Origin of the sequence: Paraburkholderia sp. GAS41, from assembly GCF_050436545.1 — a bacterium.
Taxonomy (GTDB): Bacteria; Pseudomonadota; Gammaproteobacteria; order Burkholderiales; family Burkholderiaceae; genus Paraburkholderia.
Window position 1 is genome coordinate 56,603 of the sequence record NZ_JBNDMK010000010.1, and the last position, 57,379, is coordinate 113,981.

A 57,379-nucleotide genomic window follows, 5' to 3' on the forward strand; every position below is an offset into this window, starting at 1 on the left:
CAAGGGCAATCGCGGTATCACGCGCGCCTGGCACGCAATGAAGAATTCTCTGGCGGGCTTTCAGGTCGCCATTCGTGAAGAAAGCGCGTTTCGCCAGGAGTTGACGCTCGCGGCCATCCTCGTGCCTTGTGGCGTGATCGTCCCGGTCGATCCGGTGAGCCGGGTGCTGTTGCTCGGCTCGGTGCTGCTGGTGCTGATCGTCGAACTGCTGAATTCGAGCGTGGAAGCGGCGATCGACCGTATTTCGCTCGAACGCCACGAATTGTCGCGGCGTGCCAAGGATCTCGGCAGCGCGGCCGTGATGGTGGCACTGGGCATGTGCCTGATGACGTGGGGGCTGATCGTCGGCCCGCTCGTGCTGCATGGACTCAGAGGCTGGCTGTAGCCGTCTGGCAGGTTGTTTGCATACACACTGTTGTGAAAACCCTGACTCCGCCCTTGGCATGAGAACGGTCGGTTTATAATCGTTCGATTGTCTCTCAAAAATACTAACCGCCAGGGTGGATCACGCAGCAGCGGCACGCCGCCGCGCCGCGCGCCCGGCGTTACCAGGGCCGGACGACATGGAAGCCAAACCTCCCCGCCGCACGCGCGAACGGATTCTCGAACTGTCGTTGAAGCTTTTCAACGAAATCGGCGAGCCGAACGTCACGACCACGACGATCGCCGAGGAAATGGAAATCAGTCCGGGCAACCTGTACTACCACTTCCGCAACAAAGACGACATCATCAACAGCATCTTCAGCCAGTTCGAGCAGGAGATCGAAAAGCGTCTGCGTTTTCCGGATGATCATCGCGCGACGATCGACGAAATGTGGTCCTACCTGCAGTACATGGTCGATTTCACGTGGCGCTACCGCTTCCTGTATCGCGACCTGAACGATCTGCTGGCGCGCAACCGCACCCTCGAGACGCACTTCAAGCAGATCATCAGCCACAAGGTGCGCTTTGCCGGCCAGTTCTGCGAGCAACTCGTCGCGGACGGCGAAATGGTGGCGACACCCGACGAACTGCACGTGATCGCCACCAACGTGGGCGTGATCGGCACTTACTGGCTGTCATATCAGTTCGTGATGAATCCGCGCAAGTACAACGAACAGGAAGCGATCCGCGCCGAACTGCATCAGGTCAGCGTGCAGATCGTCTCGCTAATGGCGCCGTATCTGCGCGGCCGTTCGCGCGCGCTGTTCGACGATCTGATCTCCGGCAAGCTGCCCAAGCGCGAGTTCTACGACTATCTGCCTGCCAAGGAAGGCGCGGCACCGCGCAACGAACCGAAGGACGCCTGAACATGAAGTCGGTGTGCGTGTACTGCGGCTCCTCCTACGGCACCAAACCGGTCTACGCCGAAGCCGCGCGCGGCTTCGGGCGGGCGCTGGTCGAGGCCGGCATGGCGCTCGTCTACGGCGGCGGCAAGGTCGGCCTGATGGGCGCGATCGCCGACGAAGTGATGGCGGCCGGCGGGCGTGCCATCGGCGTGATTCCCGAGTTGCTCGTCAACAAGGAAGTCGGCCATAACGGCCTGACCGAATTGCATGTGGTGGCCGACATGCATGAGCGCAAGAAGATGATGGCGGACCTCTCGGACGCATTCGTTGCCATGCCCGGCGGTGTCGGTACCTTCGAGGAACTGTTCGAGGTGTATACGTGGGCGCAGCTCGGTTATCACCAGAAACCGGTGGCACTGCTCAATATCGACGGCTATTTCGATCCGCTGATCGCGATGCTCACGCATACGGTCGAGGAAGGCTTCATGCGCCAGACCTACTTCGACATCCTGCAAATCGATGCCGAGCCGGCCGCGCTGATTGCGAGACTCAAGGCGTACCAGCCGCCGCCGCAAGACAAATGGGCCGAGAACCGCAAGGCGGTTTGACACCCGGCAACACGAGGCAGCCATGACGAAAGTCGTATTGATCACCGGAGCGAGCCGCGGCATCGGCCGCGCGACGGCGCGCCTGCTGGGTGCGCGCGGCTGGTCGGTCGGCGTGAACTATGCGCACAACGAAGCCGCCGCGCAGCAGACCGCCGCCGAAGTCGGCCGCGCCGGCGGCCATGCCCGCGTGATTCCTTGCGACGTCTCGCAGGAAGCGGACGTGATCGCCATGTTCGATGCGCTCACGCATGCCTTCGGCCGCATCGACGCGCTGGTGAACAACGCCGGCATCGTCGCGCCCTCGCTGCCACTCGCTGACATGACCGTGGCACGCCTGCAGCGCATGTTCGATGTCAACGTGCTGGGCGCCTATCTGTGCGCCCGCGAGGCGGCTCGCCGGATGTCGAAAGACCGCGGCGGCGAAGGCGGTGCGATCGTCAATGTTTCGTCGGCGGCGTCGCGCCTCGGCTCGCCCAATGAGTATGTCGACTACGCCGGCTCGAAAGGCGCTGTCGATACGCTGACCATCGGTCTCGCCAAGGAACTCGGCCCGCAGGGCGTCCGGGTGAACGCGGTGCGGCCCGGCCTGATCGACACCGAGATCCACGCGAGCGGCGGCCATCCGGATCGCGCCGCCGTGCTCGGCTCGCAGACGCCGCTGGGCCGTCCGGGCAGCGCCGGGGAAGTCGCCGAAACGATCGTGTGGTTGCTGAGCGATGCCGCGTCGTATGTGACCGGCGCGCTGCTCGACGTGAGCGGCGGACGTTAGAAGCCGCCACGCGTAATCAGAACGACGAACCCGGCTTGCCCAGGAAAGCGAGCTCTTCTTCCGTGGAGGTCCGTCCAAGCAGCGCGTTGCGATGCGGAAACCGTCCAAAGCGTTCGATGATCGCCGCATGCCGCAGCGCCGAGCGGTAATAACTCGCGGCACCCGGCTCCGCTTCGAACAGTTTGAAAAGCCGCCGCGCTTCGCGCTGGCTCTCGAGCGATTCGTCATGCTCGAACGGCATATAGGCAAAGGCTCGATGAAACAGGTTCGGCAAGCGCAGATCGAATCCGTTGGCGACCATTTGCCTGGCAATCCTCAGCGCATGGCCGTCGGTGGCGAACGCAAGCGCTGTCCCGCGATGGATGTTGCGCGAGAACTGATCGAGGAGCACGACCAGCGCCAACGCGCCTAGCGGCGTCTCCATCCACGTATCCAGCGCGCCCTGCCCGGCGGCCTCGAGCAACGCCGCGAAGCGCTGGCGCAACGAGGTGTCGAACGCTGCGTCGCGCGCGAACCAGAGCTTTCTGTCCAGACCGAATGTCGCCGAACCCGGCGCGCCGAACCAGCAGTCGAGGATGGCTCGCGCACGCTCGTCGAGCGCGGCGTAATCGTCCGTCAGTGAAGCGTCGTCGTGAACCGGCACGCGTGTGGTCACCGTCGTGGTCCCCGTTTAACCCGGCTGGTTGCGCATCCAGTCGGCCGTTTCGAAGAACGAATGCAGCAGACGTTCGCGCAGTGGCTCGGACAACCCCACCTCTTCCATCGCCCAGGCCATGCAGCGCAGCCACTGGTCGCGCTCGTTCGACGCAATCGCAAACGGCAGGTGGCGCGCGCGCAGACGCGGATGGCCGAAGCGGCTGATGTAATGGTCCGGGCCGCCCAGCCAGCCGCACAGGAACCAGAAGAACTTGTCGCGCGAACCTTCGAGGGTTGGCGGATGCAGCGCGCGAATACCCGCGAACTCAGGTTCGAGGTCCATCAGGTCGTAAAAGCGGTCGATCAGCTCGCGAACGCGCGCCTCGCCGCCCACCAGCTCAAAGGCCGTCGGTTGGGCCAGCACGTCATCGTTTGGATCGGTCATACGGTCAACTGCAATCTGCAAAAGAAAAAATCGGAGGGGAATGACCGCTCAAGCGTCGCGCAACGATTGCAACGCCGGCCGCGACAGCACATGGCGCAGGCTGATCCAGCCGCCCACCCCCGCGCAGACGATGCCTGCCACGATGCCTGCGGGCAGCAACCACGGATTGAAGTTCAGGTAGAAGAAAAACACCCGTGTGGCGAGTTGCCAGCCGACTACCTCCGCGCCGAGCGCGGCCATCAGTCCTGCCAGCGCGCCCACGGCGACGAACTCCGCCACCTGCACCGCCCGCACCTGCCGGTGCGACGCGCCGAGCGCGCGCAGCAGCGCGGATTCTCGCATACGCTCGTCGCGCGTGCCGGCGAGCGCCGCATACAGCACCAGCACGCCCGCCGCCAGCGTAAAGGCAAACAGGAACTGCACCGCACCGATCACCTGCTCCAGCATGCGTTGCATCTGCGCGAGAATCGGGCCGACATCAATGACCGTCAGGTTCGGATACGCGGCAATCAGGCCGTCGATGGTCGCGCTTTTCTCGGCCGGCAAATGGAAACTCGTGATGAAGCTGGCCGGAAAGTCCTGCAATGCGGCGGGCGGCATCAGCACAAAAAAGTTGACCTTGAACGAACCCCAGTCGAGCTTGCGCACGCTCGTCACCGGTGCATCGATCTGCAAACCGGTCACGTCGAAACGCAGCGTGTCGCCCGTCTTCACGTGGATCGTTTTCGCCAGCCCTTCTTCGATCGAGATCTGCGGCTGCCGGGTGTCGCCGTACCAGCCGCCGGCGACGATCCGGTTGTCGTCGGGCAGGCTCGTCGTATAGGACAGGTTGAATTCGCGATCGACGAGGCGCCTCGCTTCGTCGCTCTTGTATTGGTCCGGATTGACCGGCTTGCCGTTGATCGAGATCAGGCGCCCGCGCACCATCGGCGCGAGCACGGCGTCGGGCACGCCGTGTGTCGTGAGGTACTGCGCGACGCCCGCGCGCTGCTCGGGCTGGATGTCGATGATGAACTGGTTCGGCGCGTCCGGCGGCGTCGATTTGCGCCAGCCGTCGATCAGGTCGTTACGCGTCATCGCGATCAGCAACAGACACATCAAACCGATCCCCAGCGCCGTGATCTGCAACGCACTGGCGCTGCTGCGCCGTTCGAGCGAGGCCAACGCGTAGCGCCAGCCAATGCCCACGTTGAAGCGCTCGCTGCGCACGATGCGCGCGGCGCCCCACAGCGCGAGCCGCGCGATCGCCGCGAACACCAGCAAGCCCACCGCGAAGCCGCCGGCAACGATGCCGCCCAGCTTCACCTCACCCGCCGCCACGATCAGCAACGCGGCGAACAGCACGATCCCCAATGCATAAGCGGCCCAGGCCGTGCGCGCTTCCTCGCCCCACTCGCGACGCAGCACGCGCACCGGGGGCACCCGGGTCAGCGGCAACAGCGGCGGCAACGCAAAGCCGAGCAACAGCACGAGACCTGCGGCAATCCCTTCCAGCGCGGGCCAGACCGTGGGATACGGCAGCACCACGTCGATCAGGCTGCCGAGCCAACTCAGCAACGCCAGATGCCCGGCATAGCCGAGCAGCACGCCGATCGCGCCGCCGCACAAACCCAGCCCGAGAAACTCCAGCAGGAACAGCGAGCGCAGCGTGCGCTGACTGACGCCGAGACAGCGCATCGCCGCGCAGCCGTCGAGATGGCGGCGCATGTAACGATGCGCCGCCATCGCAATCGCGACCGCCGCCAGCATGGCCGTCAGCAACGATACGAGCGTCAGAAAATGGCCCGCGCGATCGAGCGTCTCGCGGACCTGCGGCTGGCCGTCCTTCAGCGATTCGAGCGCGACGCCGCGCATCTTGCCGTCGTCGACGCGGGCGTGGGCAAACGCCGCGAATTGCTCGACCGGCGCGCGCTGGCCGGCCACCAGCAAGCGGTAGGTCACGCGGCTGCCGAACACGATCAGGCCGGTAGACGCGACTTCGTCGTCCCGCAGCATCAGACGGGGCGAGAAATTGACGAAGCCAAAGCCGCGGTCCAGTTCACGCGTGATGATGGCGCCAATCCTGAACGTCCGGCTGCCGACTCTCACCGTATCGCCGACATGCACTTTCAGCGCGTCGAGCAGCGCCTGGTCGACCCAGACCGTGCCGGGCGCGGGAATCCCCTGCGCGGGACGATCCGGCGCGCCTGGCGCCGTCGTGATGCGCAGCGCGCCACGCAGCGGATACGCCGCCGACACGGCCTTGAGCGCCGCGAGCCGTGACACCGGCTGGGCGCCCATCGAACTGATCATGCTCGGGAAAATGGCGGTGGTCGCCATCTGCAGGCCAAGCGCCTTGGCCTCGTTGCTGAATTGCGGATCGACCGGATGATCGGCCCGCACGATGAAGTCGGCGCCAATCATGCGCCGCGCATCGCGTTCAAGCCCTTGATGCAGACGGTCCGCGAGGAAGCCGACGCTTGACAGCGCGGCGACGGCCAGCACCAGCGCGAGCAGCAACATGGTCAGCTCGCCCGCTCGCCAGTCACGGGCCGCCATCCGCAGGGACTGGCGCAACAGATCGGCGCCGCTAAAACGCCGCCCCGCCGCAACGCGCGCGAGTGGCGGCGCCGGAACCCGCACCGGATCGCTCAATCGTGCCGACTCCTGGCAAAACGCGTCACCATATGCGTCGCCATGCCGCGAAAGCCGCCCTGCACGCCACGCCACAGACGCGGCAAGGCCCACGCCGCCAGCATCAGGAAACCGATCATCAGCAGCAGGAACAGCACCGGTACGAACAGCGCCAGCAACAGTCCGCCGAACACGAGCCCGTCCTCGGCGATCGACGTCACGACATTCGACACCGGTTCAGGCGAGAGATTGATCAGCGCGCGCGTGCCTGCTTTTGCCAGATGCGCGGTGCCGGCCAGCGTGCCGCCAGCCAGCGCGGCGACGGTCAGGAGGGCCGGATCGGCATGGCCGAGGGCACCGGCCGCCAGTACAGCGCCGGCCGGAATGCGGATAAAGGTATGGATGGCGTCCCACAGCGAATCGAACGCGGGAATCTTGTCGGCCAGGAATTCGGTCACCGTGAGCACCGCCGCGACGCCGATCACCCATGGCGAAGCCAGTGCGGACAAGGTGTCGGGAAGGTGGACGAGGCCAAGGCGCGCGAACACGCCGGCTAGCAGCACCGTGAGATAGAGGCGCAGGCCACTGCCCCAGGACAGGCCCGCTGCGAGCGAAAGGGGTTCAAGCATGGCCGCCTCCAGGCGCGCTGCGCGTGCCGGGCGCTTCGTCCCGCAGAGGACGCCCCCTGCAGCGAACCGCCAGACCCGCGCCAAGCCGGACGCGGGACACGTTCAAATTGAGATCGACTTCATTATAGCCACGTTAATTCGCAGACCGCAGAGTGGAGTGCAATTTGTGGCTCTAATGGCGTCGCGCCGTGGCGGGACGATGGGTCGTGCGGCGGGGGATGCGGCTGGCGGGGCTGGCGGCCCGGCGGGGCAATCGCCCGCGCCGTCAATGACCGGAGGAGAGCTTGAGTCCGATCAGGCCAACCACGATCAGCGCGGCGCTCGCCACACGCGCCACCGTCAGTGCCTCACCCATTATGACGATGCCAAAAATAAACGCGCCCACGGCGCCGATCCCGGTCCACACCGCGTATGCCGTGCCGAGCGGCAACTGGCGCATCGCCATGGCGAGCAGCACGAAGCTGCCGAGCGCCGTCACCACCGTGAAGATGGACGGACCGAGCCGGGTGAAGCCTTCGGAGGTCTTGAGACCGGCCGCCCACGCGACTTCGAGCAAACCGGCAATCAGCAGAAGAATCCATGACATGAGACGACTCCATTGTTCAGATGGGGCCGTCCCCGGTCGATGTAAATGCGTAAGGTCGTCCTTACGGACCGTAATTATATCAAGATCGAGTCCGGCAGGCTCACACCGCCCCGACCAGCCGGTAGCCGACCCCGGTTTCCGTCACGATATGCTCCGGCTGCGCGGGATCGCGTTCCAGCTTTTGCCGCAAATGCGCCATGTAGATGCGCAAATAGTGATGGCTCTCCACATGCGACGGCCCCCACACGTCGCGCAGCAACTGCCGGTGCGTCAGCACGCGGCCGGCGTGGCGCACGAGCGTGGCGAGCAGCCGGTATTCGATCGGCGTCAGGTGGATCGACGCACCGTCGCGCGTCACCTGACGCAACGCCAGATCCACCGTCACCGCGCCGAAATGCACCTGCGGCGATTCATTCGCGCCGCCCTGATTGCGCCGCCGCATATGGGCGCGAATCCGCGCCAGCAATTCGGACACGCCGAACGGCTTGGTCAGGTAGTCGTCGGCGCCCGCGTCGAGCGCCGCTACCTTTTCGGTTTCCTGGGTGCGCGCCGACAGGACGATCACCGGCAGGTCGCTCCAGCCGCGCAGCTCGCGGATCACGTCGAGCCCGTCGGTGTCGGGCAGGCCCAAATCGACGATCACGAGGTCGGGCTTGCGCGTCGCGGCTTCGACGAGTCCCTGCTTGCCGGTTTCGGCGTCGTGGACGACGATGCCCTCGCCTTCCAGCGAGGCACGCACGAAGCGGCGAATCTGTTTTTCGTCTTCGATCAGGACGACGGTGATGCTCGGGTCACTCATGGGTGGGCTTCAAACTCTGCTTAGGGGACAACTCAAGGGACGACTCAAGAGACAACGGCGGCGACGATTCAGGCGGCAATTCGGCAACCTCGTCGATCTCCGACTCGTCTTCGAGTGCTTCCGGCGCGGGCGGCGGGGTTTCGACGGGCAGCGTGAACCAGAACCGCGCGCCTTCGATATGCCCCTCGTGGTCGATGCGGTTGACCGCGCCTATGGTACCGCCGTGGGCGTCCACGATCGCACGGCAAATCGCGAGACCGAGACCAATGCCGGGCTTGGCCGACTCTTTCTCGCCGCGGGTGAATTTCTCGAAGACCCGCGCTTCCATGCCGACCGGCAGCCCAGGACCGGTATCGTCGACCGTCACGCGTACGAGCGGCTTACCGTCTTCCTCGATCTGCTCCGCGCCGATCACGAGCGGCGTGTCGGCTGGCGTGTACTTGGCGGCGTTTTCGAACAGGTTCGAAAACAGCCGCTCCATCAGCACCGCGTCGAGTTGCAGCAGCGGCAGGTCGGCCGGCAACTTCGCCTGCACCGGATGCCGTGCGAGCACGCGCTTGCAGGCCCGCAACGCCGCGCCGACCGTCTCTTCGAGCAACGACCATTGGCGATTCAGTCGCAAGCCGCCCGCCTGCAGCCGCGCCATGTCGAGCAGATTGGTGACGATGCCGGTCATGCGCAGCGCCTCTTCGTGAATCGCCTCCACGAGGTCGTCGCCGGGTTGCCTCACCGCTTGACCTTCGCGGGTCTGGGCGAGCATCGACGAGAAGCCAACGATCGTCGTGAGCGGCGTGCGCAGGTCATGCGAAATGGCCGACAGCAGCGAATTGCGCAAGCGCTCCGATTCCATGTTGACGAGCGCGTCGCGGGCAATATCAACGTAGTGCACACGTTCGAGCGCCAGCGCAATCTGCGCGGCAAACGCGTCGAGCATGCGCTGCTGCTCCGGCACGTCGAGTTCGCGCTCGTCGCGCATCACCACGGCCAGCACGCCGCGCGTGCGCATCGGCGCCTTCAGCGGCAGATACAGCGCGGCCGCGGCCGGCAGCGTGTCGGTGCCGTGGCCGGCCTGCTTCTGCTGGTCGTACACCCATTGGCCGACGTCGATATCGAGCGCCTCGCCTTCGAGCGTCACCGCGGCGTCCGGGTCTTCGATCTTCTGCTTCACCTGATCGGCGCTGTCCGGCAGCAGGATTGCCACGCGCGCGCGGAACACCTCGCTCACATGCCGGCTGCCGATGCCGACGATCTGTTCCATGGTCAACGCCGCGGCCAGTTCGCGCGCCATCGCATACATCGCGCCGGTGCGTTGTTCACGGCGTCGCGCGACGCTGGCCTCGCGGCGCAGGCTCGAAGTCAGATGGCTGATGACCAGCGACGTGAGCAGCATGCTGAAGAAGGTCAGCAGATATTGCGTGTCGGACACCGAAAGCGACATGCGCGGCGGCACGAAGAAATAATCGAACGCCGCCACGCTGACGAACGACTGCACCACGCCCGGTCCGCGCCCGAGCCTCACCGCTGTGAAAATCACGCCGAGCAGGTACAGCATCACGAGGTTGGTCAGGTCGATATGCGCGAACAACTGACTGGCAATCACGGTGATGCCGATGCAGATCGTCAGCGCCCATGCATACGCAACCGGCGGCGAACGGCGTTCGCGGGCCGCCTGCAGCGCCTCACGCCAGGCGTTCACGCCTTCTTCGACGGCCGTGCGCCGCTCGATGCCGTCGCGTTCCGAAGACGCGCGGATCAAGGTGAGGTCGAGGTCGCCCGCGCGCTCCGCAATGCGGTCGCCCAGCGGGCGGCGCAGCCAGCGCGAGAAGCCGGCGCGCGGCGAAGCGCCCGCCACCAGCTTGGAAACGTTGCGAACCCGCGCATAGCCAATCAGCGCCGCAACCGCATCCGTACCCGCGAGGGTGGCCGTTTCCGCGCCGAGTTCGGCGGCGAGTTTCAGCGCGTTCAGCGTGCGCTCGCGGCGTGCATCCGGCAGGCGTTGCAGTTTCGGCGTCTCGACATAGACCGCTAGCCAGTCGGCCTTCAACGCCGACGCGAGCCGCGCCGCCGCGCGCACCAGAATCGGTGCCTCGGGACCCGGGCCCACGCAGACCAGCAGGCGCTCGCGGGCTTGCCAGATACGCTGGATCGAACGGTCGGCGCGGTATTCGCGCATCTGCGCATCGACGCGGTCGGCCGTGCGGCGCAGCGCCAGCTCGCGCAGCGCGATCAGGTTGCCCTTGCGAAAGAAGTTGCGCACCGCGCGCTCGGCCTGCTGCGCCATGTAGACCTTGCCGTCGCGCATGCGGTCGAGCAGTTCCTCGGCCGGCAGGTCGACCAGCGTGACTTCGTCGGCGCGGTCGAACACGCGGTCGGGCACCGTCTCCCACACACGGATACCGGTGATCTGCCCGACCACGTCGTTGAGGCTTTCGAGGTGTTGGACGTTGACCGTCGTGTAGACGTCGATGCCCGCATCGAGCAATTCGTAGACGTCCTGCCAGCGCTTCAGATGACGCGCGCCCTGCACGTTCGAGTGCGCGAGTTCGTCGACGAGGATCAGTTGCGGCTTGCGCGCCAGCGCGGCGTCGAGATCGAACTCGCCCAGCTTGCGGCCGCGATATTCGATATGCGCGAGCGGCAAGACCTCGAGGCCTTCGAGCAATGCCGCGGTTTCGCTGCGGCCGTGCGTCTCGGCGATGCCGACCAGCACATCCACGCCGTCGGTCTGGCGGCGCCGGGCGGCCTGCAGCATCGCGTAGGTTTTGCCCACCCCGGCCGACGCGCCGAAGAATACTTTCAGCTTGCCACGCTGGCGTTTTTCTTCGTCGCGTTGCAGCTTGTCGAGCAGCTCGTCTGGATCGGGTCGGTTCATGCTTTTCTGTTTAGGCTTCTGTTCGATGCAGGCCACCGTGGCTCGGTGAGGACGCATCAGGTAGATGGTGGCACGGTAGCGGCTTCGCAGCAAATGGTCTGCACGGGTGCCGGCCGCCGCGGTAGCGGCCACGAAGGTGCCGCCTGACGAACCGCGCTCACAAAAACCGCGCTCACAAAACATCCCGCCACAAAAGGCAAAGACGGCGCCACGCCGGGCGCCGTCTTTGTCATGCCCACCCGTTAGCCTTGATGCGCGGCGTCGAGTGCGAGATTCAGTTGCAGCACGTTGACGCGTGCTTCGCCCAGCACGCCGAACTGGCGGCCGGTCGTGTAGCGGTCGACCAGCGCCTGCACGTCGCTCGGCGCCATCTTGCGCGCCTTCGCGACACGCGCGATCTGGTAAGCCGCGGCAGCCGGGGTGATTTCCGGATCGAGGCCGCTACCCGACGACGTCACGAGGTCGATCGGCACCGGCTTCGACATATCGGTACCCGCTGCTTTCAAGGCGTCGAGACGGCCCTTGATTTCATCGGTCAACGCCGGATTGGTCGGTCCGAGGTTCGAGCCGCCCGAGCTGGTCGGATCATACGGCTTCGGGCTGATGGCCGACAGACGGCCCCAGAAATACTGCGGGGCATCGAACTGCTGGCCGATCAGCGACGAGCCGACCACCTTGCCGTTCTGTTCCATGATGCTGCCGTTGACCTGATCGTGGAACGCAGTCTGGCCAATGGCGGTCATCACGGCCGGGTAAGCGAGTCCCGTGACAGCCGTCAGTACGACAAAGATCACGATAAGCGGACGAAAAAGTTTCATGATTGGCAATCCTTTTAGACGCAGCCGGCAGATACCGTCCACCGGCCGCAGCCTGTTAAACCCAGCCGAGCGCGGCCAGCACCATGTCGATCAGCTTGATGCCGATAAACGGCACGATGATCCCGCCGAGGCCATACACCAGCAGATTGCGGCGCAGCAGGATCGCGGCGCCCAGCGGCCGGTATTTCACGCCCTTCAGCGCCAGCGGAATCAGCAGCACGATAATCAGCGCGTTGAAAATCACCGCCGACATGATCGCCGAAGCAGGCGTGGCCAGATGCATCACGTTCAGCTTGTTGAGCGCCGGGTAGGTGCTCGCGAATGCAGCCGGAATGATGGCGAAGTACTTGGAGACGTCGTTGGCAATCGAGAAGGTCGTCAGCGAGCCGCGCGTCATCAGCATCTGCTTGCCGATTTCGACGATCTCGATCAGCTTGGTCGGGTTCGAATCGAGGTCGACCATGTTGCCGGCTTCCTTCGCCGCCTGCGTGCCGGTATTCATCGCCACGGCTACGTCGGCTTGCGCCAGCGCAGGAGCGTCGTTGGTACCGTCGCCGGTCATCGCCACCAGCTTGCCTTCGGCCTGGTGCGCGCGGATCGTCGCCAGCTTGGCTTCCGGCGTCGTTTCCGCGAGGAAATCGTCCACCCCGGCTTCCGCTGCAATCGCCGCAGCGGTGAGGCGGTTGTCGCCCGTCACCATGATGGTCTTGATACCCATCTTGCGCAGTTCGGCGAAACGCTCCTTGATGCCGCCCTTGACGATGTCCTTCAGCTCGATCACGCCGAGCACGCGTGCCCCGTGCTCGCCCTTCTCGGCCACCACCAGCGGCGTGCTGCCGCGACGTGCCACTTCGGTGACGGCGTTGTTCACTTCAGCCGGATAACGGCCGCCGTTCGCTTCGACGTAGTTCTTCACCGCATCGGCTGCGCCCTTGCGGATCTCGCGGCCCGGCAGGTCCACACCGCTCATCCGCGTCTGCGCGGTGAAGGCGAGGAACACGGCGTGCAGCGAAGCCATGTCGCGAGCGCGGATGTTGAAGCGCTGCTTGGCGAGCACCACGATACTGCGGCCTTCTGGCGTTTCGTCTGCCAGCGACGACAGTTGCGCGGCGTCGGCGAGCGCTTCTTCCGTGACACCCGGCGCCGCCACGAAGGTCGACGCCTGACGGTTACCGAGCGTGATCGTGCCGGTCTTGTCGAGCAGCAGCACGTCGACGTCACCGGCCGCTTCCACCGCACGGCCCGACGTGGCGATCACGTTGGCCTGCATCATGCGGCTCATACCGGCCACACCAATGGCCGACAGCAGGCCGCCGATCGTGGTCGGAATCAGACACACCAGCAGGGCCACGAGCGCGGTGATGCTCACCACATGACCCGCCTTGACCGCTTCGACGGAGAACATCGAGAACGGCAGCAGCGTCGCGGTGGCGAGCAGCATCACGATCGTCAGCGCGACCAGCAGGATCGTCAGGGCGATTTCGTTCGGCGTCTTTTGACGCTTCGCGCCTTCGACCATCGCGATCATGCGGTCGAGGAAGGCCTCGCCCGGATTCGCCGTGACGCGCACGACGATCCAGTCCGACAGCACGCGCGTGCCGCCGGTCACCGACGAGAAGTCGCCGCCCGATTCGCGGATCACCGGCGCGGATTCGCCGGTAATCGCCGACTCGTCCACCGACGCCACACCCTCGATCACTTCGCCGTCTGCCGGGATCACGTCGTTGGTTTCCACCAGCACGACGTCACCCTTGCGCAGATCGGAGGCCGTCGTGATGCGGATCGGCGACTTCGGATGCGGCTCGTTGAGCTTCTTGGCCATCACGTCTTTCTTCGCGCTGCGCAGCGACGCCGCCTGGGCCTTGGAACGGCCTTCAGCAAGCGCTTCCGCGAAGTTGGCGAACAGCACCGTGAACCACAGCCACAGCGAGACCGCGAGGATGAACCCCGCAGGCGCTTCGGCCTGGCCGCCCAGCGCGGCGATCCAGAGGATCGTCGTCAGGATGCTGCCGACGTACACGCAGAACATCACCGGGTTACGGAACTGCGTGCGTGGCGTGAGTTTCTTGAATGAGTCCACGATCGCCGGACGCACTAGCGCCGGATCGAACATGGACCGCGTTGCATTATGTTCAGTCATTGAATCCTCTTTTTCCCGAAGTGCCCGTATCAATGGCCGGCGATCATCATCAGATGTTCGACGCCCGGGCCGAGAGCGAGCGCAGGCACGTATGTCAGTGCGCCGACGAGCAGCACAGTGCCGAGCAGCAGCACTACAAACAGCGGACCATGCGTGGGCAGCGTGCCGCCGGTGACAGCCAGACGTTTCTTGGCTGCCAGCGAACCGGCAATGGCCAGCACCGGAACCAGCGAGCCGAAGCGGCCAAACCACATTGCAATGGCGGTCATCCAGTTGTAGAACGGCGTGCTCACCGTCAGGCCGGCAAACGCGCTACCGTTGTTGTTCGCAGCCGAGCTGAAGGCGTAGAGAATTTCCGAGAAGCCGTGTGGACCAGGATTGGCGATGCCCGCCTTGCCCGGATCGCACAGCACCGCGATCGACGTTCCCACCAGCACCAGCAGCGGTGTGAGCAGCACGACGATCGACACCATCTTCATCTCGAACGCCTCGATCTTCTTGCCGACATATTCAGGAGTACGACCGATCATCAGGCCTGCCACGAATACAGCGAGTATCGCGAAGACGAGCATCCCGTACATACCGGAGCCCACCCCGCCGAAGATCACTTCGCCCAACTGGATCAGCAACATCGGATACAGGCCGCCAAGCGGAGTCAACGAGTCGTGCGTGTTGTCGACTGCACCGCATGATGCCGCCGTCGTGGCAATCGTGAAGATGCCCGACTGCGCGATACCGAAGCGCGTTTCCTTGCCTTCCATGTTGCCGCCCGGCTGCAGATCGCCAGCGGACTGGTCGACGTTCAGCGTGCTCCAGGCCGGATTGCCGGCTTGTTCGGCGCTGACTTCCCCCACCACGCAAGCGGCGAACGCAATCGTCATCACAGCGAGGACGGCAATACCCTGCCTGCGGTCAGCAATCATCCGGCCGAACACCAGGGCCAACGCCGCCGGGATGATCAGGATCGCGAAGATCTCGAGGAAGTTGGTGAGCGGCGTCGGGTTTTCGTACGGGTGTGCCGAGTTCGCGTTAAAGAAGCCGCCACCATTGGTGCCGAGCATCTTGATCGCTTCCTGCGTCGCCACCGGGCCCATTGCAATGGTCTGCGTCGTCACCTTGGTGTCGACCGTCACTGCATTGCCCTTCGCATCCTTCACCGGGTTGCCTTGTGCATCGAGCTTCGGTGCGGCATAGGTGGTGGTTTGCAGCGTCGGTACATCCTGATACGCCTTGAAGTTCTGGATCACGCCCTGGCTCATCAGCAAGGCAGCGAAGATCGCCGACATCGGCAGCAGCACATACAACGTGACGCGCGTCAGGTCGACCCAGAAGTTACCGATGGTTTGCACCGTATGGCGCGCAAAACCGCGGATCAGCGCAATCACGACCACGATGCCGGTGGCAGCGGAGACGAAGTTCTGCACCGTCAGGCCCAGCATCTGCGTCAGATAGCCGACGGTCTGCTCAGGCGTGTAATCCTGCCAGTTCGTATTGGTGACGAAGCTGACAGCCGTATTGAAGGCGCTGTCGACCGACATCGGACCGAACTGCTGCGGATTGCCCGGCAACCAGCCTTGCACGCGCAACAGGAGATACAGGACCAGCACGCCGAGCACGTTGAACGCGACGGCAGCGACGGCATAGTGCTTCCAGCTCATTTCGGCCGACGAGTCGACCCCGGCGATGCGGTACAGCAGTCGTTCGAGCGGACCGCCAAAGCGGACCACGCGAGACGAGCCATCCATCACGCCGGTGATATAGCGTGCAACGGGCACGGCGGCCGCGAGCAGCACGACCAGAAAAATGACCGTTTGCAGGACATTGTTGGAGTTCATTCAATGTCCTCCGCGCGCAGCAGCGCATAGACGAGGTATACGAACAGCAGCGCGGTGGCAGCGCCCGATAACCACAGGATCCAGGTCATGAGCGTGCTCCCTGGCCACGCCGGAACTGCATCAACTTCTCGCAGCCGGCAATCAAAGCAAAGGTCAGCGCTGCAAATAGCACCATCCCCCCGACGTACAGCACATCCATTTTGTGTTCTCCAGTAGCGGACTTTGGATGGGTAGAACGTTATGCCGATCGGCGTAAAGGCCTGGTCAAAGCTGACGGGTATCGTGTAAAAAAAGCGTAAACGAAACAGGCCGCTTCGCTCGGTGCGAAACGGCCTGAGGTCTGTCGGGTCTGATGTTGCGGGGAATTGAAGGGCGTTGCGCGGACGCTGCCGCAGCGCGGAACTTTTATGGCGGCGCTAGCACGGAGGGTGGGGCTAGCGCGCCTTTGTGCTGCGTGCCGCGTGATGCGTTCAGGGCAGCAGAACCGTCGAACCGGTGGTGCGGCGACCTTCGAGTTCGGCGTGCGCCTTCGCGACTTCGGACAACGCATAGCGCTGGTTGATGCTGGTCTTGACCTTGCCCGACACCAGCACGTCGAACAGTTCTGCCGCCATCGCGTCGTAATCGCTGCGTTTGCCGATGTAGGTAAACAAGGTCGGACGAGTGAAGAACAGCGAGCCACGCCCGGCGAATTCCGAGGAATCGAGCGGCGGCAGCGGACCCGACGCATTGCCGAAGCTCACGAACAGGCCGAGCGGTGCCAGGCAGTCGAGCGAGGCCGTAAACGTGTCCTTGCCGATCGAGTCATAGACCACCGGCACGCCTGCGCCGTGGGTGATCTCGCGCACGCGTTTGGTGAAATTCTCGCGCGTATAGACGATCGGATGGTCGCAACCGTGCGCGCGGGCGATCTCCGCCTTCTCGTCCGAACCCACCGTGCCGATCACCGTCGCCCCCAGCATCTTCGCCCACTGACACATGAGCAGGCCGACACCGCCGGCCGCGGCCTGGACCAGGATCGTGTCGCCGGCTTTCACCGGATAGGTCCGGCGCAGCAGGTACTGCGCCGTCAGGCCCTGCAGCATCACCGAAGCGCCCTGTTCGTAGCTCAATGCATCCGGCAGCTTGACCACCTGCAGCGCCGGCAATACACGTTCCTGAGCGTAGGCGCCGGGCGGACGCGCCACATACGCGACGCGGTCGCCCACCTTGATATCCGTGACGCCTGCTCCGAGCGCCGTGACCTCGCCGGCCGCTTCCATGCCGAGGCCGCCCGGCAGCGGCAGCGGATAAAGGCCGGTGCGGAAATACACGTCGATGTAGTTAAGGCCGACCGCGTGCTGCCTGAGGCGGATCTCGCCGCTGCCCGGATCGCCCACCGCGACGTCGACCCACTTCATCACCTCGGGACCGCCTGCCTTCTCGAAACGAATTGCCTTGGCCATCGTGTCTCCTTTATTGACCGGCGTTAGCGCTTTAGCTGTCGACCCGCGCGAGCGCCTCAGCGCGCGACGCATCGTCCCATGTAAAGCGCTTGCTCCGGTCGCGTATCAGCGTACCTGCTGTGAGTGGTGGAATGTTCGACTGTCAGACGTTCTCCGCGAGCCGCATGGTCAGTACTTCGAGAATCATGCGCGCGGTCGAAATGTTGGTGGCGCACGGCACGTTGTGGACGTCGCACGCGCGCACCAAAGCGTTGATGTCCGGTTCGTGCGGCTGCGGCGTCATCGGGTCGCGCAGGAAGATCACCATGTCGACATGCCCTTCCGCGAGTTGCGCGCCGATCTGCAGGTCGCCGCCATGCGGACCCGACAGCATTCTCTCGACGTTCAGCCCATGCGCGTCCGCAATCCGCGAGCCGGTCGTACCGGTGGCGACGATGTCGCAACGCCGCAGCGTGTCGACATATTCGCCGGCGAGTTCGACGATGGCGTCTTTCTTGTGGTCGTGCGCGATCAGCGCGATGCGGGTGGTCATTGACGTCAGTCTCCAGATCCTTGAAGGGTTGTTGTAGTGATGCAGCGGTGCCGGTTCAGAACGTGCCCGGGTAGGCGCCGCCGTCGAGCAGCCAGTTCTGCCCGGTGATGTAGCCCGCATGCACGCTGCACAGGAACGCGCATGCCCGGCCGAATTCGTCGCGCGTGCCGAAGCGGCCTGCGGGAATGGTCGCCATGCGCTGCTTGCGCGCGTCGTCGACGGTGATGTGCTGCGCCTTGGCCTGGGCGTCGAAGGTGGTGGCGATGCGATCCGTGTCGAACAGCCCAGGCAGCAGGTTGTTGATCGTCACACCGTCGCGCGCCACCTTGCTGCGCGCCACCCCGGCCAGAAATCCGGTCAAGCCGGAACGCGCGCCGTTGGACAGGCCCAGCACGTCGATCGGCGCCTTCACCGCCGAACTCGTGATGTTGACGATCCGGCCGAAGCCGCGTGCGCTCATGTGGTCGATGGTGGCGCGGATCAGTTCGATCGGCGTCAGCATGTTGGCTTCGAGCGCGCGAATCCAGGCCTCGTGGGTGAACTTGCGGAAGTCGCCGGGCGGCGGCCCGCCCGCGTTATTGACGAGAATGTCCGGCTGCGGGCACGCGGCCAGCGCGGCGGCGCGGCCTTCCGGCGTGGTGATGTCGCAGGCGACCGTCCTGACCTCGACGCCGCTTTGCGCGCGGATTTCCGCGGCGGTGGCCTCGAGCGTCTCGGCCGTGCGGGCGACGATCACCAGATTCACACCTTCGGCGGCGAGCGCCTCCGCGCAACCGCGCCCCAGCCCCTTGCTCGCCGCGCAAACCAGCGCGGTGCGTCCTGCGATTCCCATGTCCATGTCTTGATCCTCTTCGTGTGACGACGAATGCCGCCGGTGCGGGCAGTTTCCCCGATTCTAGAAGAATCGGTGCCGGACTGCCGGTCGATCCGCCGCAATCTCCGGTATCTTCAGGCGCCAGTTTCGGTAAACTTGCAGCCATGGCGCGCCCGCCTGCCGGTTCTTCCGGTCATTTGGCCGCCGACCGATTCCTCTTGCCGCGCTCGCGCCCTCGCCATGACACAGGACAGCCGTTTCCCGAATCTCTTCATCCTCGATCACCCGCTGATCCAGCACAAGCTCTCGCACATGCGCGACCGCGACACCTCGACGCGCACGTTCCGGGAGCTGCTGCGCGAGATCACCCTGCTGATGGGCTATGAGATCACCCGCAACCTGCCGATGACCACGCGCCGCGTCACCACCCCGCTGGTCGAACTCGACGCGCCGGTGATTGCCGGCAAGAAACTGGCGATCGTGCCGGTGCTGCGGGCGGGCGTCGGCATGTCGGACGGCCTGCTGGACCTGGTTCCGTCGGCCCGCGTTGGCCATATCGGCGTGTACCGGGCGGACGACCACCGGCCGGTCGAGTATCTGGTCAGGCTACCGGATCTGGAAGACCGGATTTTCATCCTGTGCGATCCGATGGTGGCCACCGGCTATTCGGCCGTCCACGCGGTGGACGTGCTGAAGCGCCGCGGCGTGCCCGGCGAAAACATCATGTTCCTCGCGCTGGTGGCCGCGCCGGAGGGCGTGCAGGTGTTCCAGGACGCGCACCCGGACGTGAAACTGTATGTGGCCTCGCTCGATTCGCATCTGAACGAGCACGCGTATATCGTCCCGGGTCTGGGCGACGCTGGTGACCGGCTGTTTGGGACGAAGAACTGAGAGTGGGCGGCGGGCGGGGGGCCATGCCGTCCGCCCGCTGATCGCGTCTGCCGACCTCTCGCACTGCCCTCTGCCGGCGGGTCAGGCCGGCACGATCGAATATTTCAAGCCGTGGCGCGGTTGCGCCGTGTCGGCGCTTATACAGCAATTCGGCCGGATAAACGCCTACCGCCCTCGTCCCGTACCGGTTCCATCCCTTTACCCCTCTGTCGCCCACTGCCGCCACCCCGCGGCATGATAAAATTCGGATCCGCTCATCGAGCGGCCCAACTTGCACAATCGCCCGGCGTATCACGCCTTTGCGGGCAGTGGGACCGGTCTGGCATCGAGGCGGGCCTTCGCAAGCGCCCGACATCGCAACGACAATTGCACTATGCGTGCGCCCCGCTGGCGCGCGCGACGGAGAAAGGTATGGCGGGTCATTCGAAATGGGCCAACATCAAGCATAAAAAAGCAGCGGCCGATGCCAAGCGCGGCAAGGTGTGGACGCGGCTCATCAAGGAAATTCAGGTTGGCGCCCGCATGGGCGGCGCCGACATCGACACGAATCCGCGTCTGCGGCTCGCCGTCGAAAAGGCGTATGACGCCAACATGCCGAAGGACAACATCAACCGCGCGATCCAGCGTGGTGTCGGCGGTGTCGATGGCGCAACCTACGAAGAAATCCGCTACGAAGGCTACGGTATCGGCGGCGCGGCGGTGATCGTCGACACCATGACCGACAACCGTACCCGTACCGTCGCGGAAGTGCGTCACGCGTTTTCGAAGAATGGCGGCAACATGGGTACGGACGGCTCGGTGTCGTTCATGTTCGACCACGTCGGCCAGTTCCTGTTTGCGCCCGGCACGGCCGAAGACAAGCTGATGGAAGCGGCCCTCGAAGCCGGCGCCGACGACGTGGTGCCGAACGAGGACGGCAGTATCGAAGTGCTCTGCCCGCCGAACGATTTCCCGAAGGTGAAGGCCGCGCTGGAAGCCGCCGGCTTCAAGGCGGAACTGGCTGAGGTGACGATGAAACCTCAGACGGAAGTGGAGTTCACGGGCGACGACGCGGTGAAGATGCAAAAGCTGCTCGACGCACTCGAGAACCTGGACGACGTGCAGGAAGTCTATACAAACGCTGCAATCGCCGACGAGTAAGCCCCGCGCGGGCGCGCCTGAGGCGGCGCCGGCGGGCGGTTCGTGGCGCAGGGCACAGGCGCGCCGTGCAGCCTGTGGCGGTTGTTTTTTTACCAGCTTGGCGGTTCGCTCAAGGCGACCGTTGCGGATATCCACGGCTCGCGCCAATGCGCCGGCCGTTTATGGTTTTTAAGTCTTCGGGGAATCACATGAAGTTACTCGTCGTCGGGTCCGGCGGTCGCGAACACGCGCTCGCATGGAAGCTCGCGCAATCGCCGCGAGTCCAGCTCGTCTACGTGGCTCCGGGCAATGGCGGCACGGCCCAGGACGAGCGTCTGCGCAACGTCGACATCACTGAGCCGGCTGCGCTGGCCGATTTCGTCGAGAAAGAACAGATCGCCTTCACGCTGGTCGGGCCGGAAGGGCCGCTCGCGGCCGGCATCGTCAATCTGTTCCGCGCGCGGGGTCTGAAGATTTTCGGACCCACCAAGGAAGCGGCGCAGCTCGAAAGCTCGAAGGACTTCGCCAAGGCGTTCATGAAGCGTCATGCGATCCCGACCGCCGAATACGAAACCTTCTCCGAAGTCGCCGCCGCCCACGCGTACCTCGACGCCAAGGGTGCGCCGATCGTCATCAAGGCCGACGGCCTCGCCGCCGGCAAGGGCGTGGTCGTCGCGCAGACGCTGGAAGAAGCGCACGCCGCGGTCGACATGATGCTGTCGGACAACAAGCTCGGCGATGCCGGCGCACGCGTCGTGATCGAGGAATTCCTCGCCGGCGAAGAAGCGAGCTTCATCGTCATGGTGGACGGCAAGCACGTGCTGCCGCTCGCTTCGAGCCAGGATCACAAGCGGCTGCTCGACGGCGATCAGGGCCCGAATACGGGCGGCATGGGCGCCTATTCGCCCGCCCCGATCGTCACGCCGCAACTGCATGCCCGCGTGATGCGCGAAATCATTCTGCCCACCGTGTATGGCATGGAAAAGGAAGGCATCCGCTTCACCGGCTTCCTGTACGCGGGCCTGATGATCGACGCGCACGGCAACCCGAAGACGCTCGAATTCAACTGCCGCATGGGCGACCCCGAAACGCAGCCGATCATGGCGCGTCTGAAAGGCGACTATTCGAAGGTGGTGGAGCAGGCCATTGCCGGCACGCTCGATACGGTGGAGCTGGAATGGGACCGCCGCACCGCGCTCGGCGTGGTGCTGGCCGCGCACAACTACCCGGAAAGCCCGCGCAAAGGCGACCGGATCAGCGATATTCCGGCCGAAACCGCCGATGCGGTGACCTTCCACGCCGGCACCACCTTGAGCGACGGCAAGCTGACGACCTCGGGCGGCCGCGTGCTGTGCGTGGTAGGGTTGGCGGATTCCGTGCGCAGTGCGCAGTCGGTGGCCTACGAGACCATCAACCAGATCTCGTTCGACGGCATGCAGTATCGGCACGACATCGGCTATCGTGCGCTGAACCGCAAGCATTAACGGCAATCAGACGTCCCCCATCCGATGAACCCGCATTCATGACCGATTCGAACTACAACGTACAGGCTGTACGTGGCTGGCTGCAGGGCCTGCAGACGCACATCGCCGACACGCTCGGCGCGTTCGACGGTAGCGCGTTCGCCACCGACTCGTGGCAACGCGCGCCCGGCGAGAAGCTGCGCGGCGGCGGCACGACACGGATCCTGGAAGGCGGCCAGTTCTTCGAGCGCGCGGGAATCGGCTTTTCGGATGTCGCGGGCGACGCCCTGCCGGGCTCGGCCAGCGCCGCCCGTCCGCAGCTCGCCGGGCGCGGCTTCGAGGCGATGGGCGTATCGCTCGTGCTGCACCCGCACAATCCATACTGTCCGACGGTGCACATGAACGTGCGTCTCCTGATCGCCACCCGGGCGGGCGAAGCGCCGGTGTTCTGGTTCGGCGGCGGCATGGATCTGACGCCTTATTACGGCTTCGAGGACGACGCGCAGCATTTTCACCGCGTCTGCCGCGATGCACTGGCGCCTCACGGCGCCGACCTGTATCCGCGCTTCAAGCGCTGGTGCGACGAGTATTTTTTCCTCAAGCACCGCAACGAACCGCGCGGCATTGGCGGGATTTTCTTCGACGATTTCTCGGAGCCTGGCTTCGATGCGTCGTTCGAGATGCTCAAAAGCGTCGGCGACGGCTTCCTGAAAGCGTATCTGCCGATCATCGAAAAACGCCGCAATCTGCCGTACGGCGAGGCTGAGCGCGATTTCCAGGCATACCGGCGGGGTCGTTACGTCGAGTTCAACCTGGTCTTCGACCGTGGCACACTGTTTGGACTGCAGAGCGGCGGACGCACCGAGTCGATTCTGATGTCGATGCCGCCTGTGGTGAACTGGCGCTACAACTGGCAGCCAGAGCCCGGCACGCCGGAAGCGCGCCTTTACAGCGACTTCCTCGTGCCGCGCGAGTGGGTCTGACGGGTTTGGCCATCCGCCAGCCCCCGGACCTGCCCGCGCCGTCACGACAAAGGACTCTCACCTGAAGCCGAACGCTCACCCCGCTGCCCTGCCCCGCCGGATTGGCCTGCTAGGCGGCACCTTCGATCCGATCCACGACGGGCACCTCGCGCTTGCACGAAGGTTCGCCGAGGTGCTGCGACTGACCGAACTGGTGCTGTTGCCAGCAGGGCAGCCCTGGCAAAAACCGGACGTATCGGCGGCGGCCGACCGGCTCGCCATGACCCGCGCCGCCGCTGGTTCGCTGGTGCTGCCGGGCGTCAAGGTGAGCGTCGCCACCGACGAGATCGAACACGACGGTCCCACCTACACGGTCGAAACGCTGCAGCGGTGGCGCGAACGTGAGGGACCGCAGGCCTCGCTGTCGATGCTGATCGGCGCCGACCAGCTGGTTCAGCTCCATACGTGGCGCGACTGGCGCCGTCTGTTCGAGTTCGCGCACATCTGCGCGTCGACCCGGCCCGGTTTCGAGCTCGCCTCGATCCCGCCAGACGTCGCCACCGAAATCGCCGCGCGCGAAGCGAGCGCGGCGGTATTGCAAGCAACACCCTGTGGTCATCTGCTGATCGATACCACGCTGGCCTTCGACGTTTCGGCCACCGATATCCGTGCGAATCTGCGCGAGCGTCTTGCCCAGCATGCCGGCGGCCAGCAACAGAACGAGGCCGCGAGCCATGTCCCCACCGCGGTGTGGGACTATATTCTTCAACATCATCTGTACCACCGGTAACCCTATGGATATTCGCAAACTGCAACGCGCGATCGTCGACGCCCTCGAAGACGTGAAAGCGCAAGACATCAAGGTGTTCAACACCAGCCACCTGACCGGACTGTTCGACCGCGTGATCGTCGCTTCCGGCACCTCCAACCGTCAGACCAAAGCGCTCGCCTCCAGCGTGCGCGAGAAGGTCAAGGAAAATGGCGGCGAGATCATCAGCACCGAAGGCGAAGACGTCGGCGAATGGGTGCTGGTCGATTGCGGCGACGCGGTCGTGCACATCCTGCAACCGGCGCTGCGCCAGTACTACAACCTCGAAGAAATCTGGGGTGACAAGCCGGTGCGCATCAAGCTGACGAGCTCGAGCCCGTTCGGCGGCGCGCGCGCCAGCGAACCGCTCGACGAGGACGAAGAGGACGACGAACCGGCTGCCAAGCCGGCTCGCAAGACGCCGGCACGCCGTCGTTAAGCGCGCGCCGGTTTTGCCGCACGTCACGTCAGCGGCCCGCCGTCCGCGAAACCCTCCGCGCTTCTATCCCTGATGAAACTGCACATTCTCGCCGTTGGCCACAAAATGCCGGACTGGATCGCCATCGGCTTCGACGAATACGCGAAGCGCATGCCGCCCGAGCTGCGTATCGAGCTGCGCGAGATCAAGCCCGAGCAGCGTTCGTCGGGGCGTCCAGCGGAGAATGTGATGGCAGCGGAGCGGCTGAAGATCGAAGCCGCGTTGCCGAAGAACGCGCGCATCGTCGCGCTCGATGAACGCGGCAAAGACTGGACCACCATGCAGCTGGCCGGCGCCCTGCCCGGCTGGCAACAGGACGGACGCGACGTCGCGTTCCTGATTGGCGGTGCGGACGGGCTCGATCCCGACCTCAAGTCGCGCGCCGACATGCTGCTGCGCGTGTCCAGCCTGACGCTGCCGCACGCAATGGTGCGGGTGCTGCTCGCCGAACAGCTTTACCGTGCGTGGACCATCACGCAAAATCACCCCTATCACCGCGTGTGAGCGCGCGACGGCGCTTGACATCCACGGTCAGGCGTCGAGTTGTCTCCGACCGCCGTTGAGTGCAAGATCACCTGCGACTGCGTGGACGCCTTTGCGCACTCGTCGTTCCAGCGCCTTGCCTGCTGCGTGGAAAGCGCCTGTGATTTCGACGATCTCCGCGATCTCCGCAACCACGCGCGATTATCCCAATGTGCCCCTGCTGTGCGCTTGACGTGCAATTTTTCGCGCACGTCATTCGCGCGCCGCTTTCACGAAAAACGCTTCACTGAGACCCTTTATGGCCACGTCCGCTGCCGCACTGCATCCGTTCGTCTACCTTGCCTCCCAAAGCCCGCGCCGTCAGGAACTGCTGCAACAACTCGGCGTGCGCTACGAGTTGCTGCTGCCGCGCCCCGACGAAGACGCCGAGGCGCTCGAAGCCGAGTTGCCCGGCGAAGCGGCGCACGCTTATGTCGTGAGGGTATGCAACGCCAAAGCCATGGCGGCGCGTGCGCGGCTCGTCCTGAGCGGCCATGTCGACGCGCCGATCCTGGTTGCGGATACAACCGTCACGATCGACGACGCGATCCTCGGCAAACCACTCGACGCCGACGATGCCGTGACCATGCTCACGCGTCTCGCCGGACGCGAGCACGAGGTGCTGACCGCGCTCGCCGTCGTCGCTGCGGACGGCGCGCTGTTGCCCGCCGCCCTGTCTGTCTCGCGGGTGCGTTTTGCTGCAGTGCACGCCGATGCATTGCGGCGCTACGTCGCAAGCGGCGAGCCGTTCGGCAAGGCGGGCGCTTACGGTGTACAGGGACGTGCGGCGGAGTTTATCGAGCGTATTGAAGGGTCCTATTCAGGTATCATGGGTTTGCCTCTTTTTGAAACTGCTGCCCTCCTGCGTGCAGCGCGCATCGACTTCTAGAACAAGACCATGAATGAAGAAATCCTGATCAATGTCACGCCGCAGGAAACGCGCGTCGCGCTGGTCCAGCAAGGCGCCGTCCAGGAACTTCACGTCGAACGCACACTGTCGCGCGGAAGGGTCGGCAACGTCTATCTCGGCAAGGTGGTTCGTGTGTTGCCCGGGATGCAATCCGCCTTTATCGATATCGGCCTCGAACGCGCCGCGTTTCTGCACGTGGCCGACATCTGGCATCCGCGCATCGCGGGCGAGCCGCAGCATCAGGTCGCGCATCAGCCGATCGAGAAAATCGTCTTCGAAGGTCAGACGCTGATGGTCCAGGTCGTCAAGGATCCGATCGGCACCAAGGGCGCGCGGCTGTCCACCCAGGTGAGCATCGCCGGCCGCACGCTGGTTTATCTGCCGCAGGAACCGCACATCGGCATTTCGCAAAAGATCGAAAGCGAAGCCGAACGTGAAGCGATTCGCGCCCGCCTGACGGCCGTGCTGCCCGCTGACGAAAAAGGCGGCTACATCGTACGGACGATTGCCGAGGACGCCACCAGCGAGGAACTGGCCGGCGACGTGGCCTATCTGCGCAAGACCTGGACGACGATCCTTTCGCAAGGTCAGCGCATGCCGCCCACGAGCCTGTTGTATCAGGATCTGAATCTCGCCCAGCGGGTGTTGCGCGACTTCGTGAATGACGAGAGCTCGCGCATCCAGGTCGATTCACGCGAGACCTTCCAGATGCTGTCCGATTTCGCCGCGGAGTTCACGCCGGCGGTGTCGTCGAAGCTGCATCACTATACGGGCGAGCGGCCGCTGTTCGATCTGTACAACATCGAGGCGGAAATCCAGCGGGCGTTGTCGCGACGTGTCGATCTGAAGTCCGGCGGGTACCTCGTAATCGACCAGACCGAGGCCATGACGACGATCGACGTGAATACCGGCGGCTATGTCGGCGCACGCAATTTCGACGATACGATCTTCAAGACCAACCTGGAAGCCGCGCATACGATCGCGCGGCAATTGCGGCTCCGCAATCTGGGCGGCGTGATCATCATCGACTTCATCGACATGGAAAACACCGAGCATCGCGATCAGGTGCTCGGCGAGTTGAAGAAGGCGTTGTCACGCGATCGCACGCGGGTCACCGTCAATGGTTTCTCGCAGCTTGGGCTGGTGGAGATGACCCGCAAGCGCACCCGCGAATCGCTCGCACACGTGCTGTGCGAGCCTTGCCCGGTGTGCCAGGGTAAGGGCCAGGTGAAGACGCCGCGCACCGTGTGCTACGACGTGCTGCGTGAAATTCTGCGCGAGTCGCGCCAGTTCAACCCGCGCGAGTTCCGCGTGGTGGCATCGCAGCAGGTGATCGATCTGTTCCTCGAGGAAGAGTCACAGCATCTGGCGATGCTGATCGACTTTATCGGCAAGCCGGTGTCGTTGCAGGTGGAGTCGAATCTGAGTCAGGAACAGTACGATATCGTCTTGATGTAACGCCCTTCCTTGACCGTGGCCGTGTCACATAACGTGCCGGGCGCGGTCTAGCGAGCGCTTGCCGTCGTCGCACCCGCCGCGACCACGGAAATTCCGCGAAGCCCTGCCCTGCGTTGAACGAGAAACCACGTACGCGGCCGCCGCGAGTCACGCTCACTCAACATCGATCTGGGGCACGTTAAAGGCGCCCTTGAGCGATTTCAGTTCGGTACGGTGCATCTCGGCGAGACGGGACAGGACCTGCTCGCCCGCTTTCAACAGATGAACTTCGACTTGACGCCGATCCGTCTCGCTGATCTTGCGCCGGACCAGATCGAGCGCCTCGCAGCGCGATACCAGCGCGACCACGCCATGGTGTTGCGCCTGGAGCCGTTCGGCGAGTTCGCCGATAGTCGCCCAATCGCGCTCCGGATAGCCTTTGATATGCAGCAGCAGTAAATACTGCAACGGCGTAATGCCTTCGCCCTGCGCGGCCTGTTCGGAAAAGCGCTCGAAGCGCCGCATCTGATAACGAAACTCTGATAGCTGCTCAAAATCCGTCTTGTTCAAGCCGCGAGCAAGCGCTTTCATTGGAACTCCGTCAAAAAGGGTGCGGCGTTATTTTATCATGTCATGATATTTATACATCGGTGACAGCGCCCCAATGCAGGCGGTGGCTACGCAGCATGGTGCTGCTCGACATAGGCCTGACGATACAGACCTGCAATGAGATCCGCCTCGGTGATCATCCCGACGAGCCGCTCCTCCAGATCCAGCACGGGAATATGGTGATGCCCGTCGTTTGCGAAAAGCGGCAGCAGTTCCATGATCGGCGTTGCCACGTCGACTGTGCGTACATCCGGATTCATCAGGGCCCCGACGAGTGGCGCCGCGGAGGCATCGCGCCTGAACCAGCGCGGTATCAGCAACGGCAAGACGGGACCGGTCCCGAAGGACTGCTTGTCGACGAGATCGGCACGCGTGACGATACCGATAACCTGCTGGCCTGCATTAGTAACCGGCAGCGCCTTGAAACCGCGCTGCTTCAGGAGATTCCACGCCGCCACAGCACTGGTTGCCATCGACACGGCAACAGCCGGACTCGACATGATGTCCGCACAGGTCAGTCCGTTGAACTTGCGTGCATACGCCTGCAACTGGACATCACGCAGCAAAGACTCGAGATCGTCAACGTCGATGTCCAGCAATTCGTCGCGCCGGCTCAATACCGCTTCCAGATCCGCGCGCGTGAAACCCGCCTTCGAGGTCGCCGGGGATCCCGCCGCGTTGTTGGCGAAATGCTGCTGGGCAATGTGCGGATAGCGATGTCCCGTGACGGCGTGGTACACGATGGCGGCGCACAGCAGCGCCACGGACTGGATGGCGATCGGCGCGGCCACGAATCCGTAGCCCATCGCATGAACCGTGGGACCACCCAGGACCGCCGTCAACGCGACCGCGCCAGACGGCGGATGCACGCAGCGCAGTGCAAACATCAGGGCGATTGCCAGCGCCACGGCAAGCGCGGCGGCGCCGACCGGATCGGCAATCCACCCTGCACACGCGACACCCACCGTAGCGGAAACCAGATTGCCGCCGATGATGGACCACGGCTGCGCCAGCGGACTGGCGGGAATCGCGAACAGCAACACGGCCGACGCGCCCATTGGCGCGACGAGTAGCGGAATATTTGCCGTCGGTCCGAGCAGGACGTGCATTGTCCCGCCCGTAAATGCGATTCCAAGCAACGCGCCGAGACACGACCTCAGCCGCTCGGGCCAGCGGACGGTAATGGCACCGGGAATGAAACTGGAAAACCAGCGCACAACGGCGTAAGAAGACAAGATAGGACCGGGAATATAGGTGGACGTCGTTGCACGGGACAGGACGACACCTTAAGGTCAAACCCTCACCGGCAGAACGAACGTGTTCTTATGATTATATTTCATTGTGATATAAAGTGACGCATGCAATCAACCGTCTCGAGGCCGCGATCCCGGACGACAAAGGCACGCGGGCAGGCGAATGAGGCTCAGTCGGAAACCTCGAACAGCACCCCGCACGACACACGCTCCAGCAGGAGAGCATGGTTTTCTCCGGTCCACCAGCGCGCAAAAAAACCGCGTTGATGGTGGCCGATGACAATCAGGTCGACCTTCAGCGAATTGGCGAGGCGCGATATCTGGTCCACCGCGTTCCCCACCAGCGCATGGCCGGTTGCGTTGAGGCCCCACGCTTTCAGTCTCTCGATCCCTTCCTTCAGCGTTTCTCTTGAGGCCTCCTCATCAATCTCATACTTGACGGACGACAGGACGTCGAATCCGTTCGACAGGTACGTACTGTCGGAAACGGACAGCACGTGCGTCTCGGCCCCTAGCTGTTGCGCAAGCAAGGCGCCGCGGCGCAGGGCCAGCCGCCCTTCAGGCGTCGCGTCATAGCACAGCAGAACGCGGTCAAACGGGGCCATGTCCATCCTCCCTACCATCGATCGCTGCAGCCCCCCTTTCCGCGGCGGCCACTCAGACCAGCATCGGCATTGCTTCGATCAGCACCACGCCCACCAAGGCGCCGATTGCCGCGCCGATCAACCTTGGATGACAACGCTCGAGTTGCAGAACCGCCCCGAGACTGCCGATCAAGACCATCCCGAGAATGGCCATGATCGTCACCAGGAATCCCATTGAAAAGTCGTATTGGATAGGCATACCCCCTCCTCTTACCGCTCGTTGCGCGCGTCGCTGCCGCCACCCACCAGGCTCTCGCCAAGGCGGCTTCGATTTCATTATATATCATGTTGTGATACATACAACCACGATGCGAGCAACGTGGTACGTGGGAGCATTTCCGGCTAGCCAGGCAACATGTGGAAACGAAAAGGGCCGCGCGGCAGAACAGAGTCTGTTCTGCCGCGCGGCCCATAGCCTGCAAGAAAGACAGCTAGCGAAACTTATCCCGCGTGTTCACGGCGCCCCTTCTCGCTATCCAGATGCGCCATCTGTGCGGCCGCGTAGCGCTCACCTGCCGCAGCACCGTTTGGCACCGCTTCGGCAATTGCCGCGAGGTCCTCTTCGCTGAGCCGCACGTCCAATGCACCGAGCGCCTCCGCCAGACGGTCACGGCGACGCGCGCCGACCAGCGGCACAATATCGCTGCCTTGCGCAGCGACCCATGCAATCGCAATCTGCGCGACCGTTACGCCTTTGGCCTCGGCCACCTTGCGAAGCGCATCGACAAGCGCGAGATTGTGGTCGATGTTGTCGCCCTGAAAACGCGGGCTCATGGCGCGAAAATCGCCTTTTCCTGCTGATTCTTTGGTCCAGTGGCCGCTGATCAAGCCACGCGACAGCACCCCGTATGCCGTCACGCCGATCCCGAGTTCGCGGCACGCCGGCAGGATCTCCGCTTCGATGCCACGCGAGATCAGCGAGTATTCGATCTGCAGATCGCTCACTGGATGCACCGCTGCCGCGCGGCGGATCGTCGTCGCCCCCACCTCGGACAAACCTACGTGTCGCACATAGCCGGCCTTGATCAGGTCGGCAATCGTTCCGACCGTGTCTTCGATCGGCACATTGGGATCGAGCCGCGCCGGCCGGTAGATGTCAATATGATCGACGCCCAGCCGCTGCACCGAATACGCGAGAAAATTTTTGACTGCCGCAGGACGCGCGTCGTAAAGCGACCAGCCACCCGCGGGATCGCGCATCGCGCCGAATTTTACGCTGATGATGGCCGAGTCGCGTCGCGATGGCGGCGCGCTTTTCAGCGCTTCTCCGATCAGCATTTCGTTGTGACCCGAGCCATAGAAATCGCCCGTATCCAGCAACGTCATCCCCGCTTCGAGCGCGGCGTGGATCGTGGCGATGCAATCGGCACGATCGGCCGGACCGTACATGCCCGACATGCCCATGCAGCCCAAACCCAGCACCGAACTTTGCGGACCGGTCTTACCCAGTTGCAGCTGCTTCATCGTTGTCCTCAGTAGATGCGCCATCCAGGAGGCGCCTGACAGGAAGTATCGGCCGAATTTTGGCGTACGATAATCCCCGTCAATCCGAATGGCCTGTGCGGAAGCGCGAACAATGCAGGAACCCGATCTCTCCGACCTGAAAGCGTTTGTCGCCGTCACCCAGGCACGCGGGTTCCGGCATGCCGCGTCGACACGCGGCGTCTCAGCCTCGTCGCTCAGCGAAGCGGTCCGTCGGCTGGAGGCGCAACTGGGCGTCCGCCTGCTCAACCGTACGACGCGCAGCGTCACTCCCACCGAGGCCGGGCAGCGGCTTTACGAGCGCCTCGCGCCCGCCTTCGGCGAAATCGCCACCGCACTCGACGCCATCAACCTGTTCCGCGAAAGTCCCACTGGCACGCTGCGGCTGAACGTACCGTCGATTGCCGCCCGTGAGATCCTGCCCACCCTGCTCTCGCGCTTTCTCGCCGCTCATCCGGGCATCACGGTGGATGTCGGCAGCAACGATACGTTCATCGATATTCTTGCAGCAGGTTTCGACGCCGGCATCCGCTACGACGAGCGCCTCGAACGGGACATGATCGCCGTGCCGATCGGTCCGCGCGTGCAACGCTTCGTCGCCGCGGCCGCGCCCGCCTATCTTGCGACGCGCGGCACGCCGCAGCATCCGCGCGAGCTGGTGAATCATGCCTGCATCGGACACCGCTTCGACAGCGGCGTGCTGGCGACATGGGAATTCAAACGAGATGACGAAGTCGTGCGGATCGAAGCGAACGGGCCGTTGATCGCCTCGGTGATCGAACTGGAACGCGGCGCGGCCATGGCCGGACTCGGCATCATCTATACGTTCGACGAATTTCTGCGGCCCGCAATCGAAAGCGGCCAACTCGTGCCGGTGCTGGAACCGTGGTGGCAATCGTTTAGTGGTCCGTTCCTGTACTATCCCAGCCGGACGCATATGCCCGGCCCGCTGCGCGCGTTCGTGGACTTCATTCTGGCAAAGGACGGTTCGGAGTCCGTATATCCAGGCTGAAAATAAGAACGATACCGTAGAGGTGTCTGCCTGGTTTCACCGCTAAAGGTATCGCAAAGTTTGCCGATAGCCCAACTAGAGGACGTTAGCCAAGCTTACGATTGCCTGCAGGCAAAGGCACCACGCGCGGTCGCCGCTTGCTGGGAGACACCACCGCGCATCGCCCGCACGTCAGTGAAGCCGGTGGTCCGCCGCATTGCGCTGCGGCACGCCGCGGTAATGGTTCTCGAAGGTTTCGTGCATGCGCTTGAGCAGCGCAAGATAAGATCTGCCTGGTTCCGTGCCGACAAGTCGCGCGGCCACGGAATTGGCCTCATCCCATAGCCGCTCGAATTTTTCGCGTGCTACTGTAACGGGTAACCGCGAGGCCATCAGGTCAGTGAAGTCCTTGTCGATTGCCTCCGGCGTACGCGCCGGTTTTGCCGTGGTATCTGACATGTTGGGATCCCCGAACACGTTTCTGGATGTCTCCGACTGCCGCCGAACCACCGCACGCGCAGGAAACGTTCGAACTTGCAACAAGATCGGAAGGGCGGGAAAGCGCTTCGATTGAACGACAGCCGAAGCGCATCTGAGCTCCCAGACATTGTACTGTCACGTTAGTGCAAGACTGGATCGTCAGAATCCCGATCACAATGAAAATATAAGCAACGGGGCAAGAGCGTGACCAGTAAATATAAGGTGCTGTTTCTCTGTCGTGAGAACTCAGCACGCAGCATCATTGCGGAGGCGCTGCTGCGCGAGCTGGCAGACCAGCGCTTCGAAGTCTTCAGTGCCGGCTCTGAACCGGCCGCAAGGGTTCATGCGCTTGCCATCGCGCAACTGCGGCCCGGCATCTCCGACCTCGGACTGCTGGCGCCCAAAAGCTGGCTGGAATTTACGGGTGAATGGGCACCGCGCATGGACCTGATCGTCGCGCTGGATGAGCGCGTGGGCGAGTACCATGCGCCGGATTTCCCGGGCAAACCCCTGTTCGTCCAGTGGGATTTCGCTGATCCGCTCGCGGACGGCATGACACCGGACGAGCGCGCGCGCTCGTTCGAAAAGGTCTTCTGGCAGATCGTGCGACGGGTCACGCTGTTCATGGAATTGCCTCGCTACACGCTGCCCGTGGTGCCGGCTGTCACCCACTCCGAACCGGTTGCACACGAGCGCGATATCGTCTGTCCAGGCTGACCGTCCGCTCAGCTCGGTCACGCTCGTATCCGCAGCCGCCGCGCCGCCAGATCTTCGCGACATGCGGAGGCTGATCCAGTGGTTACTTACTCCGTGGCCCCGAGTGCGGCGCCGCCGGCGGGTCAAATGCACACTCCTGGCGCGCGCTGCACAAATGCAATCGTTTCAGCCACTTGCGGAGTTTGCCCGGGAATTGTCCACAGCCTTACAAACAGATTATGTGGACAACTCAGCAGCCGGAATTCGTGGATGGCACTGCTGATGCAGTAGCTCAGGCATCCCGTCTCCGCCAGTCCGAATCCGCCAGGATGGCCGCAATTCAGCAAGCTCTGCACTGCCCAACGGCGACGAACGGACTATGCTACGGCCATCATGAAGCCCAATACCGAACGCGATTATCACCGGCGGATCGCCAGCGTCATCGAGGCGATCCTCGTCGATCCAGGCGCGCCTCACACGGTGGATAGCCTCGCTTCGGTTGCGCATCTCTCGCCCTATCACTTCCACCGCATCTACCGCGCCATGACGGGCGAAAGCATTTTCGAAACCGTGCAGCGTGTGCGGCTCGCCCAGGCCGCCTACCGGCTGACGGTTGCCAGCGATTCGGTCACCACCGTCGCAGGCAAGGTGGGCTACGACAGTCCGCAAGCCTTCTCACGAGCGTTTCGCGGCTTGACGGGTGTCACTCCGAGTGCATTCCAGTCGCGGCAAAAGCGCCTCGTCACACCGGGAACCGAAGCGCGGCACGCCGTACACGGCCACGCAACAGCCAACGTAAAAGCCAACCCTGCCAGCGCCGAGGTGCCGTTCGTAGAACTGATCGAACTCGCGCCGCTCGACGTCTTGTGCCTTCGCCACGAAGGACCCACCGCCACCATCCGCCACACCTTCCGGACGCTATCGCGCAGGTTCGAAAGCAGCGCGACGTCCGCGCAGAGCCATGGCACGATCGGCATCATTTCAGGCGACCCTGAAGATGAGCGGGGCGACTTCCGTTACCTCGCCGGCATCATTCCAGCCGCGCCGATCGAAGCGACCGGCTCGCTCGAAGCAGTGCGGATCGCGGGCGGTCTGTACGCGACGCACCGCCTCGCCGGTCCTTTCGCGTTGATTGGACCCACGTTTGCCGCGCTATTCGGCGGCTGGTTGCCGCAAAGCGGCTACGAACCCGACGACCGGCCCGCGCTGGAGTTCTATCGGAACCGGGCCGCCGACGACCGGCAACACGAATGCGTCATCGACCTCATGATCCCCATCCGCAAGGAATGAATATGCTGCGTCATTGCTTCGCCGTCGTTGCGATCCTTGCGACGTGCTGCGCCGGTGCCACCCTTGCCGCGGACAGCGACAGCGTGGCGCCCTATCACGTCGGCGCCGCGATGCGCGTCATTCATCCGCCGGTCGCGCGCAACTGGCGCGGCGCGCGAACGGAAGCCCTCGTGACGAGCCTCTGGTATCCGGTCGACGGCACGGTTCCGGAAGCGCCGCATGACATCGGCGAGCCGGGTCACCCGTACTTTGTGGGGCATCCGCGCGCAACCGACGCGCCCTTATCCACGGCTCACGCAAGGTATCCGTTGCTGCTGTTGTCGCACGGGACCGGCGGCAGCGCCGCAAGCCTCGACTGGCTGGCGGCCGCGCTCTCCGCGCATGGCTATATCGTGGCGGGCGTGAATCATCCCGGCAATAACGCACTGGAACCGGTGACGCGCGACGGTTTCATCCTCTGGTGGGAACGTGCGACAGACGTCAGTGAAGTGCTCGACAGCCTGCTGGCCGATCCGACGCTTGGCTCCCATATCGACGCGAGCCGAATCGGCGCGGTGGGGTTCTCGCTCGGTGGCTACACGGTGCTCGAACTGGCGGGGGCGCGCACCGACCAGAAGCAGTTCCTCGACTTCTGCGCCTCGCCCGCCGCCGACGCGATCTGCAATCCGCCGGAAATGAAGCGCGTTCCAGGCGGCGTACAGATGTCGGATCCGTTGTCACCCGAGGCATTGGCGTCGATGGCGCGCTCAGGCGACTCCTATCGCGACCCGCGCATCAAAGCGGTGTTCGCCATCGCGCCCGCACTAGGTGAGGCGTTCAATCAAGCCTCGTTCGCCGATGTGCACGTTCTCGTGTCGCTCATGGCCGGCACGGAAGATGAGGTCGCGCCGGTGCAAACCAACATCCACCGCATCGCCGGTTTGCTGCCCAACGCAACGGTCAAGATGGTGCCGGGTGCAGGACATTACACTTTCCTCGACACCTGCTTGCCCGGCATGGCGGATCGCATGACGCTCAGGTGCAACGACGGTCCCGGCGTCGACCGCGACGCCGTTCATGCGCAGACGGTGGCACAGGCGCTCGCCTTCTTTGGAAACACGTTGCCGGCGCAAACGCCGTAGTCCGGATGTTTTCCAGGGGAAGACCGTACGCCGATTCTTCGCATACCGAATGATCGGCCTGCAGCGGCCTAGATCATTCAGCCGCCGTACGCATGGCCCGGTATTCACGCCGCACGATATCCATCAACTCCGCGACCGACGTGCTGGCGGCTTCCTTCTCGTAGGTGACGCGGCCACGCTGCATCAGCATGACGCGATCCGCTATGTCGAGCGTCTGCGCGTAGTTGTGCATGATCATGACGATCGACAAACCGCCCTTCTCCTTCAGACGCAGCACGAGGTCGATAATCAGGCCTGCTTCGCGTGCGCCCATGGCAGCGAGTGGTTCATCCAGCAGCAGGATCTTCGCGTCCGAGTTGACCGCGCGCGCCACCGCGATGGCCTGACGCTGCCCGCCCGAAAGCTGTTCGACCGGCAGATCGACCGAAGGTACCCGCACGCCGATCTCTTCGAGACACTCCGCCGCCCGCGTGCGCATTGCCCGGTTATTCAACAGGCGGAACGGACCCGGGTGGATGATCTCGCGATTCAGGAACATGTTGTGATAGATGCTCAGCGAATTCGCCAGCGCCAGATCCTGATAGACGCATTCGATACCCAAGGCGCGCGCGTGGTCGACCGAGCGCAACAGCGTTTCCTCGCCGTCGATGAACAGCTTGCCGCTGGTCTGCTGATGAAAGCCGGTGAGTATCTTGATCAGCGTCGATTTGCCCGCGCCGTTATCGCCCAGCACGCCGAGAATTTCGCCCCGCTTGAGCGTCAACGACACGCCGTCGAGCGCGGTGACCGCGCCGAAGCGCTTGACGATCTCTTCGCCGCGCAGCGCATACGCCACTTCGGACATCACGACACTCCCTTACTTACGCGCGAGACGCACGACGTGGATATTGAAGATCATCGCGCCGAGAATCGCCGCGCCCAGAATCATGTTGAAGGTGAACGCGTTGATACCGATCAGCGTGAAGCCGTCGTTCAAAATGCCCAGCACCGCGGCGCCGATCAGGCCGCCGATGATCGTGCCCGACCCGCCCGCGAGAGGCGTCCCGCCGATCACCGCTGCCGCCACGGCGAGGAACATGATCTGATTGCCACCGGCTTGCGGATCGATCGACGTAATGCGAAAACCTTCGAGAATCCCGGTGAAACCCGCGAGCACCGCCGCGATAATGAAGTTGCCGAGTTTCAGCCGCTTCACGTTGATACCGGCTTCGCTCGAACCTAACGGATTCGCCCCGGACGCGATCGTGTGCAACCCCCAGCGCGTGTTGCGCAAGAGCACGTGCATGACCAGCGCGATCCCGATGGTCCAGATGATCTCGCTATATCCCCACGCACCCATGAATGCGGCGAAATCATTGCCTTCCGGCGTGGACACCGGCGTGCCGCGCGAGATGGTCAAGGTGAGACCGTTGATGAAGAACAGCGTGCCGAGCGTGGTCACGAACGACGGAATCCGCAGATAGACCGTCACCGCGCCATTGATCAGCCCCACTACGCCCGCCGCCGCCACACCCACGATCAGCGCAATCCAGGTTGGCGCGCCCGCCTCGTGCGCAAAATGCATGATGAACGGCGCAAACGCGAACACCATACCGGCGGACAGATCGATCTCGCCGCCGATCATCAGCATGATTTCGCCGCACGCGATGATCGCCACCGGCGCGATGAACTGCGACAGATTTTCCAGACTCGCGCTGGTGAGGAGAAAGTCGTGGTTGGCGATTTCGAAGTAGGCGGCCAGAATCAGCGCGACCGCCAGAATACGGATCTCGCTGGAGCGTCCGACCGCACCAGGCCAGCGCCTCGCGCGACCACTGGATTTCGTCGCGTCTGTCACCGATGACATTACGACTTGATTCCACCATTCCGCGGCACGATTTGCGGCTTGGTGCTCTTGCCTTCGTAGCGCGTTTCGGTGTTCAGGTACGGTTCGACCGTGCCCTTGGTAACGAACTTCAAACCGGAGTTGACGTTGGCCGGTCCCACCAGCCCACCCGAAGCGAGGAACGTGAACGCTTCCACCACGGTATAAAAGCCTTGCACGTAGGGCTGCTGATCAATCGTAAAGTCGAGGAAGCCGTCATGAATCAGTTGCACCGTGCGCGGCAGCAAGTCGAAGCCGCCGCCATGCACACCCTTGGCCGGCAGGTTCGATTCCTTCATCACCTCGGCCACGCCTTGCGTGCTGCCCGCGTCGACCGCGAACATGCCCTTCACATCCTGGTGTCCAAGATAGAACGACTTGATCTTCGAGAGTTCTTCGTTGACAGTGGCGCCGGTTGCGATCGTCTGCACATCGATCTTCTTGCCGGACTTCTTGATCGCGTCGACCGCGCCGTCGAGCCGCGGCTGGATGTTGAGCTGACCAGGCGTGGCGATGAAGAGTGCCACCATCCCGCCGTCGACCAGACTGGCGATGCGCTCGCCCATCTGATAGCCCGACAGGTACAGGTCCTGGCCGATGTACGCGAGCCGCGGGTTGCTGCTGCCGCGCGGTGCATCCGCGTTGTACGCGAACACCGGAATGCCTGCGTCCAGCGCTTTCTGGATCGGGCCGTCAAATGCCTTGGGATCGACGATCGGCACGGCGATCGCATCGGCCTTGGCGGCAATCGCCGCATTCAGCGCATTGACCATCTCGCCGACGTCGGCGTTCGCGGAACCTGTCCACTGGTAGTCCATGCCCAGCAATCCACAGGCATCCTCAATACCGTACTGTGTCGGTACGAAGAACGGATTGGTGGTCACGTGATTGACGAAAACAATCTTCCACTTCTTGTGCGAAGGGAACGGCGCTGCATCGGCTGCGAATGCCGGCGTGGACACACCGCCCAGCATGGCCATCGCTGCCGCGAGACCTGCACCTTGCAGCAAACCGCGCCGCATGTTCTGTACTTCGCCGCGTCCTTCGTCCTGCCTGTCTTCCCGATCCTCGGCCATGTCTCATGCTCCCGTATGTTCAGTTGTTCGAACTCACTGCTCATGCCGGCATAGGCCGGGAAAGCGCCGTTGCCGGGCGTTACCGAGTCAGCCGGAAGCATTTCTTTAAACGTGCGCGCATCCACCTGACAATCCATCGAAAATGCTATATCAGGCACCTACGCCGAATAATCGCTGTATACCCTTAACTAGTCGGACTAATTATTGCAAAGCGGAAACCAAGCCGACAACATTGCTCAGTTCACCTTTCAGATTGAACGCGCCGGATTGCGATCCTGTGACATATCGTGGCATTTCGCGCGGGTTATTCCCTGTCTTGCAATGCAGCAAAACATCGCACGGCGCGGACCAGCGGAATCGACGTGCGGCATGATTCACATTCCGCGCGCACATCGGCACTCCACACTGCACGAATAGTATTACTATCGTCAAAATCTAAGGAGACAGCCCATGAAGGACGCTAAACGCCCATTACGTTCTACTCAATGGTTCGGCACGGCCGACAAGAATGGCTTCATGTATCGAAGCTGGATGAAGAATCAAGGTATTCCGGATCACGAATTTCAGGGCAAACCGATCATCGGGATCTGCAACACGTGGTCGGAGTTGACACCGTGTAACGCGCATTTCCGCAAGATCGCGGAGCACGTCAAACGTGGTGTGTTCGAAGCGGGTGGTTTTCCGGTGGAGTTCCCGGTCTTCTCGAACGGCGAGTCGAACCTGCGCCCCACCGCCATGTTCACACGCAATCTCGCCAGCATGGACGTCGAGGAGTCGATTCGCGGCAATCCGATCGACGCGGTCGTCCTGCTTGCAGGCTGCGATAAAACCACACCAGCGCTGCTGATGGGTGCAGCAAGTTGCGACGTGCCCGCCATCATGGTGAGCGGCGGTCCGATGCTCAACGGCAAGCATCATGGTCGCGACATCGGTTCGGGCACCGTGGTCTGGCAATTGAGCGAGCAGGTCAAGGCCGGCAAGATTTCGCTGCATGAATTCATGTCCGCTGAAGCCGGCATGTCACGCTCAGCGGGCACCTGCAATACGATGGGCACCGCTTCGACGATGGCCTGCATGGCCGAAGCGCTCGGCGTCACGCTGCCGCACAACGCCGCCATTCCCGCCGTCGATTCGCGCCGCTACGTGCTCGCGCATATGTCGGGCATGCGCATTGTCGAAATGGCACTCGATGATCTGCGCCTGTCGAAACTGCTCACGCGTGAGGCGTTCGAGAACGCCATCCGTGTGAACGCGGCGATCGGCGGCTCGACCAATGCGGCAATCCATCTGAAGGCCATTGCCGGGCGCATTGGCGTGGATCTGGAACTGGACGACTGGACCCGCGTCGGACGCGGCACACCTACGCTGGTCGATCTGCAACCGTCAGGCCGTTTCCTGATGGAAGAGTTCTATTACGCAGGCGGCCTGCCGGCCGTCATCCGGCGCCTCGGCGAGGCCGCCCTGCTGCCGCACCCTGCGGCGCTGACCGCCAACGGTGAGGCGCTGTGGGACAACTGCAAAGAAGCGCCGCTCTATAACGAGGAGGTCATCCGTCCGCTCGACAAACCGCTCGTCGCCGACGGCGGCCTGTGCATCGTGCGCGGCAACCTCGCGCCGAACGGCGCGGTCCTCAAGCCGTCCGCCGCGACCGCCGCCCTGCTCAAGCATCGTGGCCGCGCCGTGGTGTTCGAGAACTTCGACGACTACAAGGCGCGCATCGGCGACCCCGATCTCGACGTCACGGCCGACTCCGTCCTGGTGATGAAGAATTGCGGTCCGAAGGGCTATCCGGGTATGGCGGAGGTCGGCAACATGGGCTTGCCGCCGAAGCTGCTGGCGCAAGGCGTGACCGACATGGTGCGCCTGTCCGATGCCCGCATGAGCGGTACGGCCTACGGCACCGTGGTCTTGCACATCGCGCCCGAGGCACGCGCCGGCGGCCCGCTCGCGGTGGTGCGCGACGGCGACTGGATCGAAATGGATTGTCACGCCGGCCGGCTGCATCTGGAGATCAGCGAAGCCGAACTGGCGGCCCGGCTCGCCGAATGGCAACAGGCAAAGCAACCGGTGCCCGCCGATGCAAGCGGCTACCGGAACCTGTACGTCGAACACGTGCTGCAGGCAGACCAGGGATGCGACTTCGATTTTCTCGTGGGCTGCCGGGGCGCGGACGTGCCCCGCCATTCACACTGACCGGGCGTCTATGCCAAAGCGGCGGCGGCGGAAGCAGCGCCGCCGCCCGGTTGAGAGCCCAGGTGCAGGCTCAGGCCGGATGGCTGCGCACGACTTCCAGAATGCTCTCGGCGTCGGCGCTGGCGTTTTCGAGCTGAACGAGGCTCGCCTGGCGTGCGCCGAGCGCATCGCGGCTCTGGATTGCGGTGAGAATCGCCTTGTGACGCGGCAACGACAAGGCATGCGTGTCCGGATGGCGGCTCGTCAGCTTGATCGATTCCGAGAGCGCGAGGGACAGCATATTGCCGATATGCGCGAGCAGATCGTTATGCGTCGCGGCCATGATGGCGCGGTGAAACTCGAGGTCCGGTTCGAGCAGCGCGCTGGCGGTGGGCGCGTGCGCCATGCGCTCGTAAGCGGAGGCGATGCGGGCCATGTCTTCGCTGGTTGCGGCGGTTGCGGCGAGTGCGGCCGCGGCCGGCTCGATCACGCGGCGTACCGTGAGCAGCGAGCGGAAAAACTCGCCTTCCGGGACGCTGCTCAGCGTCCAGTACAGCACGTCGGGGTCGAGCATGTGCCAGTCTTCGCGCGGCTTCACGACGCTGCCCACGCGTGGCTTCGACACCACGAGCCCCTTGGCGACCAGTACGCGCGTCGCCTCGCGCAGCACCGGGCGGCTCACGCCATAGCGCTCGCACAGGTCGGTTTCGGCAGGCAGGCGCTGGCCCGGCTGAACCTTGCCGCTGACGATATCCATGCCGAGTTCCTGCACGATGCGCCCGTGCAGGCTCTTACGTTGTTGCAGATGACGATAATCCATATGAAGAGATCGCGGACTGTGCACGCTTCAGTCGTGACGCGACCGATTCAGCGCTTGAGAACTACACCTGCCCCAGTGCCGCGACGTATCCTGCAAGGCTCGTTGTAGCGATTGGGGGCTCGTTCAAGCATAACACGCGCTCGGTTTGCAAAATCAGGTGATCGCCGCGCCGCGCTCGCCAAGCAGCTGACGAAGAATGCCGCGATGGCAGCGGTTTTCGTCCTCGCAATAGCAGCCGACCGAAAAATTCGTCGTGTGTGACAGGGCCGCGAGCAGATCCAGCACCTTGCTCGCGTCGTGTTCGTGCATCTGCGCGCGGAAACTGCGCGCGAATGCGTTCCAGTCTGCCGGGCTAACAGCGTGTTTGGCTTGCGCGACCAACTCCGCGCTCGGTGAGAGGTTGGGCAACCACACGTCGTAGTAATCCCGCGTGGCGAACTCCGCCTTCGGCACGCCGCGCGGAGGGCGCCGCACCGTGCCGATGCGCAGGCCTTCTCCTTCCGCGCGCGGCGTGCCAAGCCGTACGATGCGAATGGCCATATTGGGTGTCTCCCCGGTTGGATCGGTCGCCAGCCAGAATAAAGCCCGGCTCGGAGCGCGAGAAGAAAACTGCCTGGCAACGAGCCCATCGCTCAAACGTGGTGCCCTACCTCGCCACTCGTTCCGATGGGATCCATCCGCGCATCGGGCGCGTGTTCCAGCGTCGTGTCGTGATGCAGCAACAGCACCGCGGCGACACCGACCAGTCCCGCTCCGGCCAGGCACAACAACCCGGCTCCGAAGCCACCGGTGCTGTCCTTGATCCAGCCCATTGCGTACGGACCGAAGAACCCCGCCAGATTGCCGAGCGAATTCACCGCGGCAATCCCGCACGCGGCCGCGGCGCCTGAAAGAAACGCCGCCGGCAAGGTCCAGATAATCGGCAGACAACCGAAGATGCCGAAGCCCGCAATCGACAGCGCCGCCATCTTCAACACGGGATTATCCAGGCCTGCCGCCGCGCCGATCCCGCCCGCGGCGACCAGCAGCGCAATCGCCACATGCCACTTGCGTTCGAGCTTGCGATCCGAGTGCCGTCCCCATACGACCATGCTGATCACGCCGACGACATACGGCAACGAGGTCACGAAACCGGTCTGCAGGTTGGTGAGGCCAAACGCCTTGACGATCTGCGGCAAGAAAAAGCTCAAACCGTAATTGGTTGCGTTTGCACCGAAATAGATCAGGGCGATGGCCAGCACGCGCGGATTGAACAACGCCTCGCGCACACTGAATTTACGCACGGCCTCGCGCTTGGCGCGCTCCTGGGCGAGCCGTCCCACGAGCCACTCGCGCTCGTCGGTTTTCAGCCAGGTGGCATGGGCAGGCTGGTCGGTCAGATAGTAGAGCACCACGATCGACAACAGCAGCGCCGGCGCCGCCTCGAGCAGATAGACCCATTGCCATCCCGCCATGCCGCCCATGCCGTTCAGGCCGAGCAAGGCGCCGGACACCGGCGCGCCGATCACGGTGGAAAGCGGAATGGCCGCCATGAAATAGCCGACCACGCGCGCGCGATACATGGCTGGAAACCACAGCGTCAGCAGGAAGATGATGCCCGGGAAAAAGCCTGCTTCGGCGATACCCAGCAGCACCCGCAACGTATAGAACACATGCGCGGGCGACATGCCCGTGTATCTCGCGAGGTCGGGAATGAACGCCATCGCGCCGGCCAGAATGCCCCACGTAAACATGATCCGGGCAATCCAGCGACGCGCGCCGAATTTTTCCAGCAGCAGGTTGGATGGCACTTCGAAGAAAAAGTAAGCAATGAAAAATATCCCGGCGCCGAAACCGAATGCGCTCGATGACAAGCCGAGATCCTTGTTCATTTGCAACGCGGCAAAGCCCACGTTGACGCGATCCAGATAAGCCACGAAATAACAGACCACCAGGAACGGGACGAGTCTTGCTGTCACACGCGCCAGAGTACGAGTCTCAATCTCCATGAACGCTCCCCTTAACGAGAAACCCTATACGGGTCAATGCGGATCATCGACGCTTGAGCGGCAATTCGCTCAGGTAGCCACAGAGTAGTCGTCTGGACGCTGGCGGCAAAGCGATTTCTGTATTTCTATTTACGGTGGTTTCGTCGCGATGCGCGCCGCGCAACGCGCTTAGCCGGCAGGCCGTGGAAACCCCAATACATCGGCTTTTGCCCGCAAATCCGCAAAGCGATCGGACGGCACCGGCGCGACCTGCGAGTTGTCCACGCCCGACACGGAGCTGGATGGCGCGGGTGCCGTGGTCCCCGCACACTCACCACCGAACGGTCCTTGTGCCACTGTGATCGCCGGCACGTCGGTGCGCGCCGCGCCACTGAAATCGAGCGCATAGGCCAGGTTGACGCTGGCGGGATCGCTGCCGCGCACGCCGAGCGGTGCGAGGCCGAAACGCCATTGCAACAGCTGATGAATCGAACTCGGATCGAATGGATAGCGCGTCACGTTGCCCGCGGCCGCACGCGGGCCGAGCAGCGCACACGGCACGCGGAAACCCAGTCGTCCGTCGTTGCCGAGCGCGAGTTCGTCGTTGCTGATCGGCCGGATCGGAGGGACCGCATGTTCGAGAAAGCCGCCCCACTCGTCATATACGACGATCATCAAGGTGCGACTCCAGTTCGGTCCGCTGGAGAGCGCGTTATAGATCTGCCCGAGCAGCACTTCACCGTTGCGGATATCGGCGTGCGGATGATCGTCGCTGGAGATGCCTTGCGATTCGCCGGTAAAACTCGGATCGACCATGCAGAACGGCGGCAACGTGCCGGCCGCCGCGTTGGAGAGAAAATCCGAGAACAGATGGGAGATGCCGAGATAGCGCGTGCCATAGAGCGCCGTGAAAGGCACGTCGTGATAGTAGTAGTTGCAGCCCACATTCGCTGCGCTCAGTCTGTCCCAGATCGTGGGCAGCGTCGACGTACCGAGACTGTCGTCGAGACGGTCTGTCGCGCCGCTGTGCAGATAGATCCGGTTCGGGTACGTACTGGTCAGCACGCCGCTGAAATAGAAATCGCCGATCGTGTACTGGCTGGCGACGCCGCTAAAGAAATCGAGGTCGGCTTGTGCGTAGTAGCCGATCGGCAGCAGATCGCCGCGCACCGTACTGGTACCGGGTGTTTGCAGCCAGCCGTTCATGGCGCCGGAGGCGAGCTGGGTACGCGCACCCTGATAGCTATGATTGGGGTCCTGATACGCGCAAGCCTGATAGCCGTACGACGGATTGGCCGACAGCAGAAACGGCGTTTGCACCGTACCGAACGCATCGGTGAACTGCTGGTTGGCAGGCCGCCCCTCGGCGCCGGGCACCCAGCTCAGGAAGTGGTCGAACGAGCGGTTCTCCATCGTCACCAGCACGATGAAATCAATCCCGGAGCTGGCCGGATCGGGCAACGCCGGTCGCGCCAGGCTATAGCGGTTGCCGCCATCGGGAGACGGCACGTCGACAATCGAGGGCGCCGCGGCACTGCCGTCCGGCACATTCGGACCGATGCCGCCGCAACCGGGCAGCGCGAGGCTGCCCGCAGCGGCCGCCACGCCGGCCAGAAAACTGCGCCGGTCGAAGCCGCCGCCCCGAGGTCTATCTTCGCTACCGTTGCTCATCGCCATGGCTCCTGTGTGTCGCCGGCAGAGTGTGAGAACGCATGCGCGCGAGCGTGCCGCTGCCTGCCCTTGCTACCCGCTCAGACTCAATCGCACCGTGCGCGCCAGTTCGTCGAGCTGGAACGGCTTGCGCAGAATGCTGCAACGCCGCACCGCCAGACGCGAAATATCGACATCGGCGTAACCGGTCGCGAGAATGACCGGCAGGTCATCGCGCAGCTTGCGCGCCGCGGCAATCACATCGATGCCGTTCATGCCGGGCATCGCGAAGTCGACCATCAGCAGATCGGGCCGGTCATCCGAAAGCCGCCCCAAGCCGGTTTTTCCATCGTGCGCGGCCGTCACCACGTAGCCGAGCAGCTTCAACGAGTCGACCAGCATGCTGCGCACTTCGTTATCGTCTTCCACCACCAGAATCCGTTTGACGCCCTCGACTTTCTGCTCGACCGTCGACACCGATTCGGACGCCGATACGACCGGTTCGCGCATCGGCAACCACAGGCGCACCGTGGTGCCGCGCCCCTCCTCGCTCTCGATCCGCGCAGTGCCGCCGGTCTGGCGGGCAATCCCGTACACCTGGCTCAACCCGAGCCCCGTGCCTTTGCCGATCGGCTTGGTGGTGAAAAACGGATCGAACACGCGGGACATCACGTCGGCGGGAATACCGGAACCGGTATCGATGAACTCGGCCACGACGTATTGGCCATCGGCGAGCGTAGGATCCGGCGCCAGGTGCCGGCCCACGCGCACCGTGAACGTACCGCCGCCGGGCATGGCGTCGCGCGCATTGATCGCGAGATTCAGAATCGCCAGTTCGAGCTGGTTCGCGTCCGCTTCGGTCCACAATTCCTCGGCGTCGAATCGCGTGATGAACTGGATGGTCGAGCCGAGCGACAGGGTGATGATGTCGCGCATGCCCTGCAGCAACGCCACCACGTCCACCGCTTTCAGATCGAAATTGCTGGTGCGCGAGAACGTCAGCAACTGGCCGGTGAGTTTCGCCCCGCGTTCCGTGGCGCGCTTCGCGGTGGCGGCCATGTTACGCACGCGCTCGTCGTCACTGACGCGCGCAATCAGTTCCGCGTTGACCATGATGACGTTGAGCAGATTATTGAAGTCGTGCGCGATTCCGCCAGTCAACTGGCCGAGCGCTTCCATCTTCTGCGACTGCACCAGCACGGCCTGCACCTTGGCGCGCTCGTGAATCTCCTTCATCAGGCGGTCGTTGGCGGACGCGAGTTCATGGGTGCGCGCGGCAATCCGGCTTTCGAGCGAATCGTTGAGCTGCACGAGCGCCGCCTGGGTCTCGATGCGCTGCGCAAGATGCTGGCGCGAGACGTCCAGATGCTGCCGCGAATCGTACTGCCTGATGCGTGCCCGCAGCGACGACGTGACCGCGCGGCGCAGCGTTTCGGAACTGAGCGGCCGCTCGAGCACGACGACATTGCCCAGCCGTTCGAGCACCTGCAGACTGTGCGCGGAACGCCGCTCGACGCGCTCGCCGGCCAGCAGGACAATCGGGAAATCGGACCACGCGGGCTGACCTTCCAGCCAGGCGAACAGCGCCGCGGCCCGGTCATCCGCGAGCGCCTCTTCCGTCACCAGCGCGGCGCCCGCGCCGTGGCTCAACTCCACGCTCAGCGCGTGCGGATCGGCGCAGCGTTCGCAGTCGCGGCCGTCCTTGTTGAGTACCTCGGCAATCACGTCGGCATCGCGGCCGAACGGCGCCAGAATCAGAATGCGGCGCTCCATGGATCGATTAGCCTGCACGAGCGATCACACCCTCCGCAGTAGAGAGCATCGCGGTCTTACCCTTGTAAGACGGCAAACCGGTCAATACGCCCTCGAAGTCGCGCAAGGCCTCGCCCACTTCCACGCCGTCGCCGCCGAGGCGGAATTGACGGATCGAGCGTTCATGCGCATTCGCACGGCTCTTGACGGTCGCAATCGCGGTCAGTACTTCGCCGGCATGTTCGAAGTAGCGGAACACCACTACCACATCGCTGAGGTAACTGATGTCGATGTCGTTCTGCACTTCGCCGATGATGCCGTGCTGGCCGAGCACCAGCATCGTGATCGCCCCTTGCTGGTTCAGATAGCCCAGCAATTCGTGCATTTGCAGCAGCAGATAGCGCTCGCCGGGCATCGCTTGCAGATACGCATTGAGGCTGTCGATCGCGACATATCGGATCTGCCGATTCTCGACGGCGTCGCGTACGTCGCTCGCAAACTCGCCGGGCGACATTTCCGCGGGATCGATCTGGCGCACGGTCAGCAGCCCTGCGTCGATATGCGGCGTCAGGTTCATGCCAAGATTCGCACAACGAAACAATAGCGTATTGAGCGTTTCGTCGAACAGATAGTAGATGCAGCGCTCGCCGCGTCTGAGTGCCGCCAGCAGGCACGACACCACCGTGGTGGTCTTGCCGACGCCCGAAGGCCCGATCATCAACGCGCTGGTTCCGGGAATCAGGCCGCCGCCGAGCAGCGTGTCGAGACGCGCGGTGCCGGTGCTGCACACCTGCGTATCGAAGTGCGCATGATGTTCGGCCGCCACCAGCCGTGGATAGACGGCGATGCCGCCGGTATCGAGCGTGAAGTCGTGATACCCCTCGCGAAACTTGATGCCGCGCATCTTGGCGATCCGCAACCGGCGCCGGTTACCGCCGTAGTCGTGGGCCAGGTTGTCGAGGCTGATGACTCCGTGCGCAATGCTATGCAGTTGCACGTCGCCAGGTTCCGACGAGTTGTCGTCAAGCAGCAGCACGGTACATTCACGCGTTGCCAGGTAGCGCTTCAAGGCGAGAATCTGGCGCCGGTAACGCAGCGGATTCTGCGAGAGCAGCCGCAATTCGGAGAGGCTGTCGAGAACGAGCCGCACCGGCTTCAGTTCGTCGACCTTCCGGATGACCTCGCGCACCGTCTCACCCAGTTCCACTTCGGCGGGCTGCAGCACGGTCTGTTCGTAGCGCGGATCGAGGCCCTCGTCCGACAGCAGTTCGACGATCGTGAAGCGGCTCACGTCCCAGCCGTGACTGGCCGCAACCGCAATCAGTTCGCTTTTTGTCTCGGAGAGCGTGATGTACAGGCCGGTTTGCCCTTCAGCCGCGCCTTGCAGTAAAAACTGCAACGCCAGGGTCGTTTTGCCAGTCCCCGGCGCCCCCTCGACGAGGTACATCCGGTGCGGCGTCAAGCCGCCGACCAGAATGTCGTCGATTCCATCGATGCCCGAAGAGATGCGCTCCGCGCGCTGTTTCACGATATTTTCAATCATGATGTGACGTGATGATCTGACGTAAAGAGTGGATATGGTCCGGCCATCGACGAGTCAAAAATGCCACTGGCAGATCCGGCTAGCGCCCCTGTGTGAGCAAAATGCGGGCCAACTGCTCGCTTGCCGGCCGGGACGACCCACGGTCTCGCTCCCTCGAAAAGCCAAATTCAGTTTTGCGAATCCGTGGCCCTTTGCGCGCCCTTTCAGTGGGAACATTCCGCTGCGGCGTTTCTCCTACAGGAAGACATCGCTTACGGGAATCGCCATGGAATCACGCGGAGGACGCTCGATCGAAGTGGACTTTTTCCGCGGGATCGTGCTGATCGTCATCGTGCTGGATCACATCCCCGGTAGCGCGTTGTCGCATCTGATGCTGCACGCCTATGCGTTCTGCGACTCGGCCGAGGTGTTCGTGTTTCTCGGCGGTTACGCATCGGCCGCGGCCTATACGGCGGTGCTCGCACGACGCGGGCGCGGCGCGGCGCAACTGCGCTTCGTCAAACGCTGCGGGGAGATCTACCGCGCGTATCTGCTGACTGCCCTGCTGACGCTGGTTTCGGGCGCGCTGCTTGCCCTCTTTCACCTGAACCCGCCCATGGTTGCGCTGACCGGCTGGCCGCCTTTCGCCAATCGACCGCTGCACGAAGCGCTGGACATTCTCGTCCTGCGTCGCCAGCCGTATTTGTCGAGCGTGCTGCCGATGTACGTGATCTTCGCGTTGTGCGTGCCGCTCGTGGTGCCGCTCGTGCGACGTTCGGCGGGTGTCGCGTTACTGCTGAGCGTCGCGATCTGGGCCGCCGCGCGTCCGCTCGCCGTTTTTTTCAGTATTGACGATGTGGGCGATTGGGCTTTCAATCCGTTTGCATGGCAACTGATGTTCGTGCTCGGTGTCGTGGTACGGGTGCGGCCGGTGAGCGATGGTTTCCATGCATCGAACGCGGCACGCTGGCTGCTACGCGTGGGTGTGGCGGCCGTGCTCGCCTTCGCGGTGGCCAAACTTTTCGTGCTCACGCAACCGTTGCCCGGCACGCTTAAACAGAACCTCTCGGTGGAACGCGTGATCAATTTTCTCGCCATTCTTTGCGTGACGGCCAGGCTGGTGCGGATGGGCAGTGTGGCGCGGCTCGCGCAGCATCTGCCGGCGGTCGTACGGGTCGGGCGCACCGGGCTGGTCTGCTTCGTGACCGGCACGCTCGTGTCGCTGATCGTCGACACGGCCACGCCGCACGCCTTTCATGGTGTGGCCGGCGTACTCTTGGCGCTGAGCGGCGATCTGGTTGCGATCACCGCCATGCTGGTGATTGCGCGCGGCTGGAGCGGCTGGAAACAGGACGCGTCACGCACTGCGGTCAACGGCGCAGGCTGCGGATGAGCGCGAAGGCGGCGCGGGTCGCGAGCCTCGCAACACGAGGAGGGCGTACGTGGGCGGCGTGTGCGGCGCGGGCGAACTGCGCGAAGTGTGCGGCCTGCACGAAATACGCAACTTCCACGCTGCCAGGTGCGATCGTGCTGCTCTTGTCCCTCGGCGCGATGGCGCAGTCGCAGTCGAAAGAAACGCCGCCGCTTGCCGCGCAATGCGCACCGCTCGCCGGCACCACGTTGGTGCCGCAACTGATCGCGTTGCCGACGCGCGGCGCGCACATCGACAGCGCCACGATGATTCCCGCCACCGCCAGCGGCAACCAGAGCGGCGAGTTTTGCCGCATCACCGGCAGTATCAAGGCCGTCGAGGCTGGCACGCCAGACATCCATTTCGACCTGAACCTGCCGGTGCGCTGGAACGGCCGGGCGTTGCAACTGGGCGGCGGCGGGTATGACGGCGCGGTGGTGAGCGGCCTTGGCGTGATGCCGTTTTCGCCGATCCATGCACCGCTCGCCGAAGGCTATGCGACGTTCGGCGACGACTCCGGCCATACCGGCAATTCCGCGTTCGCCGAGTTCGGTCTCGTCAACGAAGCGGTGCTCAGTTTCGGCTACGCACACCTGAAGAAAACCCACGACGCCGTGCTCGCGCTGATCGAACGCGTGTATGGCAGGCCGCCTGAGAAGATGTATTTCGCCGGCGGCTCGACGGGCGGCCGCGAAGGCTACACGGTGATGCAACGTTTTGGCGACGACTACGACGGCGTGATCGCGAATTCGCCCGCGCTCAACTTCTCGGGCGTGCGTTTGCTCGGCGTTGCCGTGGGCCATGCCGAGTACGGCGTGCCGGGCGGCTATGTGCCGCCCGCACTGCTCGAGCGCGTCTATCAACGCACCGAGGAAGTCTGCGACAAACTGGATGGCGTGGCCGACGGCATCGTGAGCGACGTGGAGGGATGCCGCCAGCACGAACAGGAGCTGATCGACTCGCTGCGCTGCCCGGCGAGCGGAGCAAGCGCAACAAGCACGACAAGCGCGGCAAGCCCACCGCCCGCCAGCAACGACGCGTGCCTGACGGAGCCGCAGATTGCAACACTGCTCGTCCTGCGCGACGGTCTCTCGCTGCCCTACCCGCTCGCGTGGAACGCGAACCGCTACGTCGGCTACAACGTCTTCGAGGGCACGCGCCTGACGGGGATGCTCGGCCTTGCACACGATCCGGTGCGGCAGCCCGCGCCCACTTTCGTGGCGAACGGCTACCTGTTCACCCAGGGCGACAGCTATCTCCGCTATTTCGTGACGCAGGACGGAAGCTTCAATTCCACCAACTTCGATCTGTTGCATCCAGGCCGCTACCTGCGGCAGCTCTTTGCGCTATCCGTGACGATCGGCGCCATGGACACCGACCTGTCCCGCTACCTCGCGCACGGCAGCAAGCTGATCACGCTGCAGGGACTCGCGGACGAGGTCATCAGCCCGAATCAGACCATTGCCTACCACGACGCCTTGATCGCCCGTTACGGCAACGACAAGGTCGATGCGTTCATGCGACTCTACATGGTGCCGGGCTATCAGCACGGCAATGGTGTGTTCATTCCTTCGGTCGACCTGCTGAGCGCGCTCGACAATTGGGCGACGCGTGGCGTCTCCCCGGAGACCCTGATCGCGACGGATATCGCGCTCGCCACCAATGGCCGCACGCGCCCGTTATGCAGGTATCCGATGTTTCCGCGCTATCTCGGCCACGGCAATGTCGATCATGCGAGCAGCTTCGCCTGCACTGCACCATAGCGTGCCGTCACGCGCTCGCCTTTGACCCCTGCGCCTTGACATCATGGTATTTGGGCGTACCGTAAACAGACTCAGCGCACGTTTGCCGCGCCGGAACTCGCAAGGAAAGACCATGGGCAACCGCTACGACCGCTCACGCCTGTCGCGTTCGTTCACGTATAAAGGCATTCAGTACCATCCCGGCATGCTCATCGTTCTGGCCGCCCAGGTCGTCTGTCTCGCGGCCTTTTCTTTCGCCGCCAATCTGCTGAGCCACGACAAGCTGCTGTCGGTGACGCTCGGCTTCAGCCTGCTGTTCGGGCTGATTCTGTCGCTGGGATTTTTCGGCACCTGGAATCAGTTCCGCGACGATATCGACCTGTGGACCTTCCTCAATACCAACCCGGTCGAATCCGCCGTGGCGATCGCCACGGCCGGCGAAGTGATCGCCATCATGATGGTGGCACCGGTTACCTGAGCTTGCGTCGAACTTGCTACGAAATCGACGAACCGCCGCCTCGTCGGCTTAGGGAATCAGCCAGAGCGCCACGCCGTAAATGACCAGCGACACCGCGAAGGTCACCGCCGTGTAGCCCATCACGCGCTGAATGCGAATCCCCGCAATCGCCACCACCGGCACCGCCCAGAACGGCTGCAGCATGTTCGAGACGTTTTCGGCCACCGCCACGCCCATGGCGGTGCGCGGCACGGAAGCGTGCAGGCTCAGGGCCGCCGGCAGCACGAACGGGCCCTGCACGGCCCAGTGTCCGCCAGCACTCGGAATCAGCAAGGTGATGATGAGCGAGCTCAGATAGCTCAGCACCGGCAGCGTCACGGGCGTGGCGATCGCCACGAACGTCTTGGCGATCGTCGATGCCAGCCCCGTTCCGGTCATGATGCCCATGATGCCGCCGTACACCGGATACTGCAGCAGCATCGAACCGGTCTGGCGCGCGGCGCGGCGAATCGCATCGGCGTAGGCAATCGGCGTACGCTGCAGTGCGAGACCTACCAGCAGAAAGATCAGGATCGTGGTGTTGATGTCCAGCTCGAAACCCTTCTCGTGCCAGGTCATCGCCAGATAGCCGATGCCCAGCGCGAGCAGGATCAGCGTCCCCAGCATCGAACGCTCCATGCGGGCCGCCAGCGAAGTCGGCAAGGCGCCGCGTGCATGCGGATCGGCGTCGTCCGCATTGGCCTTGGCGTCGCCGCCGGCTTCCGGCGCCGTTTCGCTGAACGCGACGACATGTTCGGGCTTCGGATGCATCCAGATGAAGATCGCCGTCATTACGACCACCACCAGTACGGTCGGAATGAAGACGAACGGCGCGAACACGGTCTGACTCAACGGAATGACCTGACCGGTGGCTTTCTCCACCAGATTCAGGGCATTGCCGTGCGAGGCTTGCGATAACGCAATTGAACTCGACAGCCCGCTATTGCAGACCGACCACGCCGAATAGCTGCCCGCGACGAGCCACGCAAAATCCACTTTCACGCGCCTCGCGATCTCGCGCGACAACAGCGCCCCAACGATCAGTCCAAGCCCCCAGTTGAGCCACGCCGCCACCGCAACGATCGGAAACACCAGCAGCGCGGCACGTGCCGGCGTCTGCACGCCGGCAGCCATCGCGCGCAAGCCACGCTGCACGAGCGGCGCTTCAGCGATGGCATAGCCGGTGGCGAGAATCAGGATCATCTGCAGCGCGAAGCCCAGAATGTTGAACGTGCCGCCGTACCACGAGGTCAGGATCACCGGCAGCGAGGCGTGCGGCGCAAAACCAAAGGCGAGCAGGATGACCACCACGGTCAAGCCGATCGACAGCACGAACGGGTCGGGCATGACCTGTTCGAATACGTAGACGAGACCCGCAACGACGCCACGGCGACGCTCCGTGGGCTGCGGGTGAGAAGGCGTAGAGGGTGAACCGGTTTCTCTGTTGTCCATGAGCGGGGAGCGGGAAAAACGCGGATAAAAGACAGAGGGCAGCCCATGGCTGCCCTCGCTTTGCTGCTTAGAACGCAGTCCCGATCTGGAACTGGAACTTCTGGTACTGGTCGCCCGCGTGCTTGGTGAGCGGGAAGCCAAGACTCAGCTTGAGCGGCCCGATCGGCGAGATCCACGCGAGACCCGCACCGTACGCGTAACGCAAGCCGTTGGCACCCACGCTGTTGCCTTCGTCGCCCCACACGTTACCGCCGTCGAAGAACGTGAAGACGCGCAGCGTGCGGTCGTAGCCCGTGCCCGGCAGCGGGAACGTCAGTTCGATGTTACCCACCAGCATCTTCGAACCGCCGATCGGATCGCCGGTGGTCGCGTCGCGCGGACCCAGCGAGCTCGGCTCATAGCCGCGCACCGAACCGATACCGCCTGCGTAGTAGTTCTTGAAAATCGGGTACGGCTTGCCATCGAGACCGTTGCCGTAACCGCCCTGGAAGTTCAGGCCCAGCACGAAGCCGCGCGCGAACGAGTAGTAATACTGCGCCTGCAGGTCGGCCTTGTAGTAAGGCGTACTGCCGATCGGCGAACCCCATTCGGCGTTCGCCTGCGTGAAGTAACCGCGGCTCGGCACCAGTGCGCTATCGCGGTTATCGCGCGACCAGCCAATCGTCAGCGGCACGTTGTTCGACACGCGGCCGAACGAGTTCACGTAGTCGATATAGCTTTGCGGCGTGGTCGAGTCGACGTCGAGGCGGTTCTGCTCGAAGCCGAGGCCAAAGTACACCGTGTCCGATTCGGAGAACGGAATACCGAACTTCATATCCGCGCCGGCGGTGATGATCCGGAAGCTCGTGTCGGTCGTGTTCGAGTAGTACAGCGGCTCGCTGGTACGGTAGTAGACATCGGTAATACGCTTGATGCCGTCCACCGTGAAGTACGGGTCCACCTGCGTGACCGTCAAGGTACGGAACGTGGTTGCCGTGTTGACGTTGACCGAGAGACTCGTACCCGAACCGAACACGTTGTCCTGCGACACGCCCGCCGAAATGATCGGGCCTTCACCGGAACCGTAGCCGAGACCCAGCGTCACCGAGCCGGTCGGCTTTTCCGTGACCTTCACGTCCACGTCCACCTGGTCGGCCGTGCCTTCGACCGGCACCGTCGTCACGTCGACGTCGGTGAAGTAGCCCAGACGGTTGATCCGGTCTTTCGACAACGCGAGGCGGCTGGAGTCGAACCACGAGCTTTCGAGCTGGCGCATTTCGCGGCGCACCACTTCGTCGCGGGTGCGGGTGTTGCCGATAATGTTGATGCGGCGCACGTACACCCGGCGGCTCGGATCCACTTGCAGCGTGAGGTCGACGCTATGGTGCTGCTGGTCGATCTGCGGCTGCGCGTTTACCGTGGCAAAGGCGTAACCGTATTCACCGAGCTTGTCGACCACTGCCTTGGTGGCGGCCTTCAGCTTGGCAGCCGAGAAGCGGTCGCCTGCCTTGATCTTGATGAGCTTCTGCAGCTCAGGGCCGCGGTCGAGCAGGTTGCCCGACAGATGAATGCCGGAAATCGTGTACGGCTCGCCCTCGTGAAGGGTGAGCGTGAGATACATGTCCTTCTTGTCCGGCGACAGCGAGACCTGGGTCGAATCGATGTTGAACTCAAGGTAGCCGCGGTCCAGATAGTACGCGCGGATGTTCTCGAGGTCGGTGGTCAGCTTGTCTTTCGAGTACAGGTCGTTCTTCGTGTACCACGAGAACCAGTTCGGCGTGGACTGCTGCATTTCATCGCGCAGCGTGCCGTCGCTGAACACCTTGTTGCCGATGAAATTGACCTGGCGAATCTTCGCGCTCGGACCTTCGATCACCGAGAACAGCAGGCCGACGCGGTCACGGTCGATCGGCGTGATCGTGGTCGTGACTTCGGCTGCATAGTAGCCGTGCGTCAGGTACTGACGTTTCAGTTCCTGCTGGGCGCGGTCGACCAGCGACTTGTCGTAGTAGCGCCCAAGCGACAGCCCGACCGAGTTCAACGCCTTGGTCAGGTTGTCCTTGTCGAATTCGTGGAGACCCGAGAAGTCGATCGTGCCGATTGCCGGACGCTCCTGCACCTGCACGACGACCACGTCCCCATCCGTCGAGATCTTGACGTCGTTGAAGAAGCCGGTCGCGTACAGCGCACGGATTGCTTCAGAAGCCTTGTCGTCGGTGAAGGTGTCGCCCTGCTTGATGGGCAGATACGAGAAAACGGTGTTCGGTTCGACGCGTTGCAAGCCTTCGAGCCGAATGTCGCGAACCACGAATGAGTCAGTGGCGAAAGCCGAGACTGCGGTGACGCTCAGGCCGATAAATGTCAGCGCCCTAGCGCTGCGGGCCGATAGTGTTTGAACCTTCATGCGGGATAAGCGACAAGATTTCAATACAACATGGGAACCGCCGCCGATTTTTTTCCAATCTCTGGCTCACGGCGCGGATGGGATGTCTCTTGGGTCTACTGCAGTCTGATGCCTGAAGTGTCTGCGGCCGGCGCAAGCCCCGTTGCCACTGCGAGCACTTCCGTCATATGGCGTGCTTGCGAACGCGGTACCTGGAAAGACAGCTCGGCACCGCCGGGCAGGCGGAAGGTCATGACCAGATGCGGCGTATCGCCTGCATCCTTGCCGATTTCCCACGCTTCGCACGGCATCGCAAACTTCACGCTCTCTTTCTTCTGCCGGATGCGTTCCGACCAGCCAATCGCATTCGATACAGCCGCCAGCAACTGGTGCATGACCGAGCAATGCAACGCGATCTGGTCCGGCTGATTACTCTTCAGCATCAGATACTGACCGTCTTCCGTCAGCTCGAATCCATGCAGCGAGTCGATTGCAAGCGCCACCGTCTGGGACATACAAAGACTCCAGAATAAAGCCAGATCCGGAGTATAGAACGGTTTGACCTGCCTGCGACCCACCAGAATTTCCTACAGATTACTTCAGTTACATTACAAATTTCATACATTTCCTGCGGTCACACTTACTCTCTCCGAGCAGGCCCAGAGAACTTTCATACCATAGCACGAAAAATATCTGACGCGAAATCCGAGGTATGCCGAACGAACTTTACGTACTTCATGAGCCACCCTTTACCTCGATACCGACGTTCATCTCACATCTGGTGCGCCGGACCTTTCCCAGATTTCGCTGACATAGGCCGTTTCGATGCATCCGAATGTATGCCAAATGTAATATCAAGACACTGCAAATCGTAAGCTATTTTACGCGCCATTCTGGCACAAGGCTGTCAGCGGGGAGCATAAATTTATGAGACCGGAATTACGATGGTTGCAAGAAACAGACATGGACAGACCGGCCTGTCGACGCCCGGCGCCTCCCGCAAGCCACCCTGCAGCCCCCGGTCGCGATCAGCCGCCCGAAACGCCGCCCTCGCCCGTCGACGCCCCCGCCGACTCGTGTCCCAGGGGTGCTAGCAGATTGCGCAGCGCCGTGAAGCTGAGCGGGCGC

55 protein-coding genes (2 of these 55 cut by a window edge) are annotated in these 57,379 nt (G+C 63.4%); 21 read left to right on the plus strand and 34 right to left on the minus strand.

Annotated features, from left to right (window positions below; translation table 11 throughout):
* The 4 genes from P3T43_RS15865 to P3T43_RS15880 all read left to right on the plus strand — a co-directional run.
* A protein-coding gene (locus P3T43_RS15865; protein WP_429281985.1) for a diacylglycerol kinase crosses the window boundary here: on the plus strand, positions 1-385 show its 3' portion. 305 nt of this gene lie to the left of the window's left edge; 385 of the gene's 690 nt are visible here — the last part of the coding sequence; the start codon falls outside the window, past its left edge; the stop codon is at positions 383-385.
* Positions 386-563: 178 nt separating this feature from the next.
* A complete protein-coding gene (locus P3T43_RS15870; protein WP_429281986.1) occupies positions 564-1,289 on the plus strand; it encodes a TetR/AcrR family transcriptional regulator in 726 nt (241 codons plus the stop codon).
* 2 nt (positions 1,290-1,291) lie between these two features.
* A complete protein-coding gene (locus P3T43_RS15875) occupies positions 1,292-1,876 on the plus strand; it encodes a TIGR00730 family Rossman fold protein (RefSeq protein ID WP_429281987.1) in 585 nt (194 codons plus the stop codon).
* Positions 1,877-1,898: 22 nt separating this feature from the next.
* Positions 1,899-2,645, plus strand: a complete 747-nt coding sequence (locus tag P3T43_RS15880; protein ID WP_429281988.1) for an SDR family oxidoreductase — start codon at positions 1,899-1,901, stop codon at positions 2,643-2,645.
* Positions 2,646-2,661: 16 nt separating this feature from the next.
* Here the strand turns inward: P3T43_RS15880 and P3T43_RS15885 are convergent, their stop codons facing one another.
* The 15 genes from P3T43_RS15885 to P3T43_RS15955 all read right to left on the minus strand — a co-directional run bounded on the left by P3T43_RS15885 (position 2,662) and on the right by P3T43_RS15955 (position 18,833).
* On the minus strand, positions 2,662-3,300 hold the full coding sequence (locus tag P3T43_RS15885; protein WP_429281989.1) for a DUF924 family protein: 639 nt from the start codon (positions 3,298-3,300) through the stop codon (positions 2,662-2,664).
* Positions 3,301-3,315: 15 nt separating this feature from the next.
* Positions 3,316-3,726: a group II truncated hemoglobin gene (locus P3T43_RS15890; protein ID WP_429281990.1), complete on the minus strand. Its 411-nt coding sequence runs from the start codon at positions 3,724-3,726 to the stop codon at positions 3,316-3,318.
* 48 nt (positions 3,727-3,774) lie between these two features.
* Positions 3,775-6,264, minus strand: a complete 2,490-nt coding sequence (locus tag P3T43_RS15895; protein WP_429282125.1) for an ABC transporter permease — start codon at positions 6,262-6,264, stop codon at positions 3,775-3,777.
* Between the two features lie 92 nt (positions 6,265-6,356).
* On the minus strand, positions 6,357-6,968 hold the full coding sequence (locus tag P3T43_RS15900) for a DUF4126 domain-containing protein (RefSeq protein WP_429281991.1): 612 nt from the start codon (positions 6,966-6,968) through the stop codon (positions 6,357-6,359).
* 265 nt (positions 6,969-7,233) lie between these two features.
* Positions 7,234-7,554, minus strand: a complete 321-nt coding sequence (gene sugE, locus P3T43_RS15905) for a quaternary ammonium compound efflux SMR transporter SugE (protein WP_429281992.1) — start codon at positions 7,552-7,554, stop codon at positions 7,234-7,236.
* A 100-nt stretch (positions 7,555-7,654) separates the two neighbouring features.
* Complete coding sequence (kdpE, locus tag P3T43_RS15910; RefSeq protein ID WP_429281993.1) at positions 7,655-8,353, minus strand: two-component system response regulator KdpE; 699 nt, start codon at positions 8,351-8,353, stop codon at positions 7,655-7,657.
* Entirely contained in the window at positions 8,346-11,225 is a 2,880-nt protein-coding gene (locus tag P3T43_RS15915; protein ID WP_429281994.1) for a DUF4118 domain-containing protein, read from the minus strand. Before P3T43_RS15915 ends, kdpE begins: the two co-directional genes overlap by 8 nt.
* A gap of 242 nt (positions 11,226-11,467) precedes the next feature.
* Entirely contained in the window at positions 11,468-12,046 is a 579-nt protein-coding gene (gene kdpC, locus P3T43_RS15920) for a potassium-transporting ATPase subunit KdpC (protein ID WP_429282126.1), read from the minus strand.
* A 52-nt stretch (positions 12,047-12,098) separates the two neighbouring features.
* Entirely contained in the window at positions 12,099-14,183 is a 2,085-nt protein-coding gene (kdpB, locus tag P3T43_RS15925) for a potassium-transporting ATPase subunit KdpB (RefSeq protein ID WP_429281995.1), read from the minus strand.
* Positions 14,184-14,212: 29 nt separating this feature from the next.
* Positions 14,213-16,018: a potassium-transporting ATPase subunit KdpA gene (gene kdpA / locus P3T43_RS15930; protein ID WP_429281996.1), complete on the minus strand. Its 1,806-nt coding sequence runs from the start codon at positions 16,016-16,018 to the stop codon at positions 14,213-14,215.
* Entirely contained in the window at positions 16,015-16,107 is a 93-nt protein-coding gene (gene kdpF / locus P3T43_RS15935) for a K(+)-transporting ATPase subunit F (RefSeq protein WP_007175651.1), read from the minus strand. Before kdpF ends, kdpA begins: the two co-directional genes overlap by 4 nt.
* Entirely contained in the window at positions 16,104-16,217 is a 114-nt protein-coding gene (locus tag P3T43_RS15940; protein ID WP_063495261.1) for a hypothetical protein, read from the minus strand. Before P3T43_RS15940 ends, kdpF begins: the two co-directional genes overlap by 4 nt.
* A 271-nt stretch (positions 16,218-16,488) precedes the next feature.
* On the minus strand, positions 16,489-17,463 hold the full coding sequence (locus P3T43_RS15945; RefSeq protein WP_429281997.1) for a quinone oxidoreductase family protein: 975 nt from the start codon (positions 17,461-17,463) through the stop codon (positions 16,489-16,491).
* Positions 17,464-17,605: 142 nt separating this feature from the next.
* Entirely contained in the window at positions 17,606-17,995 is a 390-nt protein-coding gene (locus P3T43_RS15950; RefSeq protein WP_429281998.1) for a methylglyoxal synthase, read from the minus strand.
* Between the two features lie 55 nt (positions 17,996-18,050).
* Positions 18,051-18,833: an SDR family oxidoreductase gene (locus tag P3T43_RS15955; RefSeq protein WP_429281999.1), complete on the minus strand. Its 783-nt coding sequence runs from the start codon at positions 18,831-18,833 to the stop codon at positions 18,051-18,053.
* A gap of 216 nt (positions 18,834-19,049) precedes the next feature.
* Between P3T43_RS15955 and upp the strand changes: the two genes are divergently transcribed.
* The 9 genes from upp to rng all read left to right on the plus strand — a co-directional run bounded on the left by upp (position 19,050) and on the right by rng (position 27,420).
* Entirely contained in the window at positions 19,050-19,700 is a 651-nt protein-coding gene (gene upp, locus P3T43_RS15960) for a uracil phosphoribosyltransferase (RefSeq protein WP_429282000.1), read from the plus strand.
* A gap of 411 nt (positions 19,701-20,111) precedes the next feature.
* Positions 20,112-20,840: a YebC/PmpR family DNA-binding transcriptional regulator gene (locus tag P3T43_RS15965; RefSeq protein WP_429282001.1), complete on the plus strand. Its 729-nt coding sequence runs from the start codon at positions 20,112-20,114 to the stop codon at positions 20,838-20,840.
* Between the two features lie 188 nt (positions 20,841-21,028).
* Entirely contained in the window at positions 21,029-22,303 is a 1,275-nt protein-coding gene (gene purD / locus P3T43_RS15970; RefSeq protein WP_429282002.1) for a phosphoribosylamine--glycine ligase, read from the plus strand.
* Between the two features lie 38 nt (positions 22,304-22,341).
* Complete coding sequence (gene hemF, locus P3T43_RS15975; protein WP_429282003.1) at positions 22,342-23,265, plus strand: oxygen-dependent coproporphyrinogen oxidase; 924 nt, start codon at positions 22,342-22,344, stop codon at positions 23,263-23,265.
* 61 nt (positions 23,266-23,326) lie between these two features.
* Entirely contained in the window at positions 23,327-24,034 is a 708-nt protein-coding gene (locus tag P3T43_RS15980) for a nicotinate-nucleotide adenylyltransferase (protein ID WP_429282127.1), read from the plus strand.
* Positions 24,035-24,038: 4 nt separating this feature from the next.
* Positions 24,039-24,491, plus strand: a complete 453-nt coding sequence (rsfS, locus tag P3T43_RS15985) for a ribosome silencing factor (protein WP_429271886.1) — start codon at positions 24,039-24,041, stop codon at positions 24,489-24,491.
* Positions 24,492-24,563: 72 nt separating this feature from the next.
* Positions 24,564-25,034, plus strand: a complete 471-nt coding sequence (rlmH, locus tag P3T43_RS15990) for a 23S rRNA (pseudouridine(1915)-N(3))-methyltransferase RlmH (RefSeq protein WP_429282004.1) — start codon at positions 24,564-24,566, stop codon at positions 25,032-25,034.
* Between the two features lie 277 nt (positions 25,035-25,311).
* Positions 25,312-25,941, plus strand: a complete 630-nt coding sequence (locus tag P3T43_RS15995; RefSeq protein ID WP_429282005.1) for a Maf family protein — start codon at positions 25,312-25,314, stop codon at positions 25,939-25,941.
* A 9-nt stretch (positions 25,942-25,950) separates the two neighbouring features.
* Positions 25,951-27,420 (plus strand): ribonuclease G, encoded by a 1,470-nt coding sequence (gene rng / locus P3T43_RS16000; protein ID WP_429282006.1) that lies wholly within the window; start codon positions 25,951-25,953, stop codon positions 27,418-27,420.
* Positions 27,421-27,573: 153 nt separating this feature from the next.
* Here rng and P3T43_RS16005 read toward each other — a convergent pair whose 3' ends face one another.
* From P3T43_RS16005 to P3T43_RS16025, 5 genes are all read right to left on the minus strand, one after another.
* Complete coding sequence (locus P3T43_RS16005; protein ID WP_429282007.1) at positions 27,574-27,990, minus strand: MarR family winged helix-turn-helix transcriptional regulator; 417 nt, start codon at positions 27,988-27,990, stop codon at positions 27,574-27,576.
* Between the two features lie 86 nt (positions 27,991-28,076).
* Positions 28,077-29,243, minus strand: coding sequence for an HPP family protein (locus P3T43_RS16010; RefSeq protein WP_429282008.1), 1,167 nt, complete (start codon positions 29,241-29,243; stop codon positions 28,077-28,079).
* 188 nt (positions 29,244-29,431) lie between these two features.
* Complete coding sequence (locus P3T43_RS16015) at positions 29,432-29,872, minus strand: universal stress protein (RefSeq protein ID WP_429282009.1); 441 nt, start codon at positions 29,870-29,872, stop codon at positions 29,432-29,434.
* A gap of 46 nt (positions 29,873-29,918) precedes the next feature.
* Complete coding sequence (locus tag P3T43_RS16020; RefSeq protein ID WP_429282010.1) at positions 29,919-30,104, minus strand: hypothetical protein; 186 nt, start codon at positions 30,102-30,104, stop codon at positions 29,919-29,921.
* 242 nt (positions 30,105-30,346) lie between these two features.
* Positions 30,347-31,369, minus strand: coding sequence for an aldo/keto reductase (locus P3T43_RS16025; RefSeq protein WP_429282011.1), 1,023 nt, complete (start codon positions 31,367-31,369; stop codon positions 30,347-30,349).
* A gap of 112 nt (positions 31,370-31,481) precedes the next feature.
* Between P3T43_RS16025 and P3T43_RS16030 the strand changes: the two genes are divergently transcribed.
* The gene (locus P3T43_RS16030) at positions 31,482-32,399 is read left to right on the plus strand and encodes a LysR substrate-binding domain-containing protein (protein WP_429282012.1); all 918 of its coding nucleotides are present in this window, start codon (positions 31,482-31,484) and stop codon (positions 32,397-32,399) included.
* A gap of 171 nt (positions 32,400-32,570) precedes the next feature.
* Here the strand turns inward: P3T43_RS16030 and P3T43_RS16035 are convergent, their stop codons facing one another.
* Positions 32,571-32,837, minus strand: a complete 267-nt coding sequence (locus P3T43_RS16035) for a hypothetical protein (RefSeq protein WP_429282013.1) — start codon at positions 32,835-32,837, stop codon at positions 32,571-32,573.
* 225 nt (positions 32,838-33,062) lie between these two features.
* Between P3T43_RS16035 and P3T43_RS16040 the strand changes: the two genes are divergently transcribed.
* The 3 genes from P3T43_RS16040 to P3T43_RS16050 all read left to right on the plus strand — a co-directional run bounded on the left by P3T43_RS16040 (position 33,063) and on the right by P3T43_RS16050 (position 35,965).
* The gene (locus tag P3T43_RS16040) at positions 33,063-33,575 is read left to right on the plus strand and encodes a low molecular weight phosphatase family protein (RefSeq protein WP_429282014.1); all 513 of its coding nucleotides are present in this window, start codon (positions 33,063-33,065) and stop codon (positions 33,573-33,575) included.
* 372 nt (positions 33,576-33,947) lie between these two features.
* A complete protein-coding gene (locus P3T43_RS16045; protein ID WP_429282015.1) occupies positions 33,948-34,844 on the plus strand; it encodes an AraC family transcriptional regulator in 897 nt (298 codons plus the stop codon).
* A 2-nt stretch (positions 34,845-34,846) separates the two neighbouring features.
* On the plus strand, positions 34,847-35,965 hold the full coding sequence (locus tag P3T43_RS16050) for an alpha/beta hydrolase family protein (protein ID WP_429282016.1): 1,119 nt from the start codon (positions 34,847-34,849) through the stop codon (positions 35,963-35,965).
* 73 nt (positions 35,966-36,038) lie between these two features.
* On the opposite strand, the gene P3T43_RS16055 is transcribed toward P3T43_RS16050, so the two are convergent.
* The 3 genes from P3T43_RS16055 to P3T43_RS16065 are packed head-to-tail and all read right to left on the minus strand — an operon-like array spanning position 36,039 to position 38,905.
* Positions 36,039-36,809: an ATP-binding cassette domain-containing protein gene (locus tag P3T43_RS16055; protein ID WP_429282017.1), complete on the minus strand. Its 771-nt coding sequence runs from the start codon at positions 36,807-36,809 to the stop codon at positions 36,039-36,041.
* 12 nt (positions 36,810-36,821) lie between these two features.
* Positions 36,822-37,811, minus strand: coding sequence for an ABC transporter permease (locus P3T43_RS16060; protein ID WP_429282018.1), 990 nt, complete (start codon positions 37,809-37,811; stop codon positions 36,822-36,824).
* Positions 37,811-38,905: a sugar ABC transporter substrate-binding protein gene (locus P3T43_RS16065; protein ID WP_429282019.1), complete on the minus strand. Its 1,095-nt coding sequence runs from the start codon at positions 38,903-38,905 to the stop codon at positions 37,811-37,813. Before P3T43_RS16065 ends, P3T43_RS16060 begins: the two co-directional genes overlap by 1 nt.
* Positions 38,906-39,355: 450 nt before the next feature.
* Between P3T43_RS16065 and P3T43_RS16070 the strand changes: the two genes are divergently transcribed.
* Positions 39,356-41,098: an IlvD/Edd family dehydratase gene (locus tag P3T43_RS16070; RefSeq protein ID WP_429282020.1), complete on the plus strand. Its 1,743-nt coding sequence runs from the start codon at positions 39,356-39,358 to the stop codon at positions 41,096-41,098.
* Between the two features lie 70 nt (positions 41,099-41,168).
* Here P3T43_RS16070 and P3T43_RS16075 read toward each other — a convergent pair whose 3' ends face one another.
* From P3T43_RS16075 to P3T43_RS16100, 6 genes are all read right to left on the minus strand, one after another.
* A complete protein-coding gene (locus tag P3T43_RS16075) occupies positions 41,169-41,897 on the minus strand; it encodes a FadR/GntR family transcriptional regulator (RefSeq protein WP_429282021.1) in 729 nt (242 codons plus the stop codon).
* A 153-nt stretch (positions 41,898-42,050) separates the two neighbouring features.
* Complete coding sequence (locus P3T43_RS16080; protein ID WP_429282022.1) at positions 42,051-42,437, minus strand: DUF488 domain-containing protein; 387 nt, start codon at positions 42,435-42,437, stop codon at positions 42,051-42,053.
* A gap of 92 nt (positions 42,438-42,529) precedes the next feature.
* Positions 42,530-43,885 (minus strand): MFS transporter, encoded by a 1,356-nt coding sequence (locus P3T43_RS16085; protein ID WP_429282023.1) that lies wholly within the window; start codon positions 43,883-43,885, stop codon positions 42,530-42,532.
* Positions 43,886-44,053: 168 nt separating this feature from the next.
* On the minus strand, positions 44,054-45,535 hold the full coding sequence (locus tag P3T43_RS16090) for an alkaline phosphatase family protein (protein ID WP_429282024.1): 1,482 nt from the start codon (positions 45,533-45,535) through the stop codon (positions 44,054-44,056).
* Positions 45,536-45,607: 72 nt separating this feature from the next.
* Positions 45,608-47,287: an ATP-binding protein gene (locus tag P3T43_RS16095; RefSeq protein ID WP_429282025.1), complete on the minus strand. Its 1,680-nt coding sequence runs from the start codon at positions 47,285-47,287 to the stop codon at positions 45,608-45,610.
* Between the two features lie 7 nt (positions 47,288-47,294).
* The gene (locus tag P3T43_RS16100) at positions 47,295-48,809 is read right to left on the minus strand and encodes an ATPase domain-containing protein (RefSeq protein WP_429282026.1); all 1,515 of its coding nucleotides are present in this window, start codon (positions 48,807-48,809) and stop codon (positions 47,295-47,297) included.
* 265 nt (positions 48,810-49,074) lie between these two features.
* On the opposite strand from P3T43_RS16100, the gene P3T43_RS16105 reads away from it, so the two are divergent.
* The 3 genes from P3T43_RS16105 to P3T43_RS16115 all read left to right on the plus strand — a co-directional run bounded on the left by P3T43_RS16105 (position 49,075) and on the right by P3T43_RS16115 (position 52,419).
* Entirely contained in the window at positions 49,075-50,181 is a 1,107-nt protein-coding gene (locus tag P3T43_RS16105; protein ID WP_429282027.1) for an OpgC domain-containing protein, read from the plus strand.
* A 158-nt stretch (positions 50,182-50,339) separates the two neighbouring features.
* The gene (locus tag P3T43_RS16110) at positions 50,340-51,962 is read left to right on the plus strand and encodes a tannase/feruloyl esterase family alpha/beta hydrolase (protein WP_429282128.1); all 1,623 of its coding nucleotides are present in this window, start codon (positions 50,340-50,342) and stop codon (positions 51,960-51,962) included.
* Positions 51,963-52,074: 112 nt separating this feature from the next.
* Positions 52,075-52,419 (plus strand): hypothetical protein, encoded by a 345-nt coding sequence (locus P3T43_RS16115; RefSeq protein WP_429282028.1) that lies wholly within the window; start codon positions 52,075-52,077, stop codon positions 52,417-52,419.
* 48 nt (positions 52,420-52,467) lie between these two features.
* Here P3T43_RS16115 and P3T43_RS16120 read toward each other — a convergent pair whose 3' ends face one another.
* From P3T43_RS16120 to P3T43_RS16135, 4 genes are all read right to left on the minus strand, one after another.
* Entirely contained in the window at positions 52,468-53,889 is a 1,422-nt protein-coding gene (locus P3T43_RS16120; RefSeq protein WP_429282029.1) for a short-chain fatty acid transporter, read from the minus strand.
* A gap of 67 nt (positions 53,890-53,956) precedes the next feature.
* Positions 53,957-56,272: an outer membrane protein assembly factor BamA gene (gene bamA, locus P3T43_RS16125; protein ID WP_429282030.1), complete on the minus strand. Its 2,316-nt coding sequence runs from the start codon at positions 56,270-56,272 to the stop codon at positions 53,957-53,959.
* Between the two features lie 95 nt (positions 56,273-56,367).
* Positions 56,368-56,766, minus strand: coding sequence for a hypothetical protein (locus P3T43_RS16130; protein ID WP_429282031.1), 399 nt, complete (start codon positions 56,764-56,766; stop codon positions 56,368-56,370).
* A 513-nt stretch (positions 56,767-57,279) separates the two neighbouring features.
* Positions 57,280-57,379, minus strand: partial view of an EAL domain-containing protein gene (locus P3T43_RS16135; RefSeq protein WP_429282032.1) — the final stretch only. Its footprint extends 1,739 nt past the window's final position; 100 of the gene's 1,839 nt are visible here — the last part of the coding sequence; the start codon falls outside the window, past its right edge; its stop codon occupies positions 57,280-57,282.

Coding starts and splice junctions, on each gene's coding strand:
- P3T43_RS15870 (WP_429281986.1), top strand. CDS start 564: ATGGAAGCCAAACCTCCCCGCCGCACGCGCGAACGGATTCTCGAACTG.
- P3T43_RS15875 (WP_429281987.1), top strand. CDS start 1,292: ATGAAGTCGGTGTGCGTGTACTGCGGCTCCTCCTACGGCACCAAACCG.
- P3T43_RS15880 (WP_429281988.1), top strand. CDS start 1,899: ATGACGAAAGTCGTATTGATCACCGGAGCGAGCCGCGGCATCGGCCGC.
- P3T43_RS15890 (WP_429281990.1), bottom strand. CDS start 3,726: ATGACCGATCCAAACGATGACGTGCTGGCCCAACCGACGGCCTTTGAG.
- P3T43_RS15895 (WP_429282125.1), bottom strand. CDS start 6,264: ATGGCGGCCCGTGACTGGCGAGCGGGCGAGCTGACCATGTTGCTGCTC.
- P3T43_RS15900 (WP_429281991.1), bottom strand. CDS start 6,968: ATGCTTGAACCCCTTTCGCTCGCAGCGGGCCTGTCCTGGGGCAGTGGC.
- sugE (WP_429281992.1), bottom strand. CDS start 7,554: ATGTCATGGATTCTTCTGCTGATTGCCGGTTTGCTCGAAGTCGCGTGG.
- kdpE (WP_429281993.1), bottom strand. CDS start 8,353: ATGAGTGACCCGAGCATCACCGTCGTCCTGATCGAAGACGAAAAACAG.
- P3T43_RS15915 (WP_429281994.1), bottom strand. CDS start 11,225: ATGAACCGACCCGATCCAGACGAGCTGCTCGACAAGCTGCAACGCGAC.
- kdpB (WP_429281995.1), bottom strand. CDS start 14,183: ATGACTGAACATAATGCAACGCGGTCCATGTTCGATCCGGCGCTAGTG.
- kdpA (WP_429281996.1), bottom strand. CDS start 16,018: ATGAACTCCAACAATGTCCTGCAAACGGTCATTTTTCTGGTCGTGCTG.
- kdpF (WP_007175651.1), bottom strand. CDS start 16,107: ATGACCTGGATCCTGTGGTTATCGGGCGCTGCCACCGCGCTGCTGTTC.
- P3T43_RS15940 (WP_063495261.1), bottom strand. CDS start 16,217: ATGGATGTGCTGTACGTCGGGGGGATGGTGCTATTTGCAGCGCTGACC.
- P3T43_RS15945 (WP_429281997.1), bottom strand. CDS start 17,463: ATGGCCAAGGCAATTCGTTTCGAGAAGGCAGGCGGTCCCGAGGTGATG.
- P3T43_RS15950 (WP_429281998.1), bottom strand. CDS start 17,995: ATGACCACCCGCATCGCGCTGATCGCGCACGACCACAAGAAAGACGCC.
- P3T43_RS15955 (WP_429281999.1), bottom strand. CDS start 18,833: ATGGACATGGGAATCGCAGGACGCACCGCGCTGGTTTGCGCGGCGAGC.
- upp (WP_429282000.1), top strand. CDS start 19,050: ATGACACAGGACAGCCGTTTCCCGAATCTCTTCATCCTCGATCACCCG.
- P3T43_RS15965 (WP_429282001.1), top strand. CDS start 20,112: ATGGCGGGTCATTCGAAATGGGCCAACATCAAGCATAAAAAAGCAGCG.
- purD (WP_429282002.1), top strand. CDS start 21,029: ATGAAGTTACTCGTCGTCGGGTCCGGCGGTCGCGAACACGCGCTCGCA.
- hemF (WP_429282003.1), top strand. CDS start 22,342: ATGACCGATTCGAACTACAACGTACAGGCTGTACGTGGCTGGCTGCAG.
- rsfS (WP_429271886.1), top strand. CDS start 24,039: ATGGATATTCGCAAACTGCAACGCGCGATCGTCGACGCCCTCGAAGAC.
- rlmH (WP_429282004.1), top strand. CDS start 24,564: ATGAAACTGCACATTCTCGCCGTTGGCCACAAAATGCCGGACTGGATC.
- P3T43_RS15995 (WP_429282005.1), top strand. CDS start 25,312: ATGGCCACGTCCGCTGCCGCACTGCATCCGTTCGTCTACCTTGCCTCC.
- rng (WP_429282006.1), top strand. CDS start 25,951: ATGAATGAAGAAATCCTGATCAATGTCACGCCGCAGGAAACGCGCGTC.
- P3T43_RS16005 (WP_429282007.1), bottom strand. CDS start 27,990: ATGAAAGCGCTTGCTCGCGGCTTGAACAAGACGGATTTTGAGCAGCTA.
- P3T43_RS16015 (WP_429282009.1), bottom strand. CDS start 29,872: ATGGACATGGCCCCGTTTGACCGCGTTCTGCTGTGCTATGACGCGACG.
- P3T43_RS16020 (WP_429282010.1), bottom strand. CDS start 30,104: ATGCCTATCCAATACGACTTTTCAATGGGATTCCTGGTGACGATCATG.
- P3T43_RS16025 (WP_429282011.1), bottom strand. CDS start 31,369: ATGAAGCAGCTGCAACTGGGTAAGACCGGTCCGCAAAGTTCGGTGCTG.
- P3T43_RS16030 (WP_429282012.1), top strand. CDS start 31,482: ATGCAGGAACCCGATCTCTCCGACCTGAAAGCGTTTGTCGCCGTCACC.
- P3T43_RS16035 (WP_429282013.1), bottom strand. CDS start 32,837: ATGTCAGATACCACGGCAAAACCGGCGCGTACGCCGGAGGCAATCGAC.
- P3T43_RS16045 (WP_429282015.1), top strand. CDS start 33,948: ATGAAGCCCAATACCGAACGCGATTATCACCGGCGGATCGCCAGCGTC.
- P3T43_RS16050 (WP_429282016.1), top strand. CDS start 34,847: ATGCTGCGTCATTGCTTCGCCGTCGTTGCGATCCTTGCGACGTGCTGC.
- P3T43_RS16055 (WP_429282017.1), bottom strand. CDS start 36,809: ATGTCCGAAGTGGCGTATGCGCTGCGCGGCGAAGAGATCGTCAAGCGC.
- P3T43_RS16060 (WP_429282018.1), bottom strand. CDS start 37,811: ATGTCATCGGTGACAGACGCGACGAAATCCAGTGGTCGCGCGAGGCGC.
- P3T43_RS16065 (WP_429282019.1), bottom strand. CDS start 38,905: ATGGCCGAGGATCGGGAAGACAGGCAGGACGAAGGACGCGGCGAAGTA.
- P3T43_RS16070 (WP_429282020.1), top strand. CDS start 39,356: ATGAAGGACGCTAAACGCCCATTACGTTCTACTCAATGGTTCGGCACG.
- P3T43_RS16075 (WP_429282021.1), bottom strand. CDS start 41,897: ATGGATTATCGTCATCTGCAACAACGTAAGAGCCTGCACGGGCGCATC.
- P3T43_RS16080 (WP_429282022.1), bottom strand. CDS start 42,437: ATGGCCATTCGCATCGTACGGCTTGGCACGCCGCGCGCGGAAGGAGAA.
- P3T43_RS16085 (WP_429282023.1), bottom strand. CDS start 43,885: ATGGAGATTGAGACTCGTACTCTGGCGCGTGTGACAGCAAGACTCGTC.
- P3T43_RS16090 (WP_429282024.1), bottom strand. CDS start 45,535: ATGAGCAACGGTAGCGAAGATAGACCTCGGGGCGGCGGCTTCGACCGG.
- P3T43_RS16095 (WP_429282025.1), bottom strand. CDS start 47,287: ATGGAGCGCCGCATTCTGATTCTGGCGCCGTTCGGCCGCGATGCCGAC.
- P3T43_RS16100 (WP_429282026.1), bottom strand. CDS start 48,809: ATGATTGAAAATATCGTGAAACAGCGCGCGGAGCGCATCTCTTCGGGC.
- P3T43_RS16105 (WP_429282027.1), top strand. CDS start 49,075: ATGGAATCACGCGGAGGACGCTCGATCGAAGTGGACTTTTTCCGCGGG.
- P3T43_RS16110 (WP_429282128.1), top strand. CDS start 50,340: ATGGCGCAGTCGCAGTCGAAAGAAACGCCGCCGCTTGCCGCGCAATGC.
- P3T43_RS16115 (WP_429282028.1), top strand. CDS start 52,075: ATGGGCAACCGCTACGACCGCTCACGCCTGTCGCGTTCGTTCACGTAT.
- P3T43_RS16120 (WP_429282029.1), bottom strand. CDS start 53,889: ATGGACAACAGAGAAACCGGTTCACCCTCTACGCCTTCTCACCCGCAG.
- bamA (WP_429282030.1), bottom strand. CDS start 56,272: ATGAAGGTTCAAACACTATCGGCCCGCAGCGCTAGGGCGCTGACATTT.
- P3T43_RS16130 (WP_429282031.1), bottom strand. CDS start 56,766: ATGTCCCAGACGGTGGCGCTTGCAATCGACTCGCTGCATGGATTCGAG.